Here is a 57,671-nt window from a genome sequence, read left to right as displayed (position 1 = left end):
AAATCAATGGGAAAGATGTGCTGGGGCAGGGAGGAGCCTTATTTATCAAACGCTTCAGACCCAATCTGGCCTTTGGTTTCGGACCGGTATTGAGCAACAGCTTTGGTGTGCCGATGGTACTGCCGGGATTGTATTTTGACTGGAAGACCAACGGGAAAGTGAAATTTAACATCAACTTTCCGCAGGGACTGGCTGCGGCTTATCAGGTCAGCAGCTTTATGGATCTGCGGGCGGTGGTCAACCTCGATGGGATGACTGCCGAACGGGAAAGGAACGGCAAGTCCACCCTTAGTGGGTTTATGTTGCTGACGGCAGGGCTGCAGCCGCAGTTTAACCTCGGCAAGAGCCTGAAAGTACAGCTGACCGGAGGCAGTACCCTCGCCCGTATGTATGTCGAAAATGACCGCTCCCTGAAGAATATCTTTAAGGATAAGAAACAGGAGGACCCGCGATTTTCACCGACGTTTTATACTTCGGTAGCATTGAAATGGAATATGCCGTACTAACGGCTGAGGAGCTTCTTGAAAACCACATTCTGAAGGAGCTCCTCTCTTTTGGTCCTCGAGATCGGTAACTCCTGCTCCCCAATATAGACCCTGCCACCCGAAATCATGTCGATATGGTTGACATTGACCAGGAAAGATTTGTGGATACGGAAAAAATGGCTGCCCGGCAGCGCTTCTTCCAATGCCAGCATTGTCTGATGGATCGTGACGGTCCGTTCTCTAAAATGAAGTTTGGTGTAATTCTGCATGCTTTCGGCATAGCGTATATCCGTCCAGGAGATCTTGACAAAGGCATCACCCTGCCGCACAAAGAGCATGTTGTCGTTGGGAGCAGGTTCCTGCAGCGATTTGCTCCGCTGTACAAATTGCTGATAGGCTTTGGTGGCAGCCTGAAAGAATCGCTGGAATACGATGGGTTTGAGGAGGTAGTCTACGGCCTGCAGACGGAAGCCCTCCAGGGCATATTCGGAATAGGCGGTAATGAAGATGCACATGGGCGGAGTATCGAGCGAGTCCAAAAAATCGATACCATTGAGGTAGGGCATATTAATGTCCAGAAACATCAGGTCAATATCTCCCTGCTGTAGTCTGGACGCTGCTGCAAGGGCCGACGGATATGTGGCCACAAGATCCAGAAAATCAACCTGATCGGTCATTTCAGCAATATGTTGCCGCAACATCGGTTCATCGTCCACGATGATGCATTTCATCTTTGTAGGTTCCATCATGACTTAACAGTTGAGATCGATGTTCAGCTCGACGCAAAACGTGTCGTCCCGCTTTTCGATCGTTAGGGTATAGTTATTTTCATATTGCAGCTCGAGTCGCCTTTTGACATTTTCCAGTCCGATACCCGAGGGGCCTGAGGATACTTGTCGCGGATATTCGTGATAGCTGTTACTGATCCGGAAGTGGAAATGACCATCCTCTTCCACACAGTGGAGACTGATTTTCCCTTTTTGTTCGGGTAGACGGTCCACGTGCTTGAAGGCATTTTCAACAAAACAGATCAATAAAAGTGGTGTGATGTGCAGGTCTTCTGTGGATTGTGACCAGCGGCAGCTGACCTCCAGTTCATCCCCCCAGCGCATCTGCTCGATACTGATAAAATTCTGAAGGTATTGGAGCTCACGGCTCAGCAATACGAATGACTGGTTACATTCATAAAGCTGGTAGCGTAGAATGTCCGAGAACTTCAATAATAGATAGTCTGCCATGTCCACATTCTTTTTCATCAGGATATGAATATGGTTCAGCACATTGAACATAAAATGCGGATTGACCTGATCCTGCAGCAATTTGATCTGACTTTCCAAAAAATTCTGCTGCAGCTGATTGTGCGCATGTTGTATATTGGCGTGCTCCTGATAGAAGCGGATACCGCAGGCTGTACCGTTGATGAGTAAGGAAGAGGGGATCGCTTTATAACTCTGGACAAACAGGAGCGTCGACCGCTCTTCTCCAGACAGCTGTTGCGTATGGAGGATAAAGTGAGCATCTACCATACCGATTAGTAAAGCCAATAGCAGTACAAAGATGATGGCTTTGAAGACAAAGGTTTTCATCTGTTGTTTTTTTATTGCCTTTGGTAAGATACTGTCACTCAGGAACTGCGAAATGCAGATCGAACAGATCACCACTGCGGAGCTATGCAGCAGGGCATTGCCTGCGTCCATGTCCTGTCTCACCTGGATCCATACCGCAAACCACAGAACGAACCAGAAAAGCATCAGGAAGAGATTGCGATAGAGATAATTTTTTTTGAACATCATGTTTGAAAATAGTTCTACCATTTGGCCCCTTGTCAATGATTGGGCGAGAGCTGATCCAGCCAGTTGAACATGGAACAAAAATAGGTAAATTGTCTTGTGTCTCGTATACATTTTGATCCGATATAATTGTTCGGGATGAGCGGCTAGAGGGTATCCATCTCCAGTTGGACTGTCGTATGATCACCGGTGGACCCTGTGCTCAAAACATAATTGTCGGCATAATGCAGGTCCAGTCTTTTTTTTATTTGCTCCAGTCCTTCGGTCAGACCCTTTCGCCGGTTGGTGGATAGGTATGCTGTGTGGCTTATTGTAAATTGCAGACGCCCATTTGCTTGCTGACAAAACAGTTTGACGAAGGTGGGCTGGCCTACTTTGAGGGACAGGTGTTTAAAGATGTTTTCTGCCAGACATACCAAGACCATCGGCTTGATCCGCAATTCCGTGAGGCCATTTAGCCAATGGTAGTCCACTTCCAGTTCCCTGCCGCGCCGGATTTTTTCGATGGCAATAAAATCCTGTAAGTACTGCAGTTCGCGCAAAAGGGGAACATCGAAGTGGCTGCTTTCGTACAGCTGATAACGTAGCATATCCGAAAATTTTAACAGCAATGCATTGGCCTGTTCGCTATCCTCTTTGATCAATAGTCGAATGTGACCTAAGACAGTGAACATAAAGTGAGGATTGACCTGATCCTGTAGCGATTTGAGCTGATTTTCCAGAAATAGTTGCTGCAGCTGGCTGTGCTTCTGCTGTATGTAGGCATGTTCCTGATAGAAACGGATGCCACAGGCTGTTCCATTCATCAATAAGGACGAAATGATTGCTTTGAAAAACTGGGCGAACAGCATTCCCGGATGTTTCCGGATCATCACATACTGGACATGGAGAATAAAAAATAGATCCAGCGCGCTGATAAGAACGGCCAAAAGCAGGACAAAACCGGCTGCACGGAGAACAAAAGTCTGCATGTGCCTGGTCTTGATCGCCCGGGGCAGGACCTTGTCGTTTAAGATATGTGCTATGCCTATCGCTGCGAGCATGACAGTCGAGGTATATACAAACGCCCAGCGGGCACCCAGATCTTCCTTGACCTGAATCCAGACGACAAACCAGAGTGCTGCCCAGAAGATAAGCAGGAAAAAATGGCGGTGCAGGTAGCTATTTTTGAGCATGGATATAAAAAAGGCCTTTGAAGACCAGGTGGCTGGCCTTCAAAGGCGCCGTTTAAGGAGCTGTTAGAAGATAAAGTAACCTACGCCAATGGAAAATGCCTGCGGTTTGGATTTGAAGGATTTACTGAGATCTGAAAATCCACGCTCGTAACGCAAGTCAATGCTGAATCTATTGATATCAACGCCTAGACCGCCGGTAAACTGCAGGTTGGACTTGTCGAAATGCCTGATTCCCTCTTTGAGCGCTTTGAGCGGTGACAGATTGTCGTTTAAGGTATAGCTGTAAACAGCACCCCCAAAGACCCGAAGGTTCATGTCCTGCTGCTGCACGATCTTGTACCCGATCATCACGGGGATGTCGATTGCATTCCATTTAAGCTTGGACTCGGTCTGCCCCTGCGGTTTGAGTGCCGCTTTCCGCTTGCTGAATAGCGCTTCACCCTGAACGTAAGCTCGTCCGAAGTTGAGACGTGCCATACCGCCCACGTGCAGCCCCAGAGCGTACTTGTCGTCGAGATCTGCCAATTCGGTATTCAGCTTGTTGAGGCTGCTACCGCCTTTGATACCAATCTGAATAAAAGACTGCTCCTGTGCAAAGGCCATTTTGCTTAACATCATCGCGAAAAATAAAATACACGATAAAATTGTTTTTCTGTTCATAGTTATTGTTTTGATATGCTGCAAAAAAACAAAGCTTAGGAGGGATTGGGAAAAGTCTTTGACGAATGGCAGGCCTGCAGTGACGAAAGCAGATATGGGGATGATACCCAGCTGCGAGAGGTCGGCCCATTATGTCGATATCCGTTTAGTTTAAGTCGATATTGCATAATAATCCTGCGGCAATACTTTGTATTATTGGCCAAATTATAAACAGCAAATTGATGTCACAGACAAAAAAAAAAATGGATTTGGCAGATATCCCTCCTGTCATTTATGGTACAAGTAGTCTGGGGAACCTCTATAATGAAGTAGCACTGATGGACAAGGTGGCCATTGTACGTGAATGTATCCGTCATGCGAATGGACTGGCTGTTTTTGACAGCGCCGGAAAATACGGTGCGGGCCTGTCACTAGAGTCCCTCGGTGCCGCGCTCCGGCAATTGCAGGTCGATCCGGCTACCGTGTTGATCAGCAACAAGCTAGGCTGGTACAGGATTCCGTTGGAAACGGCCGAGCCGACCTTTGAGCCGGGGGTGTGGAAGGGGCTGCACTATGACGCCGAGCAGCGGATTGGCTACGACGGAATTCTGGAGTGTTTTCATCAGGGCAATGAGCTGCTGGGTGACTATGCCGCGCAGCTCGTCTCGGTGCATGATCCCGATGAATATCTGGCAAAGGCAATTAATCCATTGGATGAAAGACGCCGTTATCAGGATATTTTAGATGCGTACGTGGCACTGACCGAGCTGAAAGATCAGGGAAAGGTGATGGCTGTGGGTGTGGGGTCCAAAAGCTGGAAGGTGATCCGCCGCATTGCGCAGGATGTGAAATTGGACTGGGTGATGATCGCCAATAGCCTCACGGTGCATGACCATCCGACAGACCTGCTGGCATTTATCGCTGAGCTGGCACGCGCAAATGTTACCGTGATCAATTCGGCGGTATTCCATGGCGGCTTTTTGGTCGGCAGCGACCATTATAATTACCAGCTGGTAGATAGGGCAACGGAAGCGGGTAGGGCGCTTTATGCCTGGCGGGACAAATTCTGGCAGCTGTGCCGGGAATTTGGTCTCAAGCCTGCCGAGGCCTGTTTTGCCTACGGATTTGGAATTCAGGGTGTAAAAGCCGTCGCGCTCAACACGAGTAAAGCCGAAAAAGTCAAAGAGAATGTAGCAATGGCTACGCGCAAAATTCCCACTGCCTTCTGGGAAGAACTCCAACGGGCAGGCTTATTGTAAGGCGACGGCCATCGTTGACTATGTTGACAGCCGGCGCCTGTAATTGGTGGGCGTCTCCCCGGCTATTTTTTTAAAGAGCCTGTTGAAATAGGTGATATGCTCAAAACCCAATGCAAAGCTCAGTTGTTGTATACTGCAGTCATCGGCCAGCATCATCAGCTGAGCTTTTTCTATTTTTTTCTGGTTTATGTACTTTACGGGAGTAGTGTTCATCTGTTTTTTAAAAAGCCGGATCAGATGGTCTTTGGATAGAAAAACGTGACCGGCAAGCTGCTCAATGGAGATCGCGCGATGAATGTGCTCATCGATATAATCGATAACCCGCAGGAGCCGTTTGTCGACATCTGGTATGCCGTCCGTTGCACCGGCCAAAAAACGGCTCATCAGTATATGAATAATGGCCTGGTTCTCGACCTCCCGGGCAAAAGGTGAGGCCACCTGCAATGCGATATTTTTCATTAATCCCGCTGAATGATCGTAGCCCCTGGGGTCATACATCGGTAAAGCGCGGCTGGGGTTTAATACGTGGAGACGCCGGACGAGATCCGCTATGAGCTCATCTGCCTGAATTTCTTTTGGAAAGGTATAGCGGTCAAAAATACTGGACCGTATTGCTGGATTTTCATAGATATGGATATAATAGAGCGAAAATAAGCCATTACAGGAATAGCTATGCTGTACATGCGCAGGGGTAAGATAAAGATATCCGGGGCGGAGCGTGATCTGCTCCTTATCTAATAAAATGGATGCTTGCCCCTCCCTGACATAGTGTATCCGCGCAAAAGGGCTTCTGATATCTTTAAAATTCCAGTCGGCATTGTGCTGCGCATAACCCACATTTAAGAGGCTGAAATCAAGTTTATTTTTTGGATTGCTGCTCATTGGTCTTCCAGGTCTTGTGACACAGAATACAATAATAAGGAAAAAGTCGATAATGTATTCACTTAGGCTCTCATGGTATTGGAAAAATAATCGTAATTAGTTTTGTTGAGGTTGAACTATTTTGGTTTTTGTCCGCTTGCCAAAGCCTAAAAATATTACTGGTGAATTCTACTATCGATATTGTGCAATTTCTGATCGATAATGTGAATGCCATTTTAAAGGAATGCTGTTACATTTGTATAACGTAATCAAAACAAATTATAAACTGGATGGCAACGGGTGAGTCTCCTGCCCACGGACATCCTTACCTAAAATACATGATGATGAATAGAAGATCTGCAATTAAGCTTATTGGTACTGCAATTCCAACGTTATTTCTCAGCCGTTTTACTTCGGCATATACGTATTTGGGCAAAGTTCCTTTTGACCCCAATTGGCGCTCGCTGGAAAGATACTCGGTACCCAGGTGGTTTCGTGATGCGAAATTTGGAATATGGGCACATTGGGGGCCGCAATGTCAGCCTGAATATGGGGACTGGTATGCGCGGGGAATGTATCAGGAGGGGTCTGATCAATACCTTTATCATGTGAAAAAATATGGTCATCCTTCCGTTTTTGGATTTAAGGATGTGATTCACGAGTGGAAAGCTGAAAAATGGGATCCGGAGGCATTAATGGATCTGTATCAAGCTGCGGGCGCCCAGTATTTCATGGCATTGGCCAATCACCACGATAATCTGGATCTCTTTCACAGTAGCCATCACCGTTGGAACAGTGTCAACGTAGGGCCCAAAAAAGATATCGTGAGGGGCTGGGAACAGGCAGCAAAAAAACGAGGTCTCAAGTTTGGTGTAAGCGTACATGCTGCGCATGCCTGGACCTGGTATGAAACGGCACAGCGGGCGGACAAGCAGGGAAACTATGCTGGTGTAGCCTACGATGGTAAACTTCGCAAAGAAGACGGTAAAGGAAAATGGTGGGCAGGCTATGATCCACAGGAGCTGTACGCGCAGGATCACGCTCCGAGCCTGGACAGTACGGATGATCACACGATCCATCGGCAGTGGCACTGGGATGTTGCATCTGGGGTCAGTATACCTACGGACGCGTATTGCACCAACTTCAAAGCGCGAACACTCGAACTGATGGACAATTACCGTCCGGATATGGTGTATTTTGATGATACGGTGCTGCCACTCTGGCCGATAAGCAATGTGGGGCTGGAAATAGCGGCGCAGTATTACAACAAAAGCATGCAAGCCAATAAGGGAAAGGTGGAAGTGGTGATCAACGGGAAGATTCTGGACGAACAGCAGCGCAAATGCCTGGTCTGGGATATTGAACGCGGACAAAGCAACAGCATTGAGCCGCAGCCATGGCAGACCTGTACCTGCATCGGCTCCTGGCATTATGACCGACGAATTTACGATAATAACAGCTACAAATCCGCGAAAACAGTGATCCATATGTTGATCGATGTGGTCAGCAAAAACGGAAATCTACTCCTCAGTGTACCGCTCCGTGGTGACGGCTCTATCGATGACAAAGCCAAGGCGGTGGTGCAGAGTATAGGCGACTGGATGAGCCGGTACAGTGAAGCCATTTTGGGCAGCAGGCCATGGCATATCTTTGGAGAGGGACCTGCATTGGAGGATGCGCCCGCGCTTAATGTACAGGGGTTTAATGAAGGAAAGGGAAAAGCTTTGACGGGGGAAGATCTTCGCTTTACCACCAAAGGAAATATATTGTATGTATTTATCATGGGCAGACCGGAGAAAAATTTGCTGACAATCAAGTCACTGGGGAAGGGGGCGCCCAATACGAAGGCAGTCCGCACTGTGCAGGCATTAGGCTATACGCATAGGTTGACATATAGGCAGCTGACTGATGTGCTAGAAATTGAGCTTCCAGATGGCCTGATCCAAAATGAAATAGCCACGGTCTTAAAAATTAGCTGAGCTGCCTTTGTACGCCAGGCCAGATGCTAAGGCGAAAGTGCCTGCGCGGCTGCCTGAGCACAAAAACGGTAAAAAAATAAAATAATCAAAACTAATTTGTGTTACCATTGTTCTTAAAGCGAAGATTCATAAGGATAGGTATACTTAAATTATAGGGATTGATTTTGTAAGGCTAGGTCGACAATGACTTAGCCTTTTTTATGTCGTTAACGGGCCGGCCGTAAGTTGGACAAAAAGTTTTTCACGACATCTCGTGGGATAGCGAGACAGGCCGTATGGCTATAGCGCGCGATATTGATCCCAATAAATTCACCCTTGCTGTCGATAACAGGACTTCCACACTCTTGGGCATGGATGCGGGAATCATGGATAAATACACTTGGAAACGTGTCCCTTCGGTCCGATTTTCCGCCTGGGATATGATTCGCCGGATGTGGATTCTCCCGTACGGGCCATCTGGACAATACGATACCGGCGTCCAGTATGGCTGTATCCCTGCGATACTGCACAGTCAGGCGGTCACCAGCCGAATACTGCCGCATAGCAGCGTTAATTTTAAGGGCGCTGGATACATCATGTCCATTGATCGCGAGAATGCGGTCTCCGGACCGCAGCCCGGCACGATATGCGGCCCCCATACTGTCTACTTTGGTCAATGTCGGCAGTCCTTCAATTTCCCGCATCTGGGCATCAAAACTTCCCGGTACTGGGATACGCGGAAATGCCTGGGGCATCATACCGAGGACCCCCTGCTTGCTCGTATTGCCGTCCAATAGTGACCACAGCCCAATACCCAACAATGAATCGGGGAGGGGACGGGTTGCCAGAGTTGTGATGGGGGTCGCCCGCTTCAGTTCTTTTGGTGTGGCCAAGGCGACAAGGTCCGTAGTTTCGTCGCGTAGAAGTACTGTTAAGGGATGGCTTTGCCCTCCGGTCATCAGCACCGGATGATCGGCTACCATACTGCTCTTGGAAAGGATGACTGTACCTTTGTTGGATAAGGTGAATGCCGTTCCGAGTACTTGTAAACGATCGCCGTCCAGCATACTGCTGACCGGAAAAACCTGCAGATTTGTCTTGGGTAATTTTGCCGGCCGGTCGGCACTTTGTGTTGCAAGCCGTTCTTTTTGTGGATCGGTGCCGATAGGGTCGGTCGAGCTGGGGTACCTGCCAATAGCCACGGGCTGCGTGAGGCTGCTCCAGTACTTTCGGTAACTGTCGACGGGGACTTCATAATTGATTCCTTCGGCAGCGTCAATACGACTGTGCAGGCCGATCACACGACCCAGCAGGTCAAAAAGCGGGCCGCCCGAATCTCCGGGCTCCATGATGCAGCTGCTCCACATAAGCCCGTAATCATCCTGTTGTCTGAGAATATGTCCAGCGCGCAAAAAGGGCCTATTGAAGGGCAGTGTCTCGGGGTAGGAGAGACCAAAACAAGCTTGCTGTATTACGGTCGATGAAGACCAGCCCATCTCGGCAAAGGGCCATGGCCCTTCGCCCTGCATCTTCATCAGTGCAATATCGGGCAAGTTGCTCTGTTGGTCAACAACCAGCCGACCCAGTGCCTTTGCAGTACCTTTCCGTCCGTCGGCAAAGATAACCTGATAATGATGCCCGGGCGTGGTGGAATGTGCCACTGTCAGTATAAATCCATCGGCACTCACCACCACCCCGCTGAAAGGGGCGCTGTTCTGCTGTCTGCTCAGGCTGTCGATGCCATACATCTTGATGGATGCCGACAATGCGCGATTGACGATGGAACTGGGGATAGGGCGCTGCGCGACTTTATTGGTTTGCGCAAGGCAGTGGATCAGACCGCTGCAGATCAATAGGGCGGCCCCAATGATCCGACAAAAGGCAAATGGATTGTTAAAGCGTGAGGTAGGCATAGGTTTCATATACATTTCTCAGGTTGATTGTTGGAATAGGCTGACGACCAAGCCAGCATTCAAAGTTAATGGATTGATGCGCACAAAATCAAGGAACCGATCAAGTTCAGAATAAATTATGGTGGCAACGCATCTTCAGACTGATGGACAGAAAAATTTATGGTATAACCTGGCCGGCAAAGGATAACGTATCGCATGATGTGGGCACCGTGGATAGGAAGTATTCATTCTTTTTAGTTATCTTTAACCGCTGGAACATCAACCTGGGCTAAACGGATCTATTTATGGACTATACGAGCGAAAAAAAGCTGCTTGAGGACTTTCGGAACGGAGAGGAGCAGGCCTGCGCGCATGTATATAATCGTTATTTTGCCCGTATTTGTCTTTATGCTGCCAGCTTTGTCAACGAAACCAGGGAAGCGGAAGATATCGCTGAGGAAGGTTTTATCCGTTTGTGGCAGGGAAAACGTGATTTTGAAAGCTTACAGCATCTCAGGGCAGCCCTTTATCAGACGACACGTCGGGTAGGCCTCAACCACCAAACGGCCCGACAGCGACGGTCGGACCGGGTCGATGCGTATGTCTCGCAACAAGAGCAGGACCAAGGTTCACACCTACAGGAGATCGTCTATGCTGAGACGATGGCCGAACTCTACCGTGCTATCCAGAACTTGCCTCCCAAAGCCCGTGAGATTGTCCGGCTGACGTATCTGGAGGGGCATAGCAATCAGGAAGTAGCCGAATTGTTGCAGATTAGTATACAGACCGTCAAAAACCAAAAGTTGCGTGCTCTAAGCCTGTTGCGGCAGCAGTTGAGCAGCGATTCTTTCCGTTATCTTCTCTCACTAATCGTTTTATTTGGAAAAATTTAATCTTTTTTTTGGGGAGCTTTGGTACTTTTTGGAATCGGCGCGGTATCTATAGTTGAAATAGCGTAAAATGGACCCCTTAGAAGAAGAAAAACTCATCCGTATCAGTACGTTGATCCTCCGGCAGCTGCAAGGCAGGTTAAGTGTTGAAGACCAGGCTGTTCTGGACTGCTGGCTCGACGAATCGGCAGAAAACAGGGCGATCTACGTGCGTTGTCTGGAAGGCCAGGTGCAGCGTGATGCTTACATCCGTCTTGAGCACTTTGAAAATCGCCGTGATTTTGAGTCGGTTAAACATAAGTTTAGGTTCAGAAGGGTAAGTCCAAAAACTCCTGTTCTAAAAAAACTATGGCCCTATGTCGCTGCCGCCTGTGTCCTTGTTGCGATCGTGGGTGTCTGGTATCAGCAGAGGGCCAGGTATTCTGTGGGAGATGTACAGCATACGGCGATCACCGACAGACTGCCTGCCTCCAATCGGGCCGTCATCACACTCTCGGATGGCCGCCAATACACACTCAACCAGCAGGAAAACCAGGTGGTGATTGACGGTAACGGAATACGTTACGATGATGGCCGCCAGGTTGCTTCGATTGATGCAGCGGTGTCGGCCAAGATCGAAACTCCCCGCGGGGGGACCTATGATGTGACATTGCCCGATGGCACACTGGTCAAACTCAACGCGGGTACTTTACTTACTTATCCCACCGTTTTTGCCAAAGACAGACGGGAAGTCAATTTGACCGGGGAGGCTTATTTTGAAGTGGCCAAACGTCAGGGGCAGCCCTTTGTCGTGACCACCAAAAACCAGCAGGTCGCGGTGCTGGGAACGCATTTTAATGTGCGTGCTTATCCGGATGCGACCGTAACCAAAACAACCTTGCTGGAAGGAAAGGTACGCGTGAAGGAAATGCTGAAAGGCAGGGAGCTATTGTTGTCTCCGGGAGATCAGGCCGTCAGGAAGGGGACAGAACTATCCCGGCGTGCTGTCGATGTACAGCAGGAACTCGCCTGGGTATATGGCAGATTTAATTTTGATGGCAAGTCCCTGCGGGAAGTGATGGATGAACTATCGCGCTGGTATGCGGTGGATGTGGTCTATAAGGGGGAAATACCAGATGTATCGTTTTTTGGCGGTACATTCCGTACGAGTAGACTGTCCAGTATCCTGAAGATTTTAAAAGACCAGGACTTGTCCTACCAGCTGACGGACGACGGAAAACTCATTATCGAAAAAAGTGATCCCAAAGGACAGAAAGGAGGACTGTAGTATAGGAAATAAAGCATAAACATCTTACTTATGAACTAATATATCGGACCATAGGTCCAGCAGACTAACCTAACTTAACGTACTAGAAATTAATGAAACGAAGTTGTTTTTCACGAGCGACCGGGCCTTTATTATGGTTAATTTTTGCTGTCTTCATACAGCTTAGCCTAAGGGCCAATGCGCAAACCGTAACCTATTCGGGCAATCAGGTGCCCCTGATGGATGTGCTGCAGGCAGTTAAACGTCAGACGAATTATGAAGTACTTGGAGCAAAGAAAATGTTAGAGGCGGCAAAGCCGGTTACGATCAAGGCGGATAAGATGCCGCTGAAATTATTTCTCGATAGAATTTTGAGTACCCAGGCGATCGGGTATACTATTGAGTCCAAAACGATCTTTCTGGAACGAAAGTCGCCAGCCCGCCGGCAGGAACAGCAAGTGGATCGCGCAGTAGAAAAGTCATCACAGACGCAGATCCGGGGTCAGATATTGGGCAGGGATCGCCAGCCGCTCGCAGGAGCAACCATTTCGCAGTCGGGCAACACCATCGCCGTGGCTGACCGCGAGGGGCGATTTGTGGTAGCGGCATCCATGCAACCGCTTACGGTGCGGATGGTGGGCTATAAACACTTGGTTATCAATCTGACCGACAACAGGACAGAATATACGGTTCAACTGGAAGAGGAACCCAATGCTTTGGACCAGGTCGTCGTGACAGGCTATCAAACCCTTAAGAAAGACTCCTACACCGGAACCGCCATCACCAAGAGTGGAGAAGAGCTGCGGCAGGTCAACCCGCAAAATGTGCTACAGGCCATGCAGGTGTTTGATCCTTCATTTAAATTACTGGACAACAATCTCGCTGGATCCAATCCCAATGCGTTGCCAAATATTAACGTGCGTGGTTCATCTTCGTTACCGACCGGCAATAACGAGGTGTTGCGTAGGGATAATATCACGACGACGATCAACATGCCTGCTTTTATATTAAATGGTTTTGAAGTCAGCGTACAAAAGGTGCTCGACCTGGATATGACGCGTATTGAGAGCGTCACGATCCTGAAGGACGCGGCCGCAACAGCAATCTACGGTTCCCGCGCTGCCAATGGGGTGATGGTGATCACCACCAAAATGCCTAAAGATGGCAGGTTGCAGCTCACCTATACCCATGAGAGTAATGTCAATATACCGGATCTGACGGGCTATGACGTGCTGAATGCCAAGGACAAACTGGCCTATGAAAAGCTGGCAGGCCTGTATGACGGTACCCTCCAGCGCCAGCCTCAGGATGCGCTGGACGAGTTATACTACCAAAAATTGGCGAATGTGCTGGGCGGAGTGGATACTTATTGGCTATCACAACCAGTACGTACTGCCGTGGGACAGAAGCATGGGCTCTATCTGGAAGGTGGCTCGGAGAGCTTTCGGTACGGTGTAGACATGCGTTACCAGACACGGCCCGGTGTCATGAAAGGATCTGGAAGAAACCAATATTCGGGGGGACTCAACTTTGCCTATAATCTCAAGAATAAATTCAGGTTTCAGAACGAGCTTTCGGTAACCATCGTGGACGGTACGGAATCCCCATACGGAAATTTTGCGGATTATGTGCGGATGAATCCCTACTATCGGATGACGGATGACAATGGCAATATAACGCAGGAAGCGGATGTCTGGACAAGGGTAGCAAACTCGGGTAGTGCACAGCGCGAATATGTGCTCAATCCGCTGTACAATGCAACCTTAAATAGCTTCCACAAACTGGGATATACCGAGCTGCTCAATAACTTCTCGGGAGATTTTGACCTGGGGCAGGGACTTCGGCTGCGGGGGCAGGTCAGCTTGTTAAAAAGGCTCAATAGCAACGACGACTTTCGCTCGCCTCTGGCCAATGAATTTTATTTTTACCCGACTTCGCAAACAGACGAAAAGGGCAGTTATACCAGCTATACGAATAATGAACTGTACTGGGATGCCAATATCCGGCTCAACTGGATGCGTAATATCGAAAAACACAGCTTTAATGTCGTCGGCGGGACCAACATACGGACGGAGAGCTATGATGAGCGTTCGTTTAAAGCGATTGGTTTTCCGAATGACCGGTTTACAAGCGTGGGATTTGCCAAGGGCTATGCCGAAAATGCCAGTCCTTCCAGCAGCCTGGGCGCCTCCCGATTGTTCGGGGCTTTCCTGAGTGCCAATTACTCGTACGACAACCGCTACCTGATGGACGCTACGCTGCGCATCGATGGCTCATCCAAATTTGGCGCCAATAAACGTACGGCGCCTTTTTGGTCCACTGGGATCGGCTGGAATATGCACAAAGAAAGCTGGTTTGACAACGGGACGATCAGCCAGCTGCGCCTGCGCGCCACTATCGGTCTCACGGGCTCAGTGCAGTTTGACCCGTATATGTCCAGGACGACATACAATTATGATAAAAGCAATTGGTATTCGTCAGGCCTGGGCAGCATCGTCCGCAATTATGGAAACGAAAACCTGACCTGGCAGAAGACGCAGAGTACCGACATCGGTGTGGATCTCGGCCTTTGGCAGGACCGGCTAACCATTTCGCCGCGCTATTATCATAAATTGACACGGGATATCCTGGCCGACATCAATCTGGCGCCCTCCACCGGATTTAGTTCCTATAAAGAGAATCTAGGCGACCTGGAGAATAAAGGCCTTGAGCTCAATGCAAACTGGGTGGCGGTTAAAAATGAAAAATGGACGCTTAGCCTGCTGGCGAATCTGGTACGCAACCAGAATAAAATCGTCCGGATCTCCAATGCACTCAAAAGCTACAATGAACGGGTAGACGAAGCCCAGCAGGGTAGTGACTTAATGGGGGTTCCGCTGCTGCGTTATAAGGAGGGCCAATCGCTTGATGCCATATATGCGGTGCCTTCCCTGGGGATCGATCCAGAAAATGGCAGGGAAGTGTTTCTAAAAAGAGATGGTACGCTTTCCTATGAATGGGATGCCCGCGACATCGACGTGGTGGCGGTGGCGACACCAAAAATGGAGGGCTCGTTTGGCGGTACGTTACGCTATAAACAGTTTATGCTCGTGGCTTATTTTCAGACCCGAATAGGTGGCAAGACCTATAATCAAACCTTAGTGGACAGAGTCGAAAACGCAGATCCGCGCTATAATGTAGACCGGCGCGTACTGGAGGACAAATGGAAACAGCCTGGGGATGTGACCTTTTATAAAAGCATTCAGGATCTGGGCCAGACAAGGGTGTCAAGCAGGTTTATTATGCCAGATAATCTGTTTACCCTGCAGTCGCTCAATGTTTCCTATGATGCCAACAAGGAGTTTTCGAAAAAACTACATCTCTCGAGCCTGCGCATGGGGCTGATCGCAAACGACATCTTCCGCTGGTCTTCGGTGAAAGTAGAACGGGGCATCACTTACCCGTTTGCCCGCAGTGTAACTTTCACCCTGCAAGCAGGATTATAAAATACTGTACATATGAAAAAGACAAATTTACTCTTTATTATACTCTTGCCGTTGATCATGCTTTCTTGTTCCAAATGGCTTGATATACAGCCTGAAAGCGAGATCGATAGGTCGGTACTCTTTTCGACGGAAGATGGCTTCAAGGAAGCGCTGATCGGGATTTACACGCGTTGCGCGAAGGACGACCTTTACGGTAAGGAACTGACCATCGGGACGCCGGAGGTACTGGCCCAGAACTATGCGATGACCAGCAACGATGCGCTGCGTTATCAGCAGACCCTGCTGTTTAAATATACCGACGGTAACTTTATCACGCGGAAAGATAATATCTGGAAGGGGCTCTACAACGGAATTGTCAATGCCAATTTGATCCTGGCTGAGATTGACGGAAGAAAACAGCTGTTCAGGGCAAACAATTATGCATTGATCAAGGGTGAGGCTCTGGCTTTGCGTGCTTATTTGCATTTTGATGCACTGCGGCTCTTTGGCCCCGCTCCGGCAGTCAATGCAAAGGCAGAGGCGATACCGTATGTCACGTCTTATTCGAACAAAACGACCAAGTTGTCGACAGTGTCGCAGGTACTGGATTCGGTGGTCCGTGACCTGGAGCAGGCGAAAGAATTGCTCACGGTGGACCCGATCCGTCTAAAATCCTATATCATTGGATATCCGACCGTGGATGATACCTTGAAAAATTCGGAACTTCATGACAAGAGCCTTTTTTTGCAGAACAGGCGGCATAGACTCAACTATTATGCAGTATGTGGTCTACTGGCCCGCACCTACCTATATAGCGGCGACAAGGCAAAAGCCCTGGCCAATGCCCGGGAGGTTATTGATGCCAATAAGTTTCCCTGGACCAATGCTACCGACTTCCTGGCGGTGGATGCCAATAAAAAGGATCGTATCCTGTATAAAGAACTATTGTTTGCCTGGTACATTCCGGCCATGAACAACACCTATAATAACGAGTGGTTTTTGGAAAGCAATAGCGCGATGTATCTAGATCAGGATGAAGCGCAGGCCATTTACGAAGTGGCGGGAGCAGGTGGGGGAGATATGCGCTATACCCAGTGGTTCGGTAGCGTCAGTGTGGGGAACTCCTATATTTCGACCATACTCAAATATCGACGTAACACGCTGGGGGATAGTTTCGCTGCCAATTTGCACTATCTGGTAGCTCCCGCAATCCGGCTGAGCGAAATCTATTATATCGCTGCGGAATGCAGCTACCAAAGCGGGCCAGCGCAGGCGGCAGCTTATTTGGACCAGGTGCGTGAACATCGTGGAATCGGACAGAAGGTGGATATTTCGACAGCTGCAAAGCTGCAGAGCGAACTCCTGAAGGAATACAGAAAAGAGATGTATGCTGAGGGGCAGCTCTTTTATGCCTATAAACGGCTGAATGCGCCGATCACTGGGCAGCAGGGCACGAGCATCCCAGCCAGCCAGCAAATCTATGTCTGGCCTTTGCCCGACGACGAGATAATTTATGGACAACGCTAAATAGTGACCACATGAAAAAGAATACATTTATAGGCCTGATACTGCCACTGCTGTTGCTGTGCGCCTGTAAAAAGGCAAGCTTGACCACCTATGACAGGAACGCAAATATTTATTTTGACCTTACTGGGGCTGAGCGCGATAGTATGGTGTACACTTTTGCATATGATATGACAAAGGCTGTAGACACGATTTTGATCCCAGTGAAAGTCATGGGGTACCGCGGGCAGTTGCTACGCCACTATAGCGCGTTTGTCGAGAAAGATTCTTCGACGGCACGCAGCAATGTACATTATGATGAACTGAAGCCGGAATATCCCATTGAGGCAGAGGCCGGCCATGCCTTCCTGCCGTTGATCGTCCATAATATCAGTGAGCTGGAAAAGCAGTCGGTATCGCTGATCGTCAAGCTTCGCGCTTCCGATGATTTTGGTGTCGAAAACCCACAGCTGGTACGGGCGCGGATCATCATTTCGGCACAACTGGAACAGCCGGCATGGTGGACCATGTGGCTTGACAATTATTCCAGGGTGAAGCATCAGCTGTTTTTGATTGTCACGGAACAGCGTTCGCTTTCCATGGTGGGACTTGATGCGCCAAAAAACCTGTATTTTGCCAACCTACTGCTGATGATGCTCAACGATCCGTTTAAATGGGTAAAAGACCATCCAGAGAAAAATTATGTACTGCGCAGCAGCGACAACGGACAGACATACCTGTTTTACCATGTGGACAATCCCAACCGGACGATCTTATTGCGGAAAAATACTGCGTCAGGCAAGTACTACTTTATTGATGAAAATGGAAAGGAGGTACGCTAGATGAAGGGAATATATGCTATTTTTTGTGTATGGCTGGCTGTGTTGGCTGGCTGTTATGAGGACAAGGGCAATTATGTGATCGATATACCCGCTGCGCCGGTAGTGGCCGGTTTGGATACCTTATATGAGGCATCCGTAGGTGACAGCCTGATCATTGCCCCCAGAATCACGGGCATCGATCCAGCTAGCCTGCAATGCCATTGGCGTATCGATGTGCCTGAGGCGGTTGTGCCCGAAGCCAACCATTATGACGGTCCTGCCTTACGAATCGTATTTGGCCTGCAGGCCAAACGGTATACTGCCCGGCTTACTTTGACGAATACCGCCAACGGGATGAAGTATTTCTATAATTTCAAAATACAGGGAAAGACCGCATTTTCACAGGGATCGTTGGTGCTTTCGGTCCAGAACGGGGTCAGTATGCTCTCATTTATCAAACCCGACAATACCGTACAGCCGAATATTTATGAGGCTATCAACGGTGAACAATTGCCCGCAGAACCTTTACATATCCATTACTTAAAAAATCAGTATACAAGCAATACGCCTTTAGGATACTGGATCATTTCAAGGCAGGCGGGTGGACGGATCGATGTCAACGATCTGGTCAAAGAGACGCTTAAACCCGGCACCTTGCATGACAATTTCTTCCTGGCACCAAGCACGATCCAGGTGGGTAGTCTGCAGGCTCATCCCCAAGGTGTCCTTATGGGCGTGATCAATGGTAAATTTTATGGCGGTACGACCACCACATGGGATCAATCCAACACGTATGGGATGTTTGGAACCTATGCGGACGGCGACTATGAGCTGTCGCCCGAATTTGTGCTGACAGCGGTGGACGACAACTTTAGTGTGATTGCATTCGAGAAAAATAAAAAGCAATTTGTCCGCATCAATATCGATGGTAGCCCCATGTATTTTGGTACGCAATACAGTGCAGCACATACGGAGGTTTTTGACCCGCTCGATGTGGGAATGGAGCTCGTCAAAATGCTGCAGATCAACAATACGGATACCTACGCCTATGTCAGGGATACAGCGGGAAAAATTTATGAGCTGAAGTTCAACGCAAACTTTAATGGTCCGTTTTTGATTACGGCAGGGCACAAAAGGCCGTTTATACATCCGGAATGGATCAAGGAGGAGACCAGGATGCTGGCGGCCCGGAATGGCTATATCTATGTGGCCCATAGAAACCAAATATTTCGTTATAACCCTCTGAATCAGCAGGTCGACCTGCTGAAAACGGAGATGCAATCCGATATCAGTCTCTTAAAGCTGGAGGATGATCAAAATACGCTGATTGCAGGGACGGCCGGCTCCCTTTATTACCTGGCGATCCAGGTGGGCAAAAATGGGGAGCTCATCAAAAAAATTGACGGTATCCCGGGTAATCCTGTGGATATGACCTGGCGGAAATAAACCAAGACAGAAATCAAATTAAATAATTAAAGGACATGAACAATTTAAAAATAATGGCATGCGTGCTGGCTTTGCTGCCAGCTGTATCCTTTGGGCAGGAAAGTGGTTTTCAGATCAGCGGTACTGCACCGAAAGCCTTCAATGGAAAAAAGGTATATCTGGATTATACAAAAGACGGTTTTCCGGCATCTGACTCTGTTGCTATTGCCGATGGCAAATTTAGCTTTACAGGGGCAGTGGAAGAACCAACCTATTCACGTATGGTCTTTGATCCGGATGGAAAAGGCAAGATGCTTGCCCAGAATATCGGTGATCGTCTCTATTTCTATCTGGGCAATGAGCATTATACCATTGGAATCAGGGATTCGCTGAGAACGGCTTCCATAAAAGGATCGCCATTGCACAATGCTTATGTTGCTTATCTGAATGAAATTGGGGGCGGCTTTATGGATATCATCGATGCGGGTAACAAAGCTTTTGCTGCGGTAGACAAAGATGCTCCGGATGCGGAGGCGCAATACAAAGCGATCCATGAAAAATTTGAAGCAAAATTTGAGGATCGCCGTGTCAAAGAGCTGGCTTTTGCAAAAAACAATCCGAATTCGATCTTTGCGGTAGATGCCTTGATCGATGCAGCCAACAAGCGTAAGCTCAGCGAGATCGAGCCTGTGTTTCGGAAATTGTCCAAAGAGGTTCGTCAACTGAGCACTGCCCGTCAGTTGGAGGCACGCTTTCTTGCTGAGAAAAGTGTAAAAATTGGCAATAAGGCGCCTGATTTTTCTCAGCCTGATATCCGGGGGAAAATGGTTAAGGTGTCAGATTTTAAGGGACAATATGTGCTGATCGATTTTTGGGCGAGCTGGTGTAGCCCCTGCCGTGCCGAAAATCCGAATCTGCTGAAAGCGTACAACAAATATAAAAGCAAGGGGCTGGAAGTCCTGGCCGTATCGCTGGATGATACCAAGGGTAGGAGCGCTTGGTTAAAGGCCATCAAAGACGATGGTCTGCCCTGGATACATGTCGCCGACCTTAAAGGCTGGAGCAATGAGGCTGCCGTACTGTATGGCGTACGTGCGGTGCCGCAAAATTATCTTGTAGATCCGCAAGGGAATATTGTGGCTTTAAACTTAAGAGGTGAGACTCTGCATCAGGAGCTCGCGCGGATCTTTGGTAACTGATGTAAACAATACAGGACAACGATCGGTAGTGTAGGGTGAAAATGCGCTAATGATTCGTTATTTGTTAATGGGGTGTCCTTCGTGATCGGGCACCCCATCGTTGTTCTCTCTTCCGTTGCTCATACTTTTCGGATCCTATTCATCTTGAGCGCCAGTTTCATGAGGGTATTATTTCTTCAGGATTTTCAGCATCTGCCCGGCATAGTTTTTCCCGAGCTGCCGGTATCCTGCAGGACTGAAGTGCAATCCATCACCAATGCCACCGCATCCGGATGAGGAGACGATATGCGCTGTGGGTAAGGTACTGGGCAATGTTCGGATTATGCTGTTCATACTAGCACATTTGCCGCCTTCTTCAGCAGAGAGAAGTTCTCCAGCTAGGAGGGGAACGTTCTCCGCTCTTAAATTGAGGTCCTTCAATAGCTGCTGGTATACTTTTTTTACCTTCCGTGGCCAGTCGAGATCTCCGGTATTGGATTCGCCCTGATGGAGCAAAATCCCTTTGATCACGCCTTTCTGCTGCGCAATCCGAGCCAATTCTACCAGCTTTTTGTAGGGATCGTTATCATAAGCGGCGAGCATGGATTTCATCCAGTCGGGAGCCCGCTGCACATAACGTTGGGTGCTATCCTGATCAAACAACTGGATATGGCAGCCTCCAACCGCGATATTGAGTATGCCGACTTCGATATCGGCAGGCAGGTTTTCGACCAGCGTCCTCCCAAAGTAGTCTGCCGGCGTAAGGCCCGTTTGGCACCGGGTGATCGGAGGCTGAGCTGGGTACCATTCACCAGCACGGCGACCCGACTCTGGACAATCCACAGCCTGTAAGGCATAGAAGCGTTCGACGGCCGAGGTATCTTGTGGCTCAAAACGGCCATGGCCTTCCATGTTGGACTGACCAAAGCATAGGTAAATATGAAAATCTTTATTTTGCGCCGTTGCAGCTGCCGCCGACAGGTTAACCATCACGGCAAAGATCAGAAGTCGTATCAGATGTTTATATTGCATAGTCATAATATACAAAGTATTTCGCGATAGGTGGGACCTACCGCGAAAAAAATGTAAGGGAATTGGGGAAAAAGTTAAATATCATTTTGTCTGCTGCATGTAGCATACAGCCTTAGTTCATCGCTAAAAATTTGAATTTGAACAACTGACAGGATGTACCATAATAATCCCAGAGATGCAGGGCCGAATTGCCGTCCATCACACAGTTGGGCACATCCCAGCCACGGGTAGCATCGACCTTGGACAGGATTTTATAGTAGCCATTGGCTACTGGTATCACCTGCCAGGCCTGAGCATCGTTGCTATAATTCTGCCAAAGACGGATTGCGGTACCCAAAGTATTGCTGCCGCTTTCCAGATCGATGCAACGGCCGGAGCTGCTGGCTTTGGACACAAAACGCCAGTAGCCATTGCCCGCATTGATGGCGACCCACTGCTGTGCTGTAGCGCCGTTTCTGGTCCATGGCCTGAGGACGGCGCCATTGGCGTCTTCACCGAATTTTAAATCCAGGACTTTGCTGGCGTCAGTCTGAAACTCGATCTCATAAATGCCATTGTTGACCAGTCCCGTGACGGTGCAGTTGGAAACGGGATAATTGGACGTGGCGTATTGCTGAAACCACTGTTTGACGGGTGCCGCACAGGCCTCCCAGTCGTTGTTGTAAGCCGTACCTGCATTCGGGTCGCCTTTATGGATCAGATTGTCCGGTGCGAGTACATTCCAGCTCACATTGCCGGATTGATCTACGATATATTTGAGGTTGGCCCCAAAACCATTGCCTCCAGCCGTACCTGTGTTGCCGATACCGAAGGTGCCGTACCCCTGTGGAGCCCAGTCGGTCTCGGTAATGGCTATAGGCGCAATATCGGCAATCGGTTTGACATTGGTATTCCAGGCATTCTGGAAGGACTGATAGTTGTTGACCCCACCCCAGTAGCCGGGATAGATATGGACCGCGTAGCCGATATTGCCGCCCGTGATCGGATGGTTGACATAGCCTTGGTAATGTGACTGCCATCCGGTACCCGGAACCCAGCAGACGTTATTTGCACCATTGTTACGGATGATATTGACCAACGGCTGAAAGAAATTTTTGAGTGCCGCAAAATGCTCGTTGCCCGTCGTGCCCCAGACACCATTGGTACCCAGTATTTCTACCGGTTCGTTAGCCAGTTCGAACATCACATTGTCGGCATTTTTCAGCCCGGGATGTTGTGATAAAAATGTCCATACGGTCTTAAGATAGCTGTGGTAAGCATCATTGACGGCGATGCGGTGTGGACATACACCGGGAGGCCTTAGGATAACGTACATACCCCGGCTGCGGGCGTGATTGATCAACGGAACAATGACCTGGTCGGTATAGGTAACCAGACGGTTGTAATTGAATCGTGATATGTCGTTTTCGGGAATCGGGGCCCCGGGATCATTGGTCCAGTAGGGGTCGATATGGAGACGGATATAGTTCAGGTACCAGCCGTCAGCGGCACTGCTAAGCTTGTCCATCACTGCTTTGTTGTAATTGAGTGCACCCTGTACATTGTAATTATCCCAGGTACAATAGCCCGAATTGGCTCCATATTGACAGCCATTGAACCAAGGACTGGGGGTAATGGCAACACCGTGCAGGACAACATTGTTGCCGCAGGGGTCTTTGAGGTGCTTGCCGCCCACATGCAGCGTCGGTGTAGGTCGGGGCCAGGTAGTCACTGCCTGGGCAGATACATTCGCTTTAAGGCTTTTGCTGGACTCTTCGGGTAATATCTTCTCGTCCAGTCTCGAGCAACCCAAGATCAAACTGAGCAAGAACACCAGTAGTAAGGTTGTTTTGTTTGTTCTCATAATTTATCATTTAATTTAGTGAATGGATTATTTTTTGTTCATCAATGCTTCGGCCATTCCTTGATAAGCAGGCTTGCGGACAAATGCTTCGGTCCATAGGCCAATTGGTTCACCGCGCCGCCAGAACGAATTGTCCTGATCAGGGCTGTCCAGCGGACTCCAAATGGTGATTCCGTATTGTTGTTTTTTTGGAATGAGCTCCAAGTATTTTTCAGCGACAAACTTATACAGCTCAGCTTGTTTCTGATACATTTCGGCCGTGGCATTGGCGGTCTTGATGCCGTTGCCGAGGCCAATATCCAGTTCCGAAACCTTGATCAGTTTGCCGGTGGCAGCCAATAGATTAAACATATGGATAATATTATCCTTGCTGGTGTGGATATCGATGTGCATCTGGGTGCCAATCCCATCGACTTTGGCGCCTTTACTTTCAATATAGTTAACATAGGCGATCAGGCCTTTACACTTGTCTCCACTACCTTCGAGTCCGTAATCGTTGATAAATAAGAGATCATCGGGATTTCCATATTTACGGGCCAGCTGAAAGGCTTTAACCGCATAATCCTTCCCCAGGTAATCCTGCCAGTAAAATTCATCGGCTGCTAACTCTGTTTTTCCGATACCCGTTTTTAAGGCATATTGATCGGGCCAGTCAGACATAGGTTCATTGACTACATCCCAAGCTTTAACGTACCCTTTGGTTTTGTCTAACATGCCTGCAATAAATGTGTCGAGGGCCTCGAGTAAAATAGCTTCTTTCTCGGCGGGTGTTTTTTCGATGATACGGTCTCCGGGGCTACCATATCCCTCACCGTCTGCGGATAGACCTCTGGTAGAATTGTTGCCCCATCCGGTCCATCCATCTGCATTGGTTTCAAAGTCACCGTTGGAAATAAGATTAACTGAACTTCCGGATTTTGTCAAGATCACTTTATCGATAAAAATAGTGCCATCATATTGCCCAAAGTTGATAATGAATCGATTGCGTTCTGCGGTGGCTGTTACTTTGAGCTCATAGGCTTGGTAATGGGTTGTCAAGGCGAGTGTGCCCATGTTATTCCCTGTATAATTACTGGAGGTCTGAAGGTCTATCCCGATATTTCCTGCCTTACTGCCACGGGCCATGATCTTAAGTATATATTCACTACCGACTTCGGTTGGTTTAATATCATATGCGGTCTGTGCTTCCCATGCATTCACTACCGAAGGGTTGCTCATCTTTAGTGCATGTCCGGCAAGGGCAGGCCCTCCGGGGCCGGGAATGACAATGGGTGCGATCAGCTTATTCAGGTAGGCAGCATTTTGTCCTGAATGCCAGCATAAGGTGTGGCCATAAATTGCCATATTGTTTTCCTTTGCGGCGGTAATCAATTGTTCGACACGTGCCAGGTTAAGCGTTCCATCTGCCGTCACAATAGCACTATGTTTCATTTCATAACCCATCACCATTTCGTCAAAATTACGGTTGGCGAGTCTGTACATTACCCCTTTGTTAAAATAGTCATTCATATTGAGTGCCACCCCGAGCTTAAACGCTGGATTTGCCTGTCGGTTCAAATAGCTTTTCAGTGGATGATAGGAATCGATATCCTCCTGCGCCAGCACTTGTGCAGGTTTCTCCACCATATATTCCAGGGGCTTGTACTTGGAACAGGAACTCCAGACGCTGCCGAATGAAAGCAGGATGGCAATCGTTTTATTCAATGGTTTCATCGTTGTTCTTTTTGGATACATACTACTTTTTGATTGGTGTAAACGTTTCCATTTTTACTCCTCTGTCGCGCATGACCAAGGTATCCCTGCTGGTGACGGTCATCTGGGGCATATTAATGGAATAAGATAAGTATAAGGCATCACGGTCGGCATTCCCCCAACTGTTCTTTTCTCCCCGCTTAACAAATCTGCCACTGCCGCTGGCGGTAATCCCCGAGCTTGCCGAGCTGATACTACAGTTGTTGTCATCGTCAAAGATCAACATCAGGTTGACGTTGAGGTCTACCTGATCTGTACCCTTAAAAGTCAATGGGAGAATCGATTTTTTGAGCGCTGCTGTACTGAGATTTTTTACTTCATCTTTTTCCACATAGGCTTGACGCCTGACAACGTTTTTTGTCAAGCTTCCATATCCTTCTTTGCCAGCGATCTGATCCGTACCGCGGCGCAGGTAATTGCCATGCCACGGATTGATATATTTGAGAGCATAAAAAATAAAATCCTTCGGTGTGACATCCCAGTCGGATGCAATTGCTCTATTGGGATTCGGCCAGGAAGTTCTACCGGAAAGGATGGAATCTGCATTGACGACCTTTGTCATCCTTAACGGCAAAACGTAATAAGTCTCGATAGATTTCGGGTCATCAAAAAATGCATCGGTCAGCTGAACCTCCACGCCACCCGTTAAGCTGCCTTTTGGAATGTTGATCTGATTGCTGCTAAGTTCATAATAGTGGCTGGGCAAAGCCGTGATCGCTGCTCCGTTTTTGTAGCTAAGGCCGCTTGTGAGGCTGTTGTCAACAACAAAGTCTATCCGTATGTTCTTTTCGTTGGCATATACGCCAGCTGTCGTTGCCATGACTTTGACTTTATGTTGATTGTCCAGGCTGTTGTCAAAGATATCTTCCCCCAGAGTGACTGTCCTGACAGGAGTCTGATAAGCGAAGTATACAGATTGAAATTCAAAGTCCGGGAACTCCCAGTCGTTATTTTTGCAGGACGCCAGACTTACCAAAGTCATCGCGTATAGTAGATTGATCTTTTTCATCGTCAAAAGTTTATTGTTAGTTCCATCCCATGTTTTGTGTCAGATTGCTGTATTTCAGTACTTCGCTGTAAGGAATGGGACCATGGTACATAAAGGGTTCATAAAGTCTATTTTCCACGGGGATCTCGGTATAGGTATTATTGCTGATACTGACTCCTTTTGCAGCAACATTGATATCCATTTTCCATCGGCGCAGATCCCAAAACCGAAATCCTTCAAAACAAAGCTCCAGCCGACGCTCGTTTTGGATGAGCTGCCGCATCTGATCCTTGTTGTTTTTTACCTGTTCCAGATAGGGGTCACCATTGGTCGTTCCTACACCTGCACGTTTCCGGATTGCTTTAATGATGTCATAAGCTGAGAAAGTAAAGGTCCCCATACCTGTAGGTCCCCAGGCTTCATTGGCGGCTTCGGCATAAGCTAAATAGATTTCTGTCATTCGTATACGAGCTGTGAAATGCATTTGCTGGGTAGAGGACGAAGGGTTTAAGTTGACGTCCTGGCGTAGCAGCTTTTTCAGGTAATAGCCAGTCCGGGTCGATGTTTCGACCTTATTCAACCCGTCGTTGGTGGGGCTATTTGCTGAACTGTTGATGACCGTATTGCTGACGCCCGCTGTAGCGCCGTTGACAATAATATAAGCTTTGAGCCTCGGATCTCTTTTGTCATAAGGATTTGTTTTGTTGTATCCCGAATTTGCATCACTGATCGGGTAGCCATTTTCCATCGGAAAGGCATCGACCAGATTTTGAGTTGGATTGAGTCGCCCATTGCCGAATAATGTGGGTGGAAAATGGTCTTGTTCCATGCTATTGCCATTACCTTTGTCTGTGCGCCATAATATCTCTGCGGGGTTTGCACCTGAAGCCAGACCGTCCACCATATCTTTATTGTACCAGGTAAATCCCTTCGGATCGATACCGCCGGGTCCTCCCTTGGCCTGAATGACTTGTCCTGCATAGGTTGCAGCTTGTTCCCAGGTCGTTCCACTACCCTCACTATATGCTGGGCTTGCAGCGAGCAGTGCTGCTCTGGCGCGAATGGCCTGTGCGATGCGCTTGGTCATCCGCAGTTTAAAATTGGATCCGAATACTCGGTTGTAATCATCTTTATTGATGGTTCCTGCATATTTCGCCGGAACCTGACTATCGGCACTGATATCTTCGTAATCCATCGGCAGGAGTTCTTCAGCTTTCTTGATGTCTTCATATAACTGTTGCATGCATGCTTCGAATGGTGCTCTGCTATGGTTAAAGTCTGAATTAACGTTTTCGGGTTCAAGGAGAATCGGTACGCCAAGAATTTCGCCGTTAACGCTCTTACCGGCATGCGATTGCAGTAGGTAGAACATGAATAGGGCCCGGAGACCATAGGCTTCACCTTTCATCCGGTCATTAAACAGGGCACTGATCTTGGGATCCAGCGCCCATTCCACTTTGTCGCTTAAGGATAAAAAGTTGTTTAGATATTGCATGGCTGCATAGCTATTGCGCCATTGGTCAAAAGGATTGTTTATGCTTGTCCATTGTCCGGTTGCTGATTTAAGGAAACTATTGTTCTTATCGTTGCTCACTGCATTGTCTGTGGCGACATCATCGAAGCTATAGCCGGGAACGCGGTTGTAGCCGTTTAACAGCAATCCTTGTGCATACAGGGGACGGCTATCGGCCGTCTCAATTTCAAGGTTATTTTCAAGTGCAGGCTCGAACATATCTTCACAGGATGAAAACAGCAGGCTGCTCATGATGGCTATGGTTAATATCTTTTTCATTATTCTTGTCTTAAATATGCATGATTAAAATAGCGCCTTCAGTCCCAGGTTGAAGAATCGCGTCTGTGGTGCCTGTCCGACATTTAACAGCATGGTTTCTTTTTCCTTGGCTATGGTCAGTAGGTTAGCTCCGTTGGCATATATTCCCAGTTCGTGTATAAACTTGGAATGGAACATACGTTTGGGGAAGTCATAAGATAGCTGCACTTTCGACAGGTTGATGCGATCGGTCTTATACAGCCAGAAATCTGAACTGCGAAAATTATTGTCACTATTGAAAGTGGTGAGACGCGGATAAGTTGCGGTTTCCTTGGTTGACTCTGTCCAGCGATTACGTACCACGACCGAATATTTGTCCTCGCCGTCTACCCAAAAGTAGGAGCTGTTTTTGAGTGCTTTGGCACCAAATTGTCCCGTTGCTGCAGCAAACAGTGTGAAGTTGTTCCATTTGACTGTTAGATTGGCACCTAATGTAAGTGGAGCACCGGCAAATCCAGCTTTACCTAAATAAACTTCGTCGCGTGTATCAATGGTGCCGTCCCCATTCTGATCCTTATACTTGATATCACCAGGCTTGACTTCACCGAATGAGGAAAATGGAGAATTGTCAATATCGGTCTGGCTGCTATAAAAGCCTTCATGCTGTAATCCCCAGATGGCATCCAGCGGCTTGCCAGTTCTGTTTTGATAAGCATACTGATAGAGTTCGTCTCTTTTTGCTGCGTTTGTGGTATAGTACATTCCATTGAAGCCCAAGGACACATATGCCTGATTGATGTGTTTGTTCAGATTGATTCCAAAATCAACTCCTCGTCGCTCGTCATCGTTAAAATTCACATAAGGGAGATCCGAGTAAACCGGCCAATACGTCATAAAGTACATGGGGTATTGTGTTGAAGCCTGAACTAGGCCGCCACTCATCCGATTAAGAAAGTATGAGGTATTGAATGTAATCAGGTTGTTGAAGAGGCCCCCTTCAAGGTTGATGTTGAATTCCTTACGTTTTGGAAATTTCATGTTCGGATTGTCGCCTCTGCGCCGGTCGAAAGAGTGGACAAGCTGACCATCGTTCCAGCTATACCATGAGGCCTCGTTGTAGGTGTAATAGCCCTGATAGAGGTAATAGTCAGTAATGTCCAGATCGGTGTTTAATATACCTGCCGAAACGGAAAATCTTAGATCGTTGACCACTTTGCTGTCAGCCAGAAAATGTTCCTCTGACAGACGCCAGGCAAGTGCCAGGGTGGGAGATAGGGCTTGCCTATTGCCTTGCGGTAATTTTGCTGAATGACTGTAGGCGCTGCTGAAGTCAACATAATATTTACCAGAATAGTTGTAGCCTAACTGTAGTCCAAGATTGGCATTACTGGTCTTGTGGTAGTTACCGGACGTACCGATCTGGAATGCGTTGGCCAGGAGGATCGCTGAAAGATGGTGTTTGGCGTCGTAAGTACGCGTAAAGTTCAGGGAGCCATTGAGACCGATTGTCTGCCTGTAGTTGCTGCCGCTTATATTTTGCAGAGGTCACTTCGGAGGGTTTCCATTTTTACGGGCTGGATCCCTATCAGTACTACTCCGCGGGATACGCCTGCTATCTTTCTGATATAAGCTTGCAGCAGGATTCATGGGATGTCTGGGACAACCATATGCCGGTGACAAATCTAAAAAACGGTACTATTGTCGGATTTAAATATTTTGGATTTGGTGGCCTCGATCAGAATAAGTTTGGGTTGAAGGCATTTGAAGGTACCAGACCGGGAAATAATACAGCTTTTAATGTATTTATTACGCCCAAGTCCTCTCGAGCTTTTAAGATCAATGTGTGGCTTGACGGACCTTGGGACAATGATATCTGGAAAGGCAAGCAGATCGCGCAGATATCAGTTCCGGCAAATGCGAAGTCAGCCGTGACAAAGCTGACCGCTGACGTATCAAAATATGTTGATCACCTGGATCGCAAACATGCACTGTACCTAGTCGCAGAAGGTGCGGATGGTGAGGCATTGTTTGATTTTATTGGTCTTGGTTTTAGCTCAAAAGCGCATAAAATTGAGCGTCCAGTATCACCTACTGTGCATGTTACGGTCAATGGTCAAAGACTGGAACTTCCCTCTATTCCGGAGAGATCCACAGACAGCAATGGATTAATCGGCTATAATACCTACGAAGTCGCTTATTCTGTGGCGTCGGGCAGTGAAAATATTCCGGTAGTAAAAGCATCTTCGGATAATCCAGCGGTCAAGATCCGTGTTAAGCAGGCTGATTCGTTAAGTGGTCAAGCTTTGATAAATTGTACATACAACGGGCAGATGAAAAGCTATCGTGTGAAATTTAATCAGCGGTAAAGCAGGCTATGACGTCCAGGCAGCATAGTATGGAACTATACTGACAATTTTAGACAGATTACGGACGGCAAGTCAAGAACCCTTATTCAGCTACATGATTATGAATATTGTAAAAACAATTGGCGTGGCCCTGATGGCACTATGGGGTATACCACCTGTCCCTGCCGTTAGGCAGCAGGCGAAGCCTACTGCAGACTCGGTGCGGCTAAAGGATGCGTTCGAACATAAATTTTTTATCGGTACGGCGCTTAATCTGGAGCAGATATGGGAACGGAATAGCAAAGCGGTAGCTGTAGTCAAGAGACAATTCAACTCCATTGTGGCAGAAAACTGTATGAAAAGCATGTTTTTGCAACCTCGCGAAGGTGAGTTCTTCTTTCGGGATGCAGACCGTTTTGTTGCATTCGGCGAAAAATATAAAATGCAAATGATCGGTCATACCCTAATCTGGCATTCGCAAGCTCCGCAATGGTTTTTTGTTGACAAAAACGGAAAAGAGGTGTCGCGGGCGACGCTGATCGACCGCATGCGCAAACATATTCAGACCGTAGTGTCCCGATATAGGGGAAGGATATTCGGATGGGATGTCGTCAATGAGGCCATACTGGATAATGGTGATTGGCGAAAAAGTAAATTTTATGACATCATCGGTCCGGAATTTATTGAACTGGCCTTCAAATTTGCCCATGAAGCAGACCCGGAGGCAGAACTATATTACAACGATTATTCGACCGCCATTCCTGCAAAAAGGAAGGCAATAATGGCGCTGGTACAACGGGTGAAGGCTACCGGAGTGCCAGTGCATGCCGTGGGTATGCAGGAGCATAATGGCCTGTACAGCCCCGCACTGGAAGAAGTGGAGAAGACGATATTGGGTTTCGCCAGTTTGGGTGTACAGGTGATGGTGACCGAGATGGATATCTCGGTACTGCCACATGTGCGTCCGGAAATGGGGGCAGAAGTTGGCGAACGTCATGCCTACAGTAAAAAGATGAATCCATATGACAAAGGCTTGCCTGCCAGTAAAATGGCTGAGCTTGGGAGGAGATATACAGATTTCTTTAAGTTGTACCTCAAACATCAGGACAAGATCTCACGGGTGACACTGTGGGGCGTTGCTGACGGCGACTCGTGGAAAAATGACTGGCCGATTGTAGGTCGTAAGGACTATCCCTTGCTATTTGACCGCGACTATCAGCCCAAATCTTTTGTCAGGGATATCATCCGTGTGGCACAGCAGGCACAAAAAATGGAAAAAGTGGGGAAGAGCAGGTATCTGTATCCTGACGACTATATGGCTGATCCATCCGCACATGTTTTTGAACATAAAATCTATATATATCCCTCGCATGATAGAGAAAGCGGCATTCTAGAAAACGATAGCGGTGATCATTTTGACATGCAGGATTATCATGTGTTTTCGATGGAGGATATCGGTGGGAAGGTGGTCAATCATGGGAAGGTCCTGGAGATAAAAGATATTCCCTGGGCTGGCCGGCAGCTGTGGGATTCGGACGTTACGGAAAAAGACGGCAAATACTATATGTATTTCTCTTTAAAGGACAAAAATGATATTTTTAAAATCGGTGTGGCAGTTGGGGAAAGGCCTTACGGACCATTTGTACCACAGGCGAATCCGATTAAGGGAAGTTATAGTATTGATCCCTGTGCGTTTAGGGATGAAGACGGTAGTTATTACTTGTATTTTGGAGGTATCTGGGGTGGCCAACTCCAGTTTTATCGAAACAATAAAATTACTGTGCCCATAGAATTACCGCCTGCCGAAGCGCCTGCTCTGATGCCGAAGGTGGCTAAGATAGCTGGAAATATGTTGGAGTTTTCGGAGCAACCCCGCGACTTGGTCATTCTGGACAAAAGCGGAAAACCTCTGAAACAGGGGGACACGGAGAAGCGTTTTTTTGAGGCTTCCTGGATGCACAAATATAAAGGCAAGTACTATTTTTCCTATTCAACTGGTGACAGCCATCTGATCTGTTATGCCATCGGGGACAATCCCTATGGACCTTTTACCTACGAAGGCATATTATTATCACCGGTGGTGGGCTGGACCACACATCACAGCATCATGCCGTTTAAAGGGAAGTGGTATCTCTTTTATCATGACTCGGCGCCATCGGGCGGCAAAACCTGGTTGCGAAGCATGAAGGTCGTCGAGCTGGAATACGATAAAGATGGACGTATAAAGCCTATAAATGGACTGACCTCCTGACTTCAGTAGCTTGAATCGATTCCAGTAGGCGCAGCTGCCGTCATTGGCAGCTCGGCTGTGCCCGACCTGTCGGGCACCTCGAATGGTTAAGAACGCCGAGAGTAGACGGTAAGAAGCTGGTATTATCGATCCATCAGCACTACGACAAAGCAATTGCGCTCGGACTTGACCTGATAATAGAGATAACCTTGATGAGCCTCGATGATGGATTTGGAAAGTGAAAGTCCGATACCGGCTCCATCCTTGCGGGTGGTGTAAAAAGGGAGGAAAATTTTGGAAACAATTTCAGTATCAATCAACGGACCCGAATCCATAAATTCGAGAAAGATACGTGTGTTGTCACGGTAGGTATGGATATGGATTTCCTTGACCTTACTCGTACTGAGGGCGTGGATACTGTTAGTAAACAAGTTGATCAGTACCTGTTCGAACTGTGCCTGATCAAGCTGGGGGTACAGCTGCTCGTCGAGCAGGGTGGTAAACTGAATACGCTGTTCGTCCAGTAGATACTGATAATTGGCCATCATGTTATGGATGAGGTCATTCAGTTTGACCTGCTGTAGTACAGGTGTGGGTAACATGGTGAGTTTGCGGTAGCGGTCAACAAAGTCGCGCAGATGATTGCTGCGGTTGATGATCGTTTTGATGCTTAGTTGCATATCCTGAAGATCTTCCTGATCCCATTGATCTTGATGTAAGATCTCGTTCATGTTTTGCGCCAGCGCGTGGATAGGGGCAAGCGAGTTCATCAGTTCGTGTGAAATAACTTTCATGACATTTACCCAGGCTTCATTTTCTTTACTATAGATCACGCGATGGATGGAGTCGACCAATATCGTATAATAGGTGTCTCCTTTAATCTGTGTGCGTGAAGTCTGCAGTATAAAGGTCTGGCGCTCGCCTTTGTCGACCCTGATATCCAGGGCCGTTTTAAATTCTCCAAATTTACGTTCTTCAAGAAGTGCGTAAAACTCCCCTAAATAGTTGGCTATCAAGCTCCAATCCTTCAGCGTTGGAAGTCCAAAATAATGCTGGAAGTACTGGTTCATGAACAGGATCTGCGTTGGCTGAGGGCTGAGCTTTAGGATGATCAATCCCGAGTCCAGACCATTCAGAATCTGGTCGTACAGTAATTTTTGAGACCGAGAGCGACTCTCTTTTTCACGCAGCTGGTTATACAGCCTGATGCTGTTCTGTACAGCCTGATTCCGTGTATCTATTTGAAAGTCCGCCGAATAGTCTTCATGCAGCATAGCCGACAAGATCTTGTCAATTCTGGAAAAATAACGGTCAACGAAGAAACAGGTTTCAACGATCAACACGGCCAGCAAACAAAGGAATAGGATGCCTGTAAAATAATAGTACTGCATAAAGACCAATCCTGATGCTGATATAACAATTAGCATCAGGAAGATCCTAAAGACCAGCTGTAATGTTTCCCTTTTATTTTGCATATTATCGGTGCTGGATGTTATACTTTTCTAACTTACGGTATAATGCCGGACGAGAGAGTCCCAGTTCATCCGCCGCACGCGAAATATTACCGAGATGTTTAGACAGCGTCTGTTCGATCTTGATCTTTTCTATATCAGAAAGGGTCTGGTCGCGGGCAGCCTGAAAGTCCAGCATGAATTCACTGATACCTAAACTCTCCAGGTCGACCGCGCCCTGCTCGGAAAGAATCGTCGCGCGCTCGATACGGTTTTGGAGCTCACGTATATTGCCGGGCCAGTGATACTGGCTCAACCTGTCCATAACGGCAGAATCAATTCGTGGCTTTTCGACCTGATATTTTTCTGAAAAGATATCAAAGAAATAGTCGATCATTCCGCCAAGGTCTTCCTTACGTTCGCGGAGGGCTGGGATCTCGAGGCTGATGGTGTTGATCCGATAATAGAGGTCTTCTCTGAATTCTTGTCTTTCCACAGCTGTGGTGAGATCTTTGTTGGTAGCCGTGATGATGCGCACGTCCAACTCTCGGGGTTTGCTTTCCCCGAGACGGATGCTGCTTTTGGATTGGATGACCTGAAGCAGTTTGGACTGTAGGTGAAGTGGTACGTTGCCAATTTCATCCAGAAAGATTGTGCCACCGTCAGCGGTTTCGAAGCGCCCCGGTCGATCCTGTATGGCATCCGTAAAAGCGCCCTTAGCATAACCGAACAGCTCGCTTTCAAAGAGATTTTCGTGGAGTGATCCCAGGTCCACATGGACAAAGGGGCCAGCTTTTCGGTCTGACTGTTGATGGATATATTCGGCTAGGACATACTTGCCGGTTCCATTTTCTCCGAGAATCAAGACATTGGCATCGGTCTTTGCTACGCGGTTTGCCATGTTGTAGACACGTCGTATACACTCGGATTCACCAGCGTAAAATTCAGGTTTGGATCCGATAACCTTACCCTTACTCTTACGATATTGGTGAACCGCCTGTTTGATATTGTCGACTAGCCTGTCGTTTTCCCAGGGCTTCAGCATGTAATCAATAGCCCCCAGTTTGATGCCTTCTACCGCACGCTCCACCTGGCCATAAGAGGTCATCAGAATTAATTTTACATCCGGAAAATGTTCCTGAATTTCCTTTAGCCGATAGATACCCTCCTTACCATCTTCGTAACCTACCCGAAAATTCATGTCCAACAGGACGACCTCGATCTTCTCTGTAGCGATGGTGGAAAGAAGTTTGCGCGGATCGTTCAGCGTACATATTTTTTCGAAATATCTTTTTAAAATCATCTTTGCAGCAATCAGGACTTCATCCTGATCGTCAACAACGAGTATGGCTGTATGAATCTTTTTCATTTGGGGTCATTAATTGTACACAACTGTACGTACATTGTCCGGTTTAGGACAGTACGCTCAAAATAGATTTTTATAGTGAATTGAATACCAGTTTGATATAATTTATAAATGCAATGGCATAAATATTATGATTTAATATTCAGGAAAAATTATTAAACTAATGGATATCATTGTACCCCGTAAAAATAGAAAAAAACAATTTATAGCCATAGCAAGTCTGGGAATTTTAGCATTTATGGGGATGAGTGTTTACCTGATCAATAGGCCTCGTAGCCTGGCGGTAAAGCGGAGTGAGGTACTGATCAAAAAGGTTAAAACAGATGCATTTGAGGACTTTGTCCTCTTCCAGGCGCAAGTGGATCCGCTGAATACCGTTTTGGTGAATGTGGTCGAAGGAGGGTCGGTGCAGGAGCGTTATGTAGAGAACGGGGCGATGGTGACGCAAGGTACGCCTATCGCACGTATTTATAATCCGAACACGGAATTCAACTATCTGTCACAAGAAACCGGAATCATCGAGCAGATCAACCAGTTGAACGTAGCCAAGCTGAATATCCGTAATCAGGAACTTGAACTTTCTAAGGAGCTGGTGTTGATCGAGCACGATTACAATGCTGCAAAGATGGAATCAGAACTCAACGATAAACTTTACAACAGGAAAATTCTTGCCAAGAATGAGTATGCTGCAGGTCTGGAGAAATTAAGATACCAAAATGAACGCAAAGACATCATCCAACGGAGCATTCAAAGGGAAAAAGAGACCAATGCGGTGCAGATGAAACAGATCAATCAGGCTCTGGCTATTATGGAACGGAGTTTGGAAACCCTGCGCGCCAATAAGAAGAATTTCTTGGTGGTGGCTCCCGTATCGGGCCGACTGAGTTCTTTTGAAGCCAGTCTTGGAGAAAATATTCCGGCAGGTACTGCTATTGGAAAAATCGATGTGATGAAAGGCTACAAATTGACTGCAATGGTGGATGAGTTTTATCTCGATAAAGTAAATATGGGGCAAAAAGGTACGATTGAATACAAAGGCAAATCAGTAGACGTAAAGGTCATTAAAATACTGCCTGAAGTAAAAAGCGGACAGTTTAAAGTGGAACTGGGTTTTGGTGGCGGACAACTGCCGGGTCTGCAAGAGGGTTTATCTTTTGGTGTCAAGTTGATCCTCTCCGGAAGGGAAGATAAGCTCGTGATTCCAAAAGGAAGCTTCAACACGGTTGCCCAAGGAAAATATGTCTTTGTTGTGGACGGCAATCAAGCCCGGAAAAAGCTTATACAGCTCGGTCGTGAAAATCCATATTATTATGAAGTATTGGACGGACTGAAAACTGGAGACGAGGTGATTATTTCAAAATATGATGATTATAAAAGTATCGAAAAAATTGAATTAACAAAATAAAATGAAGACAGCAAAATATTTACTTCTATTATCCTGTATCGGATTTAGCCTGGTCGCTACAGCTCAAAAAGGAAGACCGAGTATCAGGTCGAATGGTCCGAAAATGTCCATACGCGTGGATGGACGATACCTTAAAGATTCATGGAATATTTCACCTGAATTGAAACCGGACCCATATAAGACGTCCGCTAAAAAGGTGACTTTTTATACCGATATCGATTCGATAAGTATTGTAGTCGATAAAAAGAATCCTGTCGACTTTAATGTGATCTATAAAAATGATACTGCTTGGACAAGGGTTGAGTATCAACCATCACGTCTGGATCAGCTTAAGGCGGCGGCGAAATATAATAGCGATGATCGTCGCGAGGTCCCAACGTTTACTTACCAAAATAAAGAAAGTCCTGAGCTGAAGAGCATCAGACAAAAATTTAATCTGGATTCGATCGCTGGCGAGGGATCGATGAACGCTAAATTTATCAACCTGATGAACTGGGTACACAATATTATCCGTCATGATGGCGGAAGTGAAAATCCCGTATTGAAGAATACGGTCGATCTGATCCGGATCTGTCAGGAGGAAGACCGGGGTGTCAATTGCCGGATGATGGCTATGGTGCTTAATGAATGCTACCTGGCGATGGGTTTTAAATCGAGATATATTACCTGTATGCCCAAGGAATTAAAGTTTGACGATTGCCATGTTATCAATATGGTCTTTAATGAGGAGACCAATAGTTGGGTGTGGATAGATCCTACCTTCAATGCCTACGTAATGAATGAAAAGGGGGAATTGCTTGGTGTAGCTGAGGTACGAAGCCGCCTTGTGAACAACCAGCCATTAATTTTAAATCCGGACGCCAACTGGAACAATAAGGTGACACAAACGAAGTATGATTATCTGGAAAATTACATGGCAAAAAATCTATACCGCATTGAAGCTCCGGCATACAGCTGCTATAATGCTGAAACCTGGGCAGCGGTAAAAGATATCCAATATGTCGAACTGCTACCTCTGGATGCCCTCAACCAAACGCCGCAGCATATGGAACAGGTACGGCAGGATACAGGGACTAAATTTACACGTTATAAAACCAACAACCCCAACTTATTTTGGGTCAAACCTTAATACAGTCAACAACATAATGATACAGATAAAAGATTTAAGCCGTGTATTTGCCACTGCAGATGTGCAGACACGGGCGCTTAACCATGTTAGCCTGCACATTGCAGAAGGTGAATTCGTTTCGATCATGGGGCCGTCGGGCTGTGGAAAGTCGACATTATTGAACATTATCGGCTTACTGGATGAGATCAGCTCAGGATCATATCTATTGCTGGGGAAGGAAGTGGCCGGCATGAACGAAGTAGAGCGGTCCCGGATGCGCAAAACCAATATTGGTTTTATCTTCCAGAATTTTAACCTTATCGATGAATTGAATGTGTACGATAATATAGAACTCCCATTGATCTACAATAAAGTCCCTGCGGCGCAGCGCAAACAAAAGGTCAGGGAAATGGCCGAGAAATTGAATATCTCCCATAGATTACAACACCATCCCCAACAGCTTTCGGGAGGGCAGCAGCAGCGGGTAGCCGTGGCAAGGGCACTGATCTGTAATCCAAAAATCATCTTAGCAGACGAACCTACGGGAAATCTGGACAGCAACAATGGCAACGAAGTGATGGAACTGCTGACCAAGTTGCACGCACAAGGTACAACCATCCTGATGGTAACTCACTCGGCCCACGATGCTTCGTATTCCCAAAAAATCATCACGATGAAGGATGGAGAGATCCTAAGCGAGAAAGTCAATCAACGGGTGGTGGATGTGTTTCAGTCCTAAGTCAAGTAATCAACGAAATACCTATTTCTTTTAAAATACATAGATCATGTTAAAAAACTGGTTGAAGATATTTGTTTACAATTTTCTGCAGAATAAGCTTTTTTCCTTGCTGACAGTGCTTGGCTTGGCCATAGGAATGACAGGCGTGGTTTTGGCGTCATTGTACTGGGAAGACGAACATGCTTATAACAAGTGGGTCCCCGACAAAGACCGTATTGCAGAAGTCACCATTGAATTCAGGGAAAACAAATGGGCCTGGATGGTGGCGCCGTTAGGTGCGATGCTGAAAGAACGAAGCGCGGAACTTGATAGCTACCTCTACTATGCATCTCAAGCAATCAATGAGCCGTATCGATACCGAGGCAAATCGACTTTCATCAAAAATATCTTAGACGCACAGCAGAATTTCTTTGATTTCTTTCCTTTTGAGATTGTCCAGGGGGACCTGAATCAATACAAAGAGAACAGTAAAGCTGTAGCGCTGGAAGCTTCGGTAGCAAGAGAAATTTTTGGGGATGAAAATCCGATCGGAAAAATTATTACCAATTCCTATAATAATGAACGTATTGTCGCAGCAGTCTATAAATTGAACGATAAGACATCCGTTAAACCAAACATGTTGCTCCATGATATGGATAACACGATTAAAAATGGCGTTCAGTCCAAGAATATGAGCGACTTCAACTACGGTCTGCTGGTTAAGGCGAAAACCGTTGGACAGCTGGAGGCTGTCCAACGGTCGCTGAATGTGATTATGGATGAATTTTTTACAAACCAACAGGCCCAGGAGGCGGGAATTAGCAAGGACGCTTACGAGGAAAAGTATGGCAAGTTTGCTTTTCATCTGACCATCTTGGCAAATAGCCGTCTGGATGCATCAGACATGCCTACGGGACTTCCTGAAGGAAAAGGAAATAGAACATTTCTGATTATTAATGTGGGTTTATGTATACTCATCCTGGTGATCTCCATTTTCAATTATATCAACCTCTCTACTGCATATGCCATGAAAAGAGCGAAAGAAATAGGTGTTCGGAAAGTAATCGGCGCTACTCGAAAAGATGTGATCTTACAGATGGTTTTGGAAACTGCTCTGACCGCCTTGATTGCGATCCTCTTAACTTTTGCGCTGGTCGAAGTGCTATTGCCACTATATAATAGCTTACTTGATAAACAATTGGCAATGGATTTTGGACAATATGGATTGCATTTTCTGGGCCTGCTACTGGTTATTATACTGCTGGCGGGTGTCCTACCAGCGCTGTATATTGCGAAATTCGAAATTCTCAAGGTCGTCAAGGGCAACTTTTCCCGAAGCCAGTCAGGTATCTGGATCCGGAATACGATGATTGTGCTCCAATTTTGTATAGCCACCTTCTTTATCATTTCGGGGATCGTCGTATCTCTACAGGTAAAATTCGCCATGGAAAAAGATCTTGGTTTTAACGGTGATCAGATAATAAGCATCGAATGGCCAAATCAATACAACAATAAATTCAAACAGTATCAGCAAATTAGACAAGAGTTGAATAAAATTGCCGGTGTCGCGGATGTGAGTACCTCCAGTTTTGTCATCGGCACGGGTGCTGCATCATCGTCCGCTATTATCTATAGAGATAAGAATGTACAATCGCAAAATATTGCAATCGATTTTAATACGCTGGATATGTATGGGATCAAAATAGTACAGGGAAGAAAATTACAACCATCTCTGTCTTCGGATACAATCCATTCCGTACTGTTGAATAAAACTGCACTGGAAGCTATTGGGGAGAAAGATCCGCTTAACAAAAAGATTAACCGGAACGGCCAAGAATTGACTATCGTAGGTATTGTGGACGATTTTCATCTTTTTGGTCTTGACAATAAAGTCCCGCCGATGACAATTTTCCATTTTAATACTATTCCGTGGATGCAAAGTAATATCAATTCTTTAGTTGTCAAGGTCAAACCCGAGCACATGGATAAGACTATTTCGGCAATTGAAAGCTACTGGAAGAAGAATGTGGATGCCGAACGCCCGTTTGCGTACGATTTTGTGGATAAGGCGTTTGCAAGGACCTATCAACAGTATGTGAAACAACGCAACGTATTTAATATTCTGACGGTCGTGGTGATCAGCATTTCGCTACTGGGGTTGTTTGCGCTCGCATCTTATACGATGGAACGCCGATATAAAGAGATCGCCATTAAGAAAGTACTGGGCGCTGAAACGCGAGAATTGGTCGTGAATCTGATTAAACAATACCTGGTGCTGCTGGTTGCCGGTTTTGTAATCGCGGTTTTACCGAGCTTCTACCTGATGCAGAAATGGCTCAGCAATTTTGCTTATCGCATCGAGCTTCCTCTCTACGCTTTTCCGGTCTCGTTGCTGATGATGCTGGGATTGACCTTGGCGGTAGTACTGAGCAAAGCCATTGCAGCGACCAGGATCAATTCACTTACTTATCTTAAATACGAATAAGACGCTTACTCGTTTGGCGTATCTAATTAAACATGGATAGACTGTTAAATATATTTATTTTCGGATTTATGATCCTGTGCTGCGTAAAGCCTGTAACGGTTGCAGCACAGACGGTTACCGTCACATTGAAGGACTGCATCCGCCGCGGATTGGATAACAATCTACAATTTCAAATAGAGCAACTGAAGGTGATGCGTGCCGAGAAAGGGCGGCGCAGTAAAGCTAGCCGTTTTTTACCGCAGATTTCAGGAAGTATATCGCACAACTACTATTTTGGATCCACCATCGATCCGGCATCCAACGCCCGTATTGAGTCTAATATACAGTCTGACAATTTCGGACTTGACGGATCTATCAACCTGTTTAATTTTGCTGAATTATGGGAGTCAACACTTCAGGCCGACGATCATATCATCAGCCTACAAAGCAGATCTGTCATCGAGCGGGAATTCCAGATGAACTTGATTCAGACCTATTACGATGCTCTGGCGGCTCAGGAATGGAAAAAAGTGATTGAAGAACAGCTGAGGAATTCTCAGGAGCAGGTGGAACGGATTAGTCAGGAAGTGGCTGAGGGTGCGAAGTCCGAAAGTGACATGTACGACATTCGGGTCGTTTATACGGAAGAAAAAAAGATACTGCAACAGACTATTCAAGATGAGGAAAATCAAAAGCTGGCCTTGTTACAACTGATGAATGATAATGTCCTAAAACCGGATGATATGGTGTTGGTACATGAGGAAATCGTACTACAGCAGAGTCGTACAAACCTTTCTGAGCATCCCAAGATCAGATTGGAACAAACGAAAAGGGAGCGGCTGGAGCATGAGTATAAGCAATTGCTCGGGCCGATGCTTCCAAAGCTCACGCTTTCATATTCTTTCGGCACTTTCTATTCCAATAAGATAAAGGATGTGTGGGATACCTCTCTAAAATTTGATAATCAGTTGAGCAATAACAAAAATCAATTTTTGGGGCTGAATCTCATTGTTCCGTTATTCTCCCGCGGCGACCGCATGCGGGCCAGAAAGGTGAAACGGATTGAAATGCAGGAGCAACAGCTCATTCTGGAAAAAACCAGACTGGATCTCGACAATAGGTATGAACAGGAACAACAAAAGATAAGGCAATACGAGGGCCTATATCCAGTCCTATATGAGCATCTGGAAGCTTCAAAAAAGTCACTGCAAACTACGCGTACCAAGTTTGAATTTGGCAGGGTGGATATTTCGGCTTACAAAGCGGCCAAAAACCAGGTACTCTCGGCTTCGTATGACTTGTTAAAAAACCATTTATACAAATTGATGGCAATAGAAATGGTCAATACTATGCAATAGCGTCTATTTCGTCGCCGCAACAGCAATTTTATTCGTCCTTTAGGCTTTCGACAATGTTTGTACTGGCTGCTCGAAATGCTTGCCAGGCAATGGTACACCAGGCGATTGTGATGGCTAGTCCTCCGGCCAGGACAAACATCCACCATTGGATATCAATCCGATAGGCAAAGGTCTGCAGCCAGTTGTGCATCGTCCACCAAGCAAATGGAGCGGCAATCAGAAAGGCGATCAGGACCAGCCGAATAAAATCCCTCGAAAGTAATATGATAATCCCTGAAACGGTGGATCCGAGGACTTTGCGTATACCGATCTCTTTTATCCTGGTGTTTATGGATAGTAAAGCTAGCCCAAACAGTCCTAAACAGGAAATGATGATCGCTATACCTGTACCGCTTATCACAATTTTTGAGAATGTCCTTTCCGATTGGTAGAGATTTTGTGTGTTTTCATCTAGATAGGAGGCAGGAATGCTGGCTTTCGGATTCAATTTTTTCCAAATGTCGTTGATTTTATCCAAAGTCAGGGAAACTTGGCCAGCCGCAACACGAACAAAGATATACTCGACTGTAAATACCTTGGGATTTACCGAAATAGTTAATGGCTCAATTGCTGTTCTGAGATCCCGAAAATTAAAGTCATCCATAATTCCGATCACGGTGCTCCCGCCATTAATGTCTATTTTTTTGTCAAGCACCTGATCGGCGCCGCCAAATTGTGCGGCCATGGCTTTGTTAATGATCAACGCATTGCTGTCGGTGGTGAATTTTTTGTCAAAGTCTCTTCCGGCGATCAATTTAATGTCCAGTGTTTTGAGATAATCATAATCCACTCGCATATAGTTGGTTTTAATTTCTCTGTTTTGATGTTCAAAACCGAAGATGCTTGTGGAAAGGGAGCCGTCCCTGCCCATACCTATATTAAAGTCCGAGGCACTCACGGATTTCACCCAAGGCTGTTGCTCCAAGATCGTACGCATCTGGCGGAGGGCATCCTCTTTGTCGATTCCAGACCCAATAGGAATACTGATTACCTCTGTTTTATTAAACCCAAGTGGTTTGTGCGCAATATAATTCATCTGGGAACTGATCACAATGGTAGCGATAATCAAAATAATCGAAATGGCGAATTGCAGGATAGTCAAAGTGCTTCGGAGACGCGAAGATTTGATTTTGTCTGAACCTTTCAAAGATAGAATGATATTGGTGCGGGCCGCGCTAAAAGCTGGTAGACCACCAGCAATTAGGGATAATATCAAAAATACAGCAGTAAAAATAATCAGATTTTTTGGGTTCAGGAGTTCCAGAAGTTTCAGCTGATAATTCATCATCGCATTAAACTGGGGAAGGAATAGATACACGAGTGTCAAGCCGAGCAAAAGGGCAATGAAACAAAGGAGAAATGATTCCAAAGTAAGTTGGTAGACGATATCCCAAGTCGTACCGCCCAGCGTTTTTCGGGTTCCAATCTCCCGCCTTCTACTGATTGAATTGGCTAAGGAAAGATTGACGAAGTTGGAAGCGGAAATAAATAAAATCAGAGCCGAAATCAGCAAGAGAACCCATGGGAAGCTGGCTGAGATGGAGGAGCCCGTACCAAAATCATTCGAGTGAAGTTTGGACAGTGGTAATAAATGAAAGCTATAATAGTTGCCCTCGGCGTCTGCTTTTGCGCCGTCCCTCTTGAGACGGTCAATCGCAGATTTAAAAAACTGTGCGGTGAATGCCTGAGTTTCCTTGGAGAAATTGAGCTTGTTCAATTCGCTTTTCATTTTGACAAATACCTCGTGGTTCATATTCTCCCATTGTTGGGTCTGCTCTTGATATCCTGGCCGATTTTCATAGCGAAACAAAGATGAAAAGCGCAAACTCGAATTCGCAGGAATATTTTTTAAAACAGCACCGACAGTAGCGGTCTGCCAAGTACCACCATTATTGACTTCGATCTGCTTGCCAATTACATCCGTGGTGCCAAACAGGTTATGGGCCATATTTTCCGTCAATATCAGATTTCCCGGATCAGAAAGTGCGTGTTTGTTGCCTGCAATAAACGGAAAATCGAAAATCTGGAAGAAGTCAATATCAACAAAACGATTGTTGGACGAAAACTCCTTGTCTCCATTTTTTAGTGTGATTGTGCTGTTTGCATACCGGGTAATATAGGCAATGCTAGGGATATCCTTCTTCAGTTGCGGGGCGAGGGGGGTAGGCATAGACAATTCGTTTTTCTTCCCTGTTTGTGGCTCCGAACTTTTATAAATCATCGCAATACGGTCGCTATCCTGATGGAAATTGTCAAAAGACAATTCAAACATGGCGGTCAAAAATAGCAGCGTCGCGGCTGCGATAGATATTGCCAACCCGATGATGTGTATAGCACTCAGTGATTTGGTCTTTAATATGGATCTCCAAACGGTCTTTAGCATAACATTGTGTTAAATCTGATTTTTTGTCAGTGACCAGGCAAATAAATGCTGATCAGTGAGCTGTTTAAAATATACCACCAGCGGAGGCTGGATATAGCCAACTGGCTTTTTCAATTCGTTTGCCAATTGTTTAATAGGTTGAAATATAGTAAATTGTGAATATGATAAGTCTATTATATGTTCGTTTTCGAACGGTTGATGTTCGTTAGTGGACATTTCGCGGATGACTGTCGGCCGGGCGAACCGTTCGATAATTTTGACAATAGAGGATCTTGACGAAATTGTAAAACCATTTTGGTGTAAAATTGTTCAATGATTAGATATATAACCATCGATACGGTATACGTAGGTTAGAGAATAGTTATTTGAAGGCTGGATCGAAAATGATCCGGCCTTTTGCGTAAAGTACTCCCATGTTACAAAGTCGTTTCAGTTGGATACTGGGTTTATGACGCATTATAGGGTACGTGAAAAATAATGTGTTAAATATATTATTTAGATTAATTAAAAATAATATATTTGCAAAAAACTACCCATGAAACTGAAAACTGCTAAGCGTTGGTTTAACTGGCATAAATGGACGAGCCTAATCTGTACAATATTTCTATTATACCTGTGTATAACTGGTCTACCACTAATTTTTCATGAAGAGATTGAGCATTTGCTAGAGGATCATAAAGAAGCTGTGGTCTCACAGCATAAACTTAGTCTTGACAAACTTGCGGCAATAGCAGAATCCAACTATCCTCGTGAAAAGGTACGATATGCATTCTGGGATGAGCGTGAAGAAAATAAGGTCCTATTTGATGTGGTCGATAGGCCGGACGCTCCATATGAAGCCAGCAAATACTTGGTACTAAATGAGTATACAGGTGAGATTCTGGGTGAACCAAAAACCGATGGGCTAATGCATATTATTCTCAAGCTGCATACGGACATGTTTTTGGGAATTCCCGGAAAGCTGTTTTTAGGATTGATGGGATTGCTTTTTATGATTTCGATTGTTTCGGGTATTGTATTATATGGACCGATCATGAAGAAATATGACTTTGGTATGGTGCGGAAAAACAAGTCTAAACGATTACAATGGTTGGACACACACAATCTATTGGGCATTGCCATTACAGCATGGATGGTTGTCGTCGGATTTACGGGTGTAATAAACACGTTATCTGATGTAATCCTTGGGTTGTGGCAGCAGGGCCAGCTCGCAGAAATGACTGCTCATTATAAAGATGAAGAGCCACTTACCGCCGATTTCAGCTCGGTGGAGGCCGCCAAACGGGCCGCGGAAAATGCTGTTAAAGACATGAAAGTCTCGGTTATTGCCTATCCGGGCACGCCTTTTACCAGTAAGCACCATTATGCAGTTTTTATGCGCGGCGATACCGAGCTGACCTCCAAACTGTTGCAGCCCGTACTGGTCGATGCCAAAACGGGAAGGGTAACTGATACCCGAGAGATGCCTTGGTATGTCAACACATTATTTCTTTCGGAACCTTTGCATTTTGGTAATTATGGCGGCCTGATGTTGAAGGTTGTATGGGCGATCTTTGATGTCTTCAGCATTATTGTACTGATAACTGGGCTGTATCTATGGTTTGCCAGACGCCGAGCAGGAAAACAACAGTTATTCACCTTGAAGGAATCACCATTATGAAAAAAAACTTCTGGCGCCTATGGGGAATACCCATACTACTTGCCATATTATCTCTCTTTGGACTTATCGCTGCTCTCTTGGGCGATGGTCTGTGGGATCTGCTCGGGTGGATTGCGCTATCTGTACCGTTAATCCTTGTTATCAGAAACTATTACAAATAAATTTACCATAACCATGAAGAAGTTAATACTAAGTGCTTCTGTATTATCAAGTATCTCTGCCTTTGCGCAACAAAAAGATTCCGTCAGGACACAACGGATAGATCAAGTCATTATCGACGCTTACATTAAAAAAGACAGCGAATCGACGAACAAGATGCCGCTAAGAGCCATTGAGAATCCACAAGTCTATTCTACGATAGACCGGGTCGCGCTGGAAAATCAACTCCTATTTACAGTGGACGATGCTTATCGCAATGTCACTGGTCTGCAAAAAATGTGGAATGCCACTGGACGAGCAGGCGACGGGGGAGCGTACGTTAACCTCCGTGGATTTATTTCAAACAACTCACTTCGAAATGGCTTGGTAGCCCCCGTGAGCAGTGCAATAGATGCTGTGAATATTGAAAAGATAGAGGTATTAAAAGGGCCTTCTGCCACTTTGTATGGAAGTAACGTTACTTCTTATGGTGGAGTGATTAACCGGGTAACCAAAAAGCCCTACGATAGTCTGGGGGGGAACGTTCAGGTCGCGGCGGGGAACTACAACTATTACCGTGCGCAAGCTGATCTGAATACACCATTGACCAAGAACAAAAATCTATTGTTTCGTGTCAATACCGCTTACACCAGAGAAGGGAATTTCCAGAATACCAACGTGCATAACGCGTATTTTGCTTTTACGCCAAGCCTAAGCTGGAAAGTCAATGACAAGTTGGATGTAAACCTCGAATACGAGCTCTATGCAAATAAGGCTCAGGCGGAGCAGAACTTCTTTCTGATGGGGCCTCTGTCACCATTTGGTTATGCGGGCATGAAAGATCTGGAGAAAGCGGGACTTAACTATAAAAAATCTTATTTGGGATCGGAACTTTATAATAAAGGGCGTACCCACAATGTGTTTGGCCAGGTCAACTATAAGATCAATGAGTATATTCGTTCGTCGACATCAATCAATAGTGCGTATAGCTATTCGGATGGTTTTAATCCCTACTTTTACATTACTACTAAGTCATACGGCGCCGATGCCAACGATACGGAGGTGGGGTTATATCGAGGCGATCAGTCTACTGCGGACAGCAAGCAGCGATACCTGCAAGTACAGCAAAATTTCAACTTTGATTTCCACATCGGTCAGGTAAGGAACCGCACTGTTGTCGGTGGTGATTTCCTACGCACGCGCAATGATCAGTTCTTTTATTTTGGGGTAATCGATTTCGTCCCTTTCACAGGAGAAATGGATTACACGAATTTTAATGGCGACTATGTCAGCAAGTATTACGATTCAATTCGCGATACACCAGCCTGGCAGAATGCTATCTGGCCGCTAAAAAACAAAACAAATGCTTACAGCGCCTATATCTCGAATGTCATCACACCCATTTCCGGGTTAAACATCATGACTGCTATCCGCTACGAAAGTATTCGGTTTAAGGGAGGTGTGAAAGGCGCGAACGAGACCCCTTCCTATGCACAGCACGCATGGTCGCCTAAATTGGGGCTTGTGTATGAGCTTGTTAAAGATAAACTGTCGGTATTTGGTAATTTCCAGAACAGTTTTACCAGCAATGGTTACTTTGTTTCCGATACCGCGTCAAACCTCACGCTTTCTGATCCGGAGAAGGCCAACCAGTGGGAAGGCGGATTCAAAGCTGACTTATGGCATGGGAAAGTGAATGCTACAATCAATTATTACCATATCAATGTGATGAACACGCTACAGACTGTTGGTTATACTCCGCAGGGAAGGGCAGTCGAGCAGCAGATGGGAAAACGTAACAGTAAGGGAGTTGAGCTCGAAGTCAACGCCTATCTGGTCAAAGGCTTCTCTTTAATAGCAGGAGCAAGCTATAACGATTCCAAATATACCGAAACAACAGATGCGACGGTGTTGGGTAGAAGGCCGAATACGGCTTCGTCACCATGGCTGGTTAACTTTAACGCCACCTACCAGTTTGTTGACGGTAAGTTTAAAGGTCTCGGAATGGGGATTGGCGGCAACTATGCCAGTGCCAACAAGATCATCAATACTACCGTAGGCACTTTCGAACTGCCGTCTTATATGGTTCTCAATGCGAGTGCTTTTTATGATGCCCGCAAGTTCAGAATTGGTTTAAAAGCAGACAACCTGACCAATACCCATTACTGGATTGGTTATACCACAGCCAATGCACAAAAGCTGGCCAATGTGGTGGGAAGCTTCAGCTATAAATTCTAAATCTTCGGATCGGCATCATAAGCCCTCAGCGATAACAGCTGAGGGTTCTTTGTTGGCCAGGTCCATATGCGTTCCATCTTGTGATTTTATTGTTACCTAAACATCCAAGGTTTTTCTCGCAAGACGCAACGGGAGTCATTTTAGTATGCGAGGAATTGGTTTGCTGTCCAAGCGTTTTAATTATTTACTCTTTTTTGTAACTTAGCGTGGATATGAAATATTTGAAGAGGGGTGCTGGCAATAAGTTTTGGTTGAACCTATGTTTTTAGGCAAATTATCTCTTGAAAAATTCTCTATTTCTTAAAAACCAAACTTATGCGTCAATTGGAGTGTGATCAGGAAAAAATACATCTTTGCGGTAAAATCCAGTTTTTTGGCTTTCTATTTGTTTTCGATGAGACGGGCTGTATTGCCTACAGTCAGAACGTCACAACAATATTACCGTATTCGGTAACAGAGATACTGGGTACGAAAATAAGCCAGGTGCTGAGCGCGTTAGCTGTTGATGTCAAATGGGATCTGGCCGGGATCACCGAACAGGCTAAGCCTGATAAAGGACATCAATTTGTTGAACGTGTGCGTATCCATGGCCAGACGTATGATCTTAGTCTCTATCTTTATGATCACAGATGGTATTTGGAATTGGAGGCTTCCAACCCTAAATCTCTTATCGCTCACCCTCTGGTTTACTATGCGACTTACCTGGAAGAACGACCTGCTGCTGTCTGGCTATCATTGGCAGAGCTGATCCGCCAAATTATTCGGTTTGATCGGGTGATGGTGTACCAGTTTGAGGAAGACAAAAGCGGTCGTGTTGTCGCTGAAGCGAAAGCGGAGGATATGTCGTCATTGCTTGGATACCGGTATCCTGAGTTTGACATACCGGCACAGGCCAGAGCGCTATACAGCAAGGTTTTGGCCCGTCACGTTACCGATACTGAAGAAAAGACCATCCCGATACAAGGAGTTCAGGCGAAAGATCTGGATTTGTCGTGCTGTAGTATACGCGCCCTATCGCCTGCACATATGCAATACTTGCGCAATGCAGGAGTACGGGCCAGTGCCAGCTTTTCAATTCTCGTGGAAGGAAAACTTTGGGGACTGGTTACCTGTCAAAACCGCGAGCCAGCCCATGTAGATTTGGCACAACGGGATTTATGTCTCTTGTTGACGAAATATGCGGTGAACTTTTACCTTTCGGAATTTCAAAAAGATCACTTGGTCAAGCAAACGGTTATGGGGGTGATGGAACGAGAACTTAAATCACAGCTATTGGTCGATAGCAACTCACTGGCCGTATTTGAACGCTTTGCACCACAGATTCTGGAGCTCTGTCACGCTGACGGTTTAATGATGAAACACGACAGAGGACAATATACCCTTGGTATGGTCCCTAACAATGCCATGCTGGAGGAGATTGATAGGTTGGCTGATCAGCAAGATGGTGACCTGTTTTGTAGCTCCGAACTGGTTTATCAACATGTAAACGACAGTAATACCGAAAATATGTTTCCGGGGGTGGTGCGCATCACGATATTGCCAAGTAACAATTGGAATATTTACTTATTCAGAAAGGAACACGTGTATGAAGAGGTGTGGGCAGGAAAGCCGGAAAAAATATATGCTGAAGACAGCGAAACAGATCGTTTCCCATCACCACGCAAGTCGTTTGATGCTTGGCGTCAACTGATGAAGGGGAAGTCTGTGCAATGGAAAAAGGCTGAACTTTCGTTCATGGAAAAGATTGTTCAGATTATGCAGCAGGCTATGGCCCAACGTGGTGGAGAGATTGAACAACTGAACAAGGAACTTGTCCGGTCGAACAATGCTTTGGATACTTTCGGCTATACCCTGACTCACGATCTCAAAAACCCGCTCTCATCCATAAAACTAGCCGCCCAAATGATGCAGATCAAACGGGATCTTTCTATGGAGATGTTGCAAAAATTGGCAACGAATATCATGGACGCAACAGAGCTCATTTCCGAAATGTTGGACAAAGTGTATCAATTGACAAAATCTACGCATGTGGACTTTAAAATTGAACTGATCGATCCACGAGCCAAAATATTAGGTATAGTCGATAGCTGCAGAAAGCAATACGAAGTCGCTGATTTAGATTTTAAACTGGGAGAGATTCACCCGATACAAGGTGAGAGAACCTTGTTGTATCAACTATTTTTAAACCTCATTGGTAATGCAATAAAATATAGTGCAAAAAAAGATCGCCCCTGTGTGGAAGTATATAGCCGAAAAAAGGATCATTCCGTATGTTATTATATCAAAGACAACGGTATTGGTATGGGAGACGACCGGAAACATATTTTTGACATATTTAAACGCTTGGATAACAGTACTGGATTTGAAGGTTCGGGGATTGGTCTTTCCATAGTCAAACGTATTGCGGATCGTCTAGGGGCAACACTTACGGTGGAAAGTGAACTTCATGTCGGGACGGTATTTTGCGTGGAATTCTTAAATGTGGCTGAGGGCTAACCGACAGCTAAGAAATACAGGTAGCGCACTGTCCGCTACCTGTATTAAGAAATTGATCCTGCAAAAGCTGTTAAACTAGCTTTTGATAGAAGCAGAACCTAAATTATTCATCCTCATTTTTATTTTCATCGTTTTCGACAGGAAGATCTAAAATGGCCATTAATAATAGATAATAGCCTTTTTCCAAACCTATTTTTTGTGCTTTTTGATCTATCGTTTCCATATTTATTAAATCTATGTGAGCAATTAGTTTCGTTAGTGATAATCAAATGCTGTACCCAAATAAGTCAAAATCTGTATAACCGTAGTTTTCAGCTCACAAATACCATGAAGTTACCCTTGGTCTGCCACAAAACCCGTCGGTGGGACGTATATATTCGGCAAAAGCAGGGAAAACTGCTGACAGGGGACAATAAAATACAGGAACGGCCATCCGTTAGAACATTTCCGATCCGAATCTTGTCTTATAGATATAAAAGACAAATAATATGAAGAAAATAATTCCGTTTGTGCTCATGTCGAGCTTGCTCGCGCTCGTTTCGAGTTGTGCAGCGATTGAGAGTATTTTTAAGGCCGGTGTATGGTCGGGAATACTCCTGGTAGTGGTAGTCGTGGCTGTGATCATCTGGATCGTCAGTAAATTATTTGGCGGATCAAAATAATTGTTTAGCGGCACAGGACATACAGTAATAATCAATAGGATTAATTTATCGTCAGAGGGAATCTTTTAAAAATCTGATTCTCTGAATGTTTAATAACAAAATACGTTATGGCAGAAAAAAATATAAGCAATAAAGAGGCTTTAGAGAAGCTCAGGTCCATCGTAGACCAAATTGACATTGGCACACTGTGCTCTTTCAACAAAGAGTCGGACTACCCGCATGGTGTTCCGATGAGCAGACAGGAAGTGGATGATGACGGAAGTATATGGTACATATGTTCGGCAGAAAGCGAAACCTTCCGGAATATCGAAAACGATCCGAAAATTTCCCTATTTTATGCTGATGCCAAAAATTATACATTTTTAAGTATAAATGGCACAGGAAGACTAAGTAGAGATCAGGCACGAATAGACCGTTATTGGAACAAAATGATGGAAGGCTGGTTTGAAAAAGGAAAAGAAGATCCGAATATTAGGCTTTTGCAGGTGACGCCGGTAGAAGCTCATTATTGGGACTCAAATTCAAATATGATCATTAATCTCTTTCAGATGCTCAAGGCGACCATTACGGGCAATACGGATGATATCGGAAAAGAAGGCGATTTGAACCTGTAAGATAAAAGTTGTAGCAACTATGTGTGCTATAGGAGCTGGATCTGTTGGGATCCGGCTTTTTTTGTAATAAGACGCGGTCAAACACTGAAAAAGGGCTTCCTATGGAAGCCCTTTTTGTTGTCATGAAGAAATGACGTTATGCCAGGAGGGTATGTTATAAAGATGCATTGTCCCTTAGCATTTTAATATGGTTGTGGGCTTCCAGCTGTTTATTTAATTGCATGGTCAGCACATTTTGGACATTTGGTGAAAGTTCACTTGCATCGTCTTCCAAAACCTTTTTATAGGTGGCTTTAAAGGCATCTTCACCCTTTTCGCAGCTTTCTAATAGACTTTTCTTATCATTACCAGTAATAGAAACCTTGATTCCCATCCATGCTCTGAATAGCTTTCCGCTCAACATGGTGCTGTCGGTAGGTTCTTTTCCCTCTAGCTCTACATAAGGAGTCAGGTCAGCGATAAAAGATTGCGATTGATCCGCATACTGCCTAAAAGTCGGCTCCAGTTCGTGCAGACCATGACTGTGCGCCAATTCGATAGCCCGATTGTAACCTTCGATCCGGTCGTTATTGATTTTGATAATATCATTGATAATTTCGGGATTATTGAAGTTATTTTCCATATGATTCTTTTTATGTTTGTCTACTTTGAAAACAGCGTCAATCATTGCTTCGTTTGCAAAAGATCGGTTTACCGTATTTTATGATTGGCTACGTATTTGTCTCCTCATCCTTCGGAAGATATACGGTAATCGTTTAGGCCAAAGGCGTGCAGATGCTCTAAAAAATTGTTGTCTATACATTAATCTCCCCAGAAAGGTCCGGTTTTTCCGTATCGTCTTTTTCCGCTTGTTCTGCCTGGGCTTTTTCGGCGTCATGTGTTCGGTCGTCTTTGATACCCGAAAGGTCTGTATTGGGGGCTTCACTATCCTCCTCCGTGGTAATTAGCTCGTCCTCATTGTCCGAGGAATACCCTTCACTGGGTTCGGTCAGATCAGGGCTGGGTTCTCTCGGATCGGGATTGGGTATTGCAGCTATTACTAAGATGAGCATGCCTAGATGCCCAGCAGTTTCGTTCTCGAATGTTTTCATACAATTAACTTTTATTACAGAACGATATTAGATCGGTAAATGTTGGTTGGGAGGAATACCTGTTTTAAAAGATTTCTACCTGATCTGTCTCTCAGCCCGGGCTATAGGGGGAAAACCTAATGGCAATATAAAGTGTGTTGTATTAGTTTGGAATTAAGATTTAATGTTTAAATTATAGTTTATTTATATTCATTATTATATATGTGTGTTTAAACTTTTAAATTTTTGATAAAATAAGTAGTTGCTTGTTAAAATAATTTTAAAAAATATGCGTTATATTTATTCATCATATGGAGGAATGGGATGACTGAAATTATATTGGTTGATGATCATCAGGTAGTACGCAATGGACTGCGTTTATTGCTGGAGTCTAACGGGACTTTCGAAGTCGTGCAGGAACTTGGTAGCGCAGAGGAGACTTTACTGTATCTCGAACACCATCAGAGGCCTGATCTGATTTTAACCGATCTCGGTATGAAAGAGATGGACGGGATTACGCTGACAAAGATTCTAAAAAATATTTATCCGGAAATGAAAGTGGCAGTTCTTTCGATGATCGAAGAGCAGGCAAAAGTAGTAGAGGCATTCAATGCTGGCGCCGATGGTTATTTATCGAAAGGAGCCGATTACGATGAGCTTTTGTTTGGTATCTCACAGGTCGCAGCTGGAAAGCAGTATCTGACTACGGCTATCGCGCTAGATTTTGTCAGAAGCTATAAAACATTTACGCCCGAAACGAATCGGGCTATTACCCTGCAGCAATATGATATCTCGGAAAGGGAGCTAATGGTACTCGAACTGATCGCTGCCGGTCATACCAATGCTGAAATTGCAGACAAAATATTTCTAAGCAAACGCACTGTAGAAGGGCACCGCCAACATCTGTTGGAGAAGACCAATACAAAAAATACGGCTGGACTGATTCGCTTTGCCTTTCAAAATAATCTTTTACAGTAACTGTTTAAGTCCAAGTAGTTTCGGTATAGTCTAACACCTTTATTGCACCTCTCAGGATGTGATTTTACATTGTTATTTTTTCAATATTGAAAAAATCTCTTTCATATTCGAAAAATAAATGTATATTTGACACTAATTATTTGTGAGAGCCTAAAATTCAGAAGGGGTACCATGATGTGTATTCTGAAAGTGATAATTATAAATTATAAACCAGCTTCAGCTAAAATGAAAACAAAGGAGTCAAAGGTATAAGGCACGAGGGATGTCGCTTTTCGACAGGTGTCTGTATGCTATAAACTCGAGGTTTGTGTAAGCATTGTTGAGATGGAGAACTCAGTTTGACGACGGGGAGGTCAGTTTAGCCGGAACTAATTAAGTATTTTTATGAAAAAACTGAGCTTACAACTAGGAGCTGCTTTCATGCTGCTAAATGGATTGCTATATGGGCAAAATAGTGTAAAATTGGAGACGCCTGCCCAGGACTTGGTTATCAGTCGCCATATCTATGGTCATTTTGCTGAACATTTGGGCCGATGTATTTATGATGGGTTTTACGTCGGTGAAAAAAATGATTCTATTCCGCATGTCAATGGCGTACGAACCGATGTAGTGGAGGCCCTGAAAAACCTTAAGATTCCTAATTTACGATGGCCAGGGGGCTGCTTTGCAGATACATACCACTGGAAAGATGGGGTTGGTCCGAAGGCGCAACGACCCACAATTGTGAACAACTGGTGGGGTGGTGTCACTGAAGACAATTCTTTTGGAACCCACGATTTTCTGAATATGTGTGAGTTACTCGGCGCTGAGCCCTACCTGGCCGGGAATGTAGGGAGTGGCGAAGTGCAGGAACTTGCCGATTGGGTACAATATGTCAACTATGCTGGGAAAAGCCCAATGTCGGACTGGAGGCGTAAAAATGGTCGGGATCAACCGTGGAAAGTCAAATATTGGGGGGTGGGAAATGAATCCTGGGGTTGCGGTGGTAATATGACTGTAGACTATTATACGGATATCTTCCGAAAATACGCTACGTTTATGTCAGACTGGACCAACGGAAGTGGCTTGTATCGGATCGCCTCTGGTGCGAATAGCGCTGATTACAATTGGACCGAGACCTTAATGAAAAAGATCCCCAGTAGCTTAATGAAAGGTATGGGGCTGCACCACTATGCGGTGATCAACTGGGACAAAAAGGGGTCAGCTACACAATTTTCAGAAGAAGAATATTTCAAGACGATGAAGTCGGCCTGGTTTATGAATGAACTGGTGGAAAAGAATATAGCCATCATGGACAAATATGACCCCAAAGGGAAGGTCGATTTGATTGTGGACGAATGGGGTGGCTGGTACGACGTCGAACCAGGTACTAACCCCGGATTTTTGTATCAGCAGAACACAATGCGCGATGCCATGATTGCGGGGATGACCTTAAATATCTTCAATAATCACGCACGGAGAGTGAAAATGGCGAATCTGGCGCAGGCGGTCAATGTGCTGCAAGCTGTTATCTTAACAGAAGGTAAGAAAATGATCCTGACCCCGACCTACCATGTTATGGAAATGTATAAAGTGCATCAAGATGCCAAGTTGATCCCTGTCGCGCTGCAATCAGTAGATTACCGCTTCAATAACGAGAAACTTCCTGCGGTTTCTGTCTCGGCATCACAGGACAGTCAAGGCCGGACGCATATCTCGCTGGTAAACATAGACCCTAAAAATAAGAATAAGATACAGATAGATCTCGGAGCAATAAAAGCATCAAAGGTTACGGGCCGCCTGCTCACGTCTGACGACCTCAGAAATTATAACTCTTTCAAACAGCCAGCAAAAATTGCTCCTGTTAACTTTAAGGGAGCGAAATTACTAAACGGTGTTGTGGAGGTTGAAATTCCGGCATTTTCTGTGATCGTATTGGAACTTATATGAACTTAATGAGGAGGTGAAGTCAGCTGATTATCGTATGATGTTGTCATGTCGGTGTCAGAGGCTTCATGGTCCCAAAAATCTAATTATAGCAATGAAAAAAGTTGTGTCAACAATGCTATTGTTCATGAGCATGGGTACTGCTGCAATAGCCCAGTCACCAATTGAATTAACGGTGCAATTGGATCGGCCCGCAGGTGCGATTTCGCCACATATGTGGGGGGTATTTTTTGAAGATATTAATCTGGGAGCAGATGGAGGGATCTATGCTGAACTAGTCAAAAATCGTTCTTTTGAATTTGATCAGCCCTGGATGGGATGGAAGAAACTGGAAAACGGCCCTGAGGGTACCTATCTTCTGCTCAATGATAACCAACGTAAAGGAAATAAACGTTATCTGCGACTAAACAATGTGTCAAATTTGAAACTCGGCCTAGAAAATGAAGGATTTAGAGGAATGGGCGTCAAGGCTGGCGAGCAATATGAGTTTTCGCTGCAATACCGAAGCGAGGCTGGAGACATGAACATTATGCTCGAGGTTCTGAACGAACAGGATAAGGTAATCGGCACGGCTACAATGCCATTGCGGTCGAGCGGGACATGGACTGAGTCTGCTGTCAAATTTGCTGTCAGCAGTACCACAGCTAAGGGTAAATTGCGAATTTGGTTTACCGGTGCGGGTAAACTGGATGTCGATATGCTTTCGCTGTTTCCAGTAGATACATGGAAACGGCGGCCAAAAGGGCTCCGCAAGGACATGGTGCAGCTACTCGCTGACATGAAGCCTGGATTTATCCGTTTTCCGGGAGGTTGTATCGTGGAGGGCAGGGATCTGGCCAACCGCTTTCAGTGGAAAAAGACTGTTGGGCCTATAGGTGAACGTGAACTAATCATCAACCGATGGAATACGGAATTTAAACATCGGCTCACGCCTGATTATTACCAAACCTTTGGCCTTGGATTTTATGAATATTTCCTCCTTGCGGAAGACATAGGTGCTGCTCCGGTTCCGATTCTTAACTGTGGTATGGCCTGCCAGTTTAATACGGC

The 57,671-nt window shown here is 45.9% G+C and carries 44 protein-coding genes (2 of these 44 cut by a window edge); 27 read left to right on the top strand and 17 right to left on the bottom strand.

Annotated elements, in window-relative coordinates; translation table 11 throughout:
* On the top strand, window positions 1–506 hold the 3' portion of the coding sequence (locus tag FGL37_RS25215) for a DUF6268 family outer membrane beta-barrel protein (protein ID WP_028068696.1). 406 nt of this gene lie to the left of the window's left edge; the window shows 506 of its 912 coding nt (coding positions 407–912); its start codon lies beyond the left edge, outside the window; the stop codon is at window positions 504–506.
* On the opposite strand, the gene FGL37_RS25210 is transcribed toward FGL37_RS25215, so the two are convergent.
* The 4 genes from FGL37_RS25210 to FGL37_RS25195 form a co-directional block, all read right to left on the bottom strand.
* Complete coding sequence (locus FGL37_RS25210) at window positions 503–1,234, bottom strand: LytR/AlgR family response regulator transcription factor (RefSeq protein ID WP_028068695.1); 732 nt, start codon at window positions 1,232–1,234, stop codon at window positions 503–505. The two genes, FGL37_RS25215 and FGL37_RS25210, sit on opposite strands and share 4 nt — an antisense overlap.
* Window positions 1,235–1,237: 3 nt before the next feature.
* Window positions 1,238–2,278 carry a sensor histidine kinase gene (locus FGL37_RS25205; RefSeq protein WP_028068694.1) on the bottom strand — a complete coding sequence of 347 codons (1,041 nt, stop codon included), beginning with the start codon at window positions 2,276–2,278 and terminating at the stop codon, window positions 1,238–1,240.
* A gap of 143 nt (window positions 2,279–2,421) precedes the next feature.
* On the bottom strand, window positions 2,422–3,450 hold the full coding sequence (locus FGL37_RS25200; RefSeq protein WP_051606509.1) for a sensor histidine kinase: 1,029 nt from the start codon (window positions 3,448–3,450) through the stop codon (window positions 2,422–2,424).
* A 63-nt stretch (window positions 3,451–3,513) separates the two neighbouring features.
* Window positions 3,514–4,110: a porin family protein gene (locus FGL37_RS25195; RefSeq protein WP_028068693.1), complete on the bottom strand. Its 597-nt coding sequence runs from the start codon at window positions 4,108–4,110 to the stop codon at window positions 3,514–3,516.
* Between the two features lie 221 nt (window positions 4,111–4,331).
* Here FGL37_RS25195 and FGL37_RS25190 point away from each other — a divergent pair, with 221 nt between their 5' ends.
* Window positions 4,332–5,348, top strand: a complete 1,017-nt coding sequence (locus FGL37_RS25190; RefSeq protein WP_232048778.1) for an aldo/keto reductase — start codon at window positions 4,332–4,334, stop codon at window positions 5,346–5,348.
* A gap of 18 nt (window positions 5,349–5,366) precedes the next feature.
* Here FGL37_RS25190 and FGL37_RS25185 read toward each other — a convergent pair whose 3' ends face one another.
* Window positions 5,367–6,230, bottom strand: coding sequence for an AraC family transcriptional regulator (locus tag FGL37_RS25185; protein WP_028068691.1), 864 nt, complete (start codon window positions 6,228–6,230; stop codon window positions 5,367–5,369).
* 269 nt (window positions 6,231–6,499) lie between these two features.
* Between FGL37_RS25185 and FGL37_RS25180 the strand changes: the two genes are divergently transcribed.
* Window positions 6,500–8,188, top strand: a complete 1,689-nt coding sequence (locus tag FGL37_RS25180; RefSeq protein ID WP_232048777.1) for an alpha-L-fucosidase — start codon at window positions 6,500–6,502, stop codon at window positions 8,186–8,188.
* A 206-nt stretch (window positions 8,189–8,394) separates the two neighbouring features.
* Here FGL37_RS25180 and FGL37_RS25175 read toward each other — a convergent pair whose 3' ends face one another.
* Complete coding sequence (locus tag FGL37_RS25175) at window positions 8,395–10,095, bottom strand: S1C family serine protease (protein WP_081817779.1); 1,701 nt, start codon at window positions 10,093–10,095, stop codon at window positions 8,395–8,397.
* 128 nt (window positions 10,096–10,223) lie between these two features.
* Between FGL37_RS25175 and FGL37_RS26010 the strand changes: the two genes are divergently transcribed.
* From FGL37_RS26010 to FGL37_RS25140, 8 genes are all read left to right on the top strand, one after another.
* On the top strand, window positions 10,224–10,352 hold the full coding sequence (locus FGL37_RS26010; protein WP_262709483.1) for a hypothetical protein: 129 nt from the start codon (window positions 10,224–10,226) through the stop codon (window positions 10,350–10,352).
* Between the two features lie 12 nt (window positions 10,353–10,364).
* Window positions 10,365–10,952: an RNA polymerase sigma factor gene (locus FGL37_RS25170; protein ID WP_028068688.1), complete on the top strand. Its 588-nt coding sequence runs from the start codon at window positions 10,365–10,367 to the stop codon at window positions 10,950–10,952.
* Between the two features lie 67 nt (window positions 10,953–11,019).
* Window positions 11,020–12,216, top strand: a complete 1,197-nt coding sequence (locus FGL37_RS25165; protein WP_051606507.1) for a FecR family protein — start codon at window positions 11,020–11,022, stop codon at window positions 12,214–12,216.
* A 92-nt stretch (window positions 12,217–12,308) separates the two neighbouring features.
* Window positions 12,309–15,680 (top strand): SusC/RagA family TonB-linked outer membrane protein, encoded by a 3,372-nt coding sequence (locus tag FGL37_RS25160; protein ID WP_037532222.1) that lies wholly within the window; start codon window positions 12,309–12,311, stop codon window positions 15,678–15,680.
* Window positions 15,681–15,692: 12 nt separating this feature from the next.
* Window positions 15,693–17,186, top strand: coding sequence for a RagB/SusD family nutrient uptake outer membrane protein (locus FGL37_RS25155; RefSeq protein ID WP_028068686.1), 1,494 nt, complete (start codon window positions 15,693–15,695; stop codon window positions 17,184–17,186).
* Window positions 17,187–17,197: 11 nt separating this feature from the next.
* Window positions 17,198–18,004: a DUF4843 domain-containing protein gene (locus FGL37_RS25150; protein WP_028068685.1), complete on the top strand. Its 807-nt coding sequence runs from the start codon at window positions 17,198–17,200 to the stop codon at window positions 18,002–18,004.
* A complete protein-coding gene (locus FGL37_RS25145; protein WP_028068684.1) occupies window positions 18,005–19,429 on the top strand; it encodes a PKD-like family lipoprotein in 1,425 nt (474 codons plus the stop codon).
* Between the two features lie 35 nt (window positions 19,430–19,464).
* On the top strand, window positions 19,465–20,607 hold the full coding sequence (locus FGL37_RS25140) for a TlpA disulfide reductase family protein (RefSeq protein ID WP_028068683.1): 1,143 nt from the start codon (window positions 19,465–19,467) through the stop codon (window positions 20,605–20,607).
* A gap of 168 nt (window positions 20,608–20,775) precedes the next feature.
* Here the strand turns inward: FGL37_RS25140 and FGL37_RS25135 are convergent, their stop codons facing one another.
* From FGL37_RS25135 to FGL37_RS25110, 6 genes are all read right to left on the bottom strand, one after another.
* A complete protein-coding gene (locus FGL37_RS25135; RefSeq protein WP_232048776.1) occupies window positions 20,776–21,624 on the bottom strand; it encodes a sialate O-acetylesterase in 849 nt (282 codons plus the stop codon).
* 106 nt (window positions 21,625–21,730) lie between these two features.
* The gene (locus FGL37_RS25130; RefSeq protein WP_028068681.1) at window positions 21,731–23,461 is read right to left on the bottom strand and encodes an RICIN domain-containing protein; all 1,731 of its coding nucleotides are present in this window, start codon (window positions 23,459–23,461) and stop codon (window positions 21,731–21,733) included.
* 27 nt (window positions 23,462–23,488) lie between these two features.
* Entirely contained in the window at window positions 23,489–25,174 is a 1,686-nt protein-coding gene (locus FGL37_RS25125) for an endo-1,4-beta-xylanase (RefSeq protein ID WP_028068680.1), read from the bottom strand.
* 22 nt (window positions 25,175–25,196) lie between these two features.
* Window positions 25,197–26,222 carry a DUF5627 domain-containing protein gene (locus FGL37_RS25120; protein ID WP_028068679.1) on the bottom strand — a complete coding sequence of 342 codons (1,026 nt, stop codon included), beginning with the start codon at window positions 26,220–26,222 and terminating at the stop codon, window positions 25,197–25,199.
* A gap of 16 nt (window positions 26,223–26,238) precedes the next feature.
* Window positions 26,239–27,993, bottom strand: coding sequence for a RagB/SusD family nutrient uptake outer membrane protein (locus FGL37_RS25115; RefSeq protein ID WP_028068678.1), 1,755 nt, complete (start codon window positions 27,991–27,993; stop codon window positions 26,239–26,241).
* 24 nt (window positions 27,994–28,017) lie between these two features.
* Window positions 28,018–29,184, bottom strand: a complete 1,167-nt coding sequence (locus FGL37_RS25110) for a SusC/RagA family TonB-linked outer membrane protein (RefSeq protein WP_051606505.1) — start codon at window positions 29,182–29,184, stop codon at window positions 28,018–28,020.
* Window positions 29,185–29,645: 461 nt separating this feature from the next.
* On the opposite strand from FGL37_RS25110, the gene FGL37_RS25105 reads away from it, so the two are divergent.
* The gene (locus FGL37_RS25105; protein ID WP_138097080.1) at window positions 29,646–30,338 is read left to right on the top strand and encodes a carbohydrate-binding protein; all 693 of its coding nucleotides are present in this window, start codon (window positions 29,646–29,648) and stop codon (window positions 30,336–30,338) included.
* 100 nt (window positions 30,339–30,438) lie between these two features.
* Complete coding sequence (locus tag FGL37_RS25890) at window positions 30,439–32,568, top strand: endo-1,4-beta-xylanase (RefSeq protein ID WP_232048775.1); 2,130 nt, start codon at window positions 30,439–30,441, stop codon at window positions 32,566–32,568.
* 122 nt (window positions 32,569–32,690) lie between these two features.
* Here FGL37_RS25890 and FGL37_RS25090 read toward each other — a convergent pair whose 3' ends face one another.
* Both FGL37_RS25090 and FGL37_RS25085 read right to left on the bottom strand, forming a co-directional pair.
* Window positions 32,691–34,022 carry a sensor histidine kinase gene (locus FGL37_RS25090; RefSeq protein WP_028068675.1) on the bottom strand — a complete coding sequence of 444 codons (1,332 nt, stop codon included), beginning with the start codon at window positions 34,020–34,022 and terminating at the stop codon, window positions 32,691–32,693.
* Between the two features lies 1 nt (window position 34,023).
* On the bottom strand, window positions 34,024–35,367 hold the full coding sequence (locus FGL37_RS25085; protein ID WP_028068674.1) for a sigma-54-dependent transcriptional regulator: 1,344 nt from the start codon (window positions 35,365–35,367) through the stop codon (window positions 34,024–34,026).
* Between the two features lie 160 nt (window positions 35,368–35,527).
* Between FGL37_RS25085 and FGL37_RS25080 the strand changes: the two genes are divergently transcribed.
* From FGL37_RS25080 to FGL37_RS25060, 5 genes are read left to right on the top strand one after another with little or no spacing between them, the layout of a single operon-like run.
* Entirely contained in the window at window positions 35,528–36,769 is a 1,242-nt protein-coding gene (locus FGL37_RS25080) for an efflux RND transporter periplasmic adaptor subunit (RefSeq protein WP_028068673.1), read from the top strand.
* 1 nt (window position 36,770) lies between these two features.
* A complete protein-coding gene (locus FGL37_RS25075) occupies window positions 36,771–37,898 on the top strand; it encodes a transglutaminase-like domain-containing protein (RefSeq protein ID WP_028068672.1) in 1,128 nt (375 codons plus the stop codon).
* 16 nt (window positions 37,899–37,914) lie between these two features.
* Window positions 37,915–38,616: an ABC transporter ATP-binding protein gene (locus FGL37_RS25070; protein ID WP_028068671.1), complete on the top strand. Its 702-nt coding sequence runs from the start codon at window positions 37,915–37,917 to the stop codon at window positions 38,614–38,616.
* A gap of 46 nt (window positions 38,617–38,662) precedes the next feature.
* Window positions 38,663–41,080, top strand: a complete 2,418-nt coding sequence (locus FGL37_RS25065) for an ABC transporter permease (RefSeq protein WP_028068670.1) — start codon at window positions 38,663–38,665, stop codon at window positions 41,078–41,080.
* 32 nt (window positions 41,081–41,112) lie between these two features.
* The gene (locus tag FGL37_RS25060) at window positions 41,113–42,417 is read left to right on the top strand and encodes a TolC family protein (protein ID WP_028068669.1); all 1,305 of its coding nucleotides are present in this window, start codon (window positions 41,113–41,115) and stop codon (window positions 42,415–42,417) included.
* Between the two features lie 28 nt (window positions 42,418–42,445).
* On the opposite strand, the gene FGL37_RS25055 is transcribed toward FGL37_RS25060, so the two are convergent.
* Window positions 42,446–44,839: an ABC transporter permease gene (locus FGL37_RS25055; RefSeq protein WP_028068668.1), complete on the bottom strand. Its 2,394-nt coding sequence runs from the start codon at window positions 44,837–44,839 to the stop codon at window positions 42,446–42,448.
* Between the two features lie 535 nt (window positions 44,840–45,374).
* Between FGL37_RS25055 and FGL37_RS25050 the strand changes: the two genes are divergently transcribed.
* From FGL37_RS25050 to FGL37_RS25035, 6 genes are all read left to right on the top strand, one after another.
* Window positions 45,375–46,499 (top strand): PepSY-associated TM helix domain-containing protein, encoded by a 1,125-nt coding sequence (locus FGL37_RS25050; RefSeq protein WP_028068666.1) that lies wholly within the window; start codon window positions 45,375–45,377, stop codon window positions 46,497–46,499.
* On the top strand, window positions 46,496–46,660 hold the full coding sequence (locus FGL37_RS25475; protein WP_037532211.1) for a hypothetical protein: 165 nt from the start codon (window positions 46,496–46,498) through the stop codon (window positions 46,658–46,660). The genes FGL37_RS25050 and FGL37_RS25475 overlap by 4 nt, the downstream gene beginning before the upstream one ends.
* 13 nt (window positions 46,661–46,673) lie before the next feature.
* Window positions 46,674–48,875 (top strand): TonB-dependent siderophore receptor, encoded by a 2,202-nt coding sequence (locus FGL37_RS25045; protein WP_028068665.1) that lies wholly within the window; start codon window positions 46,674–46,676, stop codon window positions 48,873–48,875.
* Window positions 48,876–49,190: 315 nt separating this feature from the next.
* Window positions 49,191–51,371 (top strand): ATP-binding protein, encoded by a 2,181-nt coding sequence (locus FGL37_RS25040; RefSeq protein WP_028068664.1) that lies wholly within the window; start codon window positions 49,191–49,193, stop codon window positions 51,369–51,371.
* Between the two features lie 488 nt (window positions 51,372–51,859).
* Window positions 51,860–52,033, top strand: coding sequence for a hypothetical protein (locus FGL37_RS25470; protein ID WP_162835067.1), 174 nt, complete (start codon window positions 51,860–51,862; stop codon window positions 52,031–52,033).
* Between the two features lie 107 nt (window positions 52,034–52,140).
* Window positions 52,141–52,647: a pyridoxamine 5'-phosphate oxidase family protein gene (locus FGL37_RS25035; RefSeq protein ID WP_037532209.1), complete on the top strand. Its 507-nt coding sequence runs from the start codon at window positions 52,141–52,143 to the stop codon at window positions 52,645–52,647.
* Window positions 52,648–52,801: 154 nt separating this feature from the next.
* On the opposite strand, the gene FGL37_RS25030 is transcribed toward FGL37_RS25035, so the two are convergent.
* Both FGL37_RS25030 and FGL37_RS25025 read right to left on the bottom strand, forming a co-directional pair.
* Complete coding sequence (locus FGL37_RS25030) at window positions 52,802–53,269, bottom strand: PA2169 family four-helix-bundle protein (RefSeq protein ID WP_028068661.1); 468 nt, start codon at window positions 53,267–53,269, stop codon at window positions 52,802–52,804.
* A gap of 172 nt (window positions 53,270–53,441) precedes the next feature.
* Entirely contained in the window at window positions 53,442–53,738 is a 297-nt protein-coding gene (locus FGL37_RS25025; RefSeq protein WP_028068660.1) for a hypothetical protein, read from the bottom strand.
* A gap of 303 nt (window positions 53,739–54,041) precedes the next feature.
* Between FGL37_RS25025 and FGL37_RS25020 the strand changes: the two genes are divergently transcribed.
* The 3 genes from FGL37_RS25020 to FGL37_RS25010 form a co-directional block, all read left to right on the top strand.
* On the top strand, window positions 54,042–54,695 hold the full coding sequence (locus FGL37_RS25020; RefSeq protein WP_028068659.1) for a response regulator transcription factor: 654 nt from the start codon (window positions 54,042–54,044) through the stop codon (window positions 54,693–54,695).
* 384 nt (window positions 54,696–55,079) lie between these two features.
* On the top strand, window positions 55,080–56,624 hold the full coding sequence (locus FGL37_RS25015) for an alpha-N-arabinofuranosidase (RefSeq protein WP_028068658.1): 1,545 nt from the start codon (window positions 55,080–55,082) through the stop codon (window positions 56,622–56,624).
* A 91-nt stretch (window positions 56,625–56,715) separates the two neighbouring features.
* Window positions 56,716–57,671, top strand: partial view of an alpha-L-arabinofuranosidase family protein gene (locus FGL37_RS25010; RefSeq protein WP_028068657.1) — the 5' portion only. The gene runs 1,006 nt beyond the window's last position; only the first 956 of its 1,962 coding nucleotides appear in the window; its start codon is at window positions 56,716–56,718; its stop codon lies beyond the right edge, outside the window.

The sequence above is a fragment of the Sphingobacterium thalpophilum genome (genome assembly GCF_901482695.1).
Classification (GTDB): Bacteria; Bacteroidota; Bacteroidia; order Sphingobacteriales; family Sphingobacteriaceae; genus Sphingobacterium; species Sphingobacterium thalpophilum.
The sequence above is the reverse complement of the archived record's forward strand: the minus strand, read 5'-3'. Positions and strand labels throughout refer to the sequence as shown.

Excerpts from the sequence above, each read along its gene's own strand:
- FGL37_RS25025 (WP_028068660.1), bottom strand. The coding sequence starts at position 53,738 with ATGAAAACATTCGAGAACGAAACTGCTGGGCATCTAGGCATGCTCATC.
- FGL37_RS25890 (WP_232048775.1), top strand. The coding sequence starts at position 30,439 with ATGAATATTGTAAAAACAATTGGCGTGGCCCTGATGGCACTATGGGGT.
- FGL37_RS25115 (WP_028068678.1), bottom strand. The coding sequence starts at position 27,993 with ATGAAAAAGATATTAACCATAGCCATCATGAGCAGCCTGCTGTTTTCA.
- FGL37_RS25135 (WP_232048776.1), bottom strand. The coding sequence starts at position 21,624 with ATGACTATGCAATATAAACATCTGATACGACTTCTGATCTTTGCCGTG.
- FGL37_RS25120 (WP_028068679.1), bottom strand. The coding sequence starts at position 26,222 with ATGAAAAAGATCAATCTACTATACGCGATGACTTTGGTAAGTCTGGCG.
- FGL37_RS25160 (WP_037532222.1), top strand. The coding sequence starts at position 12,309 with ATGAAACGAAGTTGTTTTTCACGAGCGACCGGGCCTTTATTATGGTTA.
- FGL37_RS25065 (WP_028068670.1), top strand. The coding sequence starts at position 38,663 with ATGTTAAAAAACTGGTTGAAGATATTTGTTTACAATTTTCTGCAGAAT.
- FGL37_RS25045 (WP_028068665.1), top strand. The coding sequence starts at position 46,674 with ATGAAGAAGTTAATACTAAGTGCTTCTGTATTATCAAGTATCTCTGCC.
- FGL37_RS25145 (WP_028068684.1), top strand. The coding sequence starts at position 18,005 with ATGAAGGGAATATATGCTATTTTTTGTGTATGGCTGGCTGTGTTGGCT.
- FGL37_RS25055 (WP_028068668.1), bottom strand. The coding sequence starts at position 44,839 with ATGCTAAAGACCGTTTGGAGATCCATATTAAAGACCAAATCACTGAGT.
- FGL37_RS25080 (WP_028068673.1), top strand. The coding sequence starts at position 35,528 with ATGGATATCATTGTACCCCGTAAAAATAGAAAAAAACAATTTATAGCC.
- FGL37_RS25050 (WP_028068666.1), top strand. The coding sequence starts at position 45,375 with ATGAAACTGAAAACTGCTAAGCGTTGGTTTAACTGGCATAAATGGACG.
- FGL37_RS25470 (WP_162835067.1), top strand. The coding sequence starts at position 51,860 with ATGAAGAAAATAATTCCGTTTGTGCTCATGTCGAGCTTGCTCGCGCTC.
- FGL37_RS25165 (WP_051606507.1), top strand. The coding sequence starts at position 11,020 with ATGGACCCCTTAGAAGAAGAAAAACTCATCCGTATCAGTACGTTGATC.
- FGL37_RS25185 (WP_028068691.1), bottom strand. The coding sequence starts at position 6,230 with ATGAGCAGCAATCCAAAAAATAAACTTGATTTCAGCCTCTTAAATGTG.
- FGL37_RS25175 (WP_081817779.1), bottom strand. The coding sequence starts at position 10,095 with ATGTATATGAAACCTATGCCTACCTCACGCTTTAACAATCCATTTGCC.
- FGL37_RS25060 (WP_028068669.1), top strand. The coding sequence starts at position 41,113 with ATGGATAGACTGTTAAATATATTTATTTTCGGATTTATGATCCTGTGC.
- FGL37_RS25150 (WP_028068685.1), top strand. The coding sequence starts at position 17,198 with ATGAAAAAGAATACATTTATAGGCCTGATACTGCCACTGCTGTTGCTG.
- FGL37_RS25190 (WP_232048778.1), top strand. The coding sequence starts at position 4,332 with ATGTCACAGACAAAAAAAAAAATGGATTTGGCAGATATCCCTCCTGTC.
- FGL37_RS25125 (WP_028068680.1), bottom strand. The coding sequence starts at position 25,174 with ATGAAACCATTGAATAAAACGATTGCCATCCTGCTTTCATTCGGCAGC.
- FGL37_RS25130 (WP_028068681.1), bottom strand. The coding sequence starts at position 23,461 with ATGAGAACAAACAAAACAACCTTACTACTGGTGTTCTTGCTCAGTTTG.
- FGL37_RS25040 (WP_028068664.1), top strand. The coding sequence starts at position 49,191 with ATGCGTCAATTGGAGTGTGATCAGGAAAAAATACATCTTTGCGGTAAA.
- FGL37_RS25155 (WP_028068686.1), top strand. The coding sequence starts at position 15,693 with ATGAAAAAGACAAATTTACTCTTTATTATACTCTTGCCGTTGATCATG.
- FGL37_RS26010 (WP_262709483.1), top strand. The coding sequence starts at position 10,224 with ATGGACAGAAAAATTTATGGTATAACCTGGCCGGCAAAGGATAACGTA.
- FGL37_RS25030 (WP_028068661.1), bottom strand. The coding sequence starts at position 53,269 with ATGGAAAATAACTTCAATAATCCCGAAATTATCAATGATATTATCAAA.
- FGL37_RS25020 (WP_028068659.1), top strand. The coding sequence starts at position 54,042 with ATGACTGAAATTATATTGGTTGATGATCATCAGGTAGTACGCAATGGA.
- FGL37_RS25070 (WP_028068671.1), top strand. The coding sequence starts at position 37,915 with ATGATACAGATAAAAGATTTAAGCCGTGTATTTGCCACTGCAGATGTG.
- FGL37_RS25205 (WP_028068694.1), bottom strand. The coding sequence starts at position 2,278 with ATGATGTTCAAAAAAAATTATCTCTATCGCAATCTCTTCCTGATGCTT.
- FGL37_RS25180 (WP_232048777.1), top strand. The coding sequence starts at position 6,500 with ATGGCAACGGGTGAGTCTCCTGCCCACGGACATCCTTACCTAAAATAC.
- FGL37_RS25075 (WP_028068672.1), top strand. The coding sequence starts at position 36,771 with ATGAAGACAGCAAAATATTTACTTCTATTATCCTGTATCGGATTTAGC.
- FGL37_RS25090 (WP_028068675.1), bottom strand. The coding sequence starts at position 34,022 with ATGCAAAATAAAAGGGAAACATTACAGCTGGTCTTTAGGATCTTCCTG.
- FGL37_RS25200 (WP_051606509.1), bottom strand. The coding sequence starts at position 3,450 with ATGCTCAAAAATAGCTACCTGCACCGCCATTTTTTCCTGCTTATCTTC.
- FGL37_RS25035 (WP_037532209.1), top strand. The coding sequence starts at position 52,141 with ATGGCAGAAAAAAATATAAGCAATAAAGAGGCTTTAGAGAAGCTCAGG.
- FGL37_RS25210 (WP_028068695.1), bottom strand. The coding sequence starts at position 1,234 with ATGATGGAACCTACAAAGATGAAATGCATCATCGTGGACGATGAACCG.
- FGL37_RS25085 (WP_028068674.1), bottom strand. The coding sequence starts at position 35,367 with ATGAAAAAGATTCATACAGCCATACTCGTTGTTGACGATCAGGATGAA.
- FGL37_RS25195 (WP_028068693.1), bottom strand. The coding sequence starts at position 4,110 with ATGAACAGAAAAACAATTTTATCGTGTATTTTATTTTTCGCGATGATG.
- FGL37_RS25170 (WP_028068688.1), top strand. The coding sequence starts at position 10,365 with ATGGACTATACGAGCGAAAAAAAGCTGCTTGAGGACTTTCGGAACGGA.
- FGL37_RS25015 (WP_028068658.1), top strand. The coding sequence starts at position 55,080 with ATGAAAAAACTGAGCTTACAACTAGGAGCTGCTTTCATGCTGCTAAAT.
- FGL37_RS25475 (WP_037532211.1), top strand. The coding sequence starts at position 46,496 with ATGAAAAAAAACTTCTGGCGCCTATGGGGAATACCCATACTACTTGCC.
- FGL37_RS25140 (WP_028068683.1), top strand. The coding sequence starts at position 19,465 with ATGAACAATTTAAAAATAATGGCATGCGTGCTGGCTTTGCTGCCAGCT.